At 67.5% G+C, this 57,671-nt stretch carries 46 protein-coding genes, 1 tRNA gene and 1 pseudogene (1 of these 48 running past the window's edge); 17 read left to right on the top strand and 31 right to left on the bottom strand.

What is annotated here, in order from left to right:
• The 3 genes from ITJ49_RS16440 to ITJ49_RS17715 form a co-directional block, all read right to left on the bottom strand.
• A protein-coding gene (locus ITJ49_RS16440) for an N-acetylglutaminylglutamine amidotransferase (protein ID WP_194606638.1) crosses the window boundary here: on the bottom strand, window positions 1-1,291 show its 5' portion. Its footprint begins 497 nt before the window's first position; only the first 1,291 of its 1,788 coding nucleotides appear in the window; its start codon is at window positions 1,289-1,291; its stop codon lies beyond the left edge, outside the window.
• Between the two features lies 1 nt (window position 1,292).
• Window positions 1,293-3,833 (bottom strand): glutamate--cysteine ligase, encoded by a 2,541-nt coding sequence (locus tag ITJ49_RS16435; protein WP_194606637.1) that lies wholly within the window; start codon window positions 3,831-3,833, stop codon window positions 1,293-1,295.
• Between the two features lie 271 nt (window positions 3,834-4,104).
• A complete protein-coding gene (locus tag ITJ49_RS17715) occupies window positions 4,105-4,668 on the bottom strand; it encodes a hypothetical protein (RefSeq protein WP_228514640.1) in 564 nt (187 codons plus the stop codon).
• A gap of 139 nt (window positions 4,669-4,807) precedes the next feature.
• Between ITJ49_RS17715 and ITJ49_RS16425 the strand changes: the two genes are divergently transcribed.
• Complete coding sequence (locus ITJ49_RS16425; protein ID WP_194606636.1) at window positions 4,808-5,146, top strand: hypothetical protein; 339 nt, start codon at window positions 4,808-4,810, stop codon at window positions 5,144-5,146.
• Here ITJ49_RS16425 and ITJ49_RS16420 read toward each other — a convergent pair.
• From ITJ49_RS16420 to ITJ49_RS16410, 3 genes are read right to left on the bottom strand one after another with little or no spacing between them, the layout of a single operon-like run.
• Window positions 5,127-5,771 carry a SatD family protein gene (locus ITJ49_RS16420; RefSeq protein WP_194606635.1) on the bottom strand — a complete coding sequence of 215 codons (645 nt, stop codon included), beginning with the start codon at window positions 5,769-5,771 and terminating at the stop codon, window positions 5,127-5,129. The two genes, ITJ49_RS16425 and ITJ49_RS16420, sit on opposite strands and share 20 nt — an antisense overlap.
• 31 nt (window positions 5,772-5,802) lie before the next feature.
• Window positions 5,803-9,381, bottom strand: coding sequence for a bifunctional RecB family nuclease/DEAD/DEAH box helicase (locus ITJ49_RS16415; RefSeq protein ID WP_194606634.1), 3,579 nt, complete (start codon window positions 9,379-9,381; stop codon window positions 5,803-5,805).
• Window positions 9,382-9,419: 38 nt separating this feature from the next.
• Window positions 9,420-9,875 (bottom strand): hypothetical protein, encoded by a 456-nt coding sequence (locus ITJ49_RS16410; protein WP_194606633.1) that lies wholly within the window; start codon window positions 9,873-9,875, stop codon window positions 9,420-9,422.
• Between the two features lie 236 nt (window positions 9,876-10,111).
• Here ITJ49_RS16410 and ITJ49_RS16405 point away from each other — a divergent pair, with 236 nt between their 5' ends.
• The 5 genes from ITJ49_RS16405 (at window position 10,112) to ITJ49_RS16385 (ending at window position 16,177) form a co-directional block, all read left to right on the top strand.
• Window positions 10,112-10,516 carry a hypothetical protein gene (locus ITJ49_RS16405; RefSeq protein ID WP_194606632.1) on the top strand — a complete coding sequence of 135 codons (405 nt, stop codon included), beginning with the start codon at window positions 10,112-10,114 and terminating at the stop codon, window positions 10,514-10,516.
• Window positions 10,517-10,866: 350 nt separating this feature from the next.
• Window positions 10,867-13,521: a phosphotransferase gene (locus ITJ49_RS16400; RefSeq protein ID WP_194606631.1), complete on the top strand. Its 2,655-nt coding sequence runs from the start codon at window positions 10,867-10,869 to the stop codon at window positions 13,519-13,521.
• Window positions 13,522-13,589: 68 nt separating this feature from the next.
• The gene (locus ITJ49_RS16395; RefSeq protein ID WP_194606630.1) at window positions 13,590-14,312 is read left to right on the top strand and encodes an ATP-binding cassette domain-containing protein; all 723 of its coding nucleotides are present in this window, start codon (window positions 13,590-13,592) and stop codon (window positions 14,310-14,312) included.
• Between the two features lie 13 nt (window positions 14,313-14,325).
• Window positions 14,326-15,711 (top strand): hypothetical protein, encoded by a 1,386-nt coding sequence (locus ITJ49_RS16390; protein WP_194606629.1) that lies wholly within the window; start codon window positions 14,326-14,328, stop codon window positions 15,709-15,711.
• Between the two features lie 196 nt (window positions 15,712-15,907).
• Window positions 15,908-16,177, top strand: a complete 270-nt coding sequence (locus tag ITJ49_RS16385) for a hypothetical protein (RefSeq protein ID WP_194606628.1) — start codon at window positions 15,908-15,910, stop codon at window positions 16,175-16,177.
• Window positions 16,178-16,238: 61 nt separating this feature from the next.
• Here the strand turns inward: ITJ49_RS16385 and ITJ49_RS16380 are convergent, their stop codons facing one another.
• Entirely contained in the window at window positions 16,239-17,867 is a 1,629-nt protein-coding gene (locus ITJ49_RS16380) for a molybdopterin-dependent oxidoreductase (RefSeq protein WP_194606627.1), read from the bottom strand.
• Window positions 17,868-17,992: 125 nt separating this feature from the next.
• On the opposite strand from ITJ49_RS16380, the gene ITJ49_RS16375 reads away from it, so the two are divergent.
• From ITJ49_RS16375 to ITJ49_RS16360, 4 genes are all read left to right on the top strand, one after another.
• Complete coding sequence (locus ITJ49_RS16375; protein ID WP_194606626.1) at window positions 17,993-18,652, top strand: bifunctional 2-polyprenyl-6-hydroxyphenol methylase/3-demethylubiquinol 3-O-methyltransferase UbiG; 660 nt, start codon at window positions 17,993-17,995, stop codon at window positions 18,650-18,652.
• 60 nt (window positions 18,653-18,712) lie between these two features.
• Window positions 18,713-22,012 carry a DEAD/DEAH box helicase gene (locus ITJ49_RS16370; protein WP_194606625.1) on the top strand — a complete coding sequence of 1,100 codons (3,300 nt, stop codon included), beginning with the start codon at window positions 18,713-18,715 and terminating at the stop codon, window positions 22,010-22,012.
• On the top strand, window positions 22,012-24,213 hold the full coding sequence (locus ITJ49_RS16365) for an ATP-dependent DNA helicase RecQ (RefSeq protein WP_194606624.1): 2,202 nt from the start codon (window positions 22,012-22,014) through the stop codon (window positions 24,211-24,213). Before ITJ49_RS16370 ends, ITJ49_RS16365 begins: the two co-directional genes overlap by 1 nt.
• A gap of 257 nt (window positions 24,214-24,470) precedes the next feature.
• Window positions 24,471-25,928: an APC family permease gene (locus tag ITJ49_RS16360; RefSeq protein WP_194606623.1), complete on the top strand. Its 1,458-nt coding sequence runs from the start codon at window positions 24,471-24,473 to the stop codon at window positions 25,926-25,928.
• Window positions 25,929-25,935: 7 nt separating this feature from the next.
• Here the strand turns inward: ITJ49_RS16360 and ITJ49_RS16355 are convergent, their stop codons facing one another.
• Window positions 25,936-26,403 carry a hypothetical protein gene (locus ITJ49_RS16355; protein ID WP_194606622.1) on the bottom strand — a complete coding sequence of 156 codons (468 nt, stop codon included), beginning with the start codon at window positions 26,401-26,403 and terminating at the stop codon, window positions 25,936-25,938.
• 55 nt (window positions 26,404-26,458) lie between these two features.
• Here ITJ49_RS16355 and ITJ49_RS16350 point away from each other — a divergent pair, with 55 nt between their 5' ends.
• Complete coding sequence (locus ITJ49_RS16350; protein ID WP_370544582.1) at window positions 26,459-28,276, top strand: DEAD/DEAH box helicase; 1,818 nt, start codon at window positions 26,459-26,461, stop codon at window positions 28,274-28,276.
• Window positions 28,277-28,416: 140 nt separating this feature from the next.
• Here ITJ49_RS16350 and ITJ49_RS16345 read toward each other — a convergent pair whose 3' ends face one another.
• Window positions 28,417-28,833: a hypothetical protein gene (locus tag ITJ49_RS16345; protein WP_123943549.1), complete on the bottom strand. Its 417-nt coding sequence runs from the start codon at window positions 28,831-28,833 to the stop codon at window positions 28,417-28,419.
• Between the two features lie 154 nt (window positions 28,834-28,987).
• Window positions 28,988-30,100 (bottom strand): hypothetical protein, encoded by a 1,113-nt coding sequence (locus ITJ49_RS16340; RefSeq protein ID WP_194606621.1) that lies wholly within the window; start codon window positions 30,098-30,100, stop codon window positions 28,988-28,990.
• Window positions 30,101-30,239: 139 nt separating this feature from the next.
• Between ITJ49_RS16340 and ITJ49_RS16335 the strand changes: the two genes are divergently transcribed.
• The 4 genes from ITJ49_RS16335 to ITJ49_RS16320 all read left to right on the top strand — a co-directional run bounded on the left by ITJ49_RS16335 (window position 30,240) and on the right by ITJ49_RS16320 (window position 34,027).
• Window positions 30,240-30,923, top strand: a complete 684-nt coding sequence (locus ITJ49_RS16335; RefSeq protein WP_123943545.1) for a response regulator transcription factor — start codon at window positions 30,240-30,242, stop codon at window positions 30,921-30,923.
• Window positions 30,924-30,949: 26 nt separating this feature from the next.
• Window positions 30,950-32,515, top strand: a complete 1,566-nt coding sequence (locus ITJ49_RS16330) for a cell wall metabolism sensor histidine kinase WalK (protein WP_228514639.1) — start codon at window positions 30,950-30,952, stop codon at window positions 32,513-32,515.
• A 343-nt stretch (window positions 32,516-32,858) separates the two neighbouring features.
• Window positions 32,859-33,053, top strand: a complete 195-nt coding sequence (locus ITJ49_RS16325; protein WP_194606619.1) for a hypothetical protein — start codon at window positions 32,859-32,861, stop codon at window positions 33,051-33,053.
• Window positions 33,054-33,202: 149 nt separating this feature from the next.
• Entirely contained in the window at window positions 33,203-34,027 is an 825-nt protein-coding gene (locus tag ITJ49_RS16320; RefSeq protein WP_194606618.1) for a site-specific integrase, read from the top strand.
• A gap of 29 nt (window positions 34,028-34,056) precedes the next feature.
• Here ITJ49_RS16320 and ITJ49_RS16315 read toward each other — a convergent pair whose 3' ends face one another.
• Entirely contained in the window at window positions 34,057-34,857 is an 801-nt protein-coding gene (locus ITJ49_RS16315) for a DUF4241 domain-containing protein (RefSeq protein ID WP_228514638.1), read from the bottom strand.
• 145 nt (window positions 34,858-35,002) lie between these two features.
• Window positions 35,003-35,079: transfer RNA gene (locus tag ITJ49_RS16310), tRNA-Pro, on the bottom strand.
• A 392-nt stretch (window positions 35,080-35,471) separates the two neighbouring features.
• On the opposite strand from ITJ49_RS16310, the gene ITJ49_RS16305 reads away from it, so the two are divergent.
• A complete protein-coding gene (locus ITJ49_RS16305) occupies window positions 35,472-35,846 on the top strand; it encodes a hypothetical protein (RefSeq protein ID WP_123943520.1) in 375 nt (124 codons plus the stop codon).
• Between the two features lie 77 nt (window positions 35,847-35,923).
• Here ITJ49_RS16305 and ITJ49_RS16300 read toward each other — a convergent pair whose 3' ends face one another.
• Window positions 35,924-38,014: a primary-amine oxidase gene (locus ITJ49_RS16300; protein WP_370544581.1), complete on the bottom strand. Its 2,091-nt coding sequence runs from the start codon at window positions 38,012-38,014 to the stop codon at window positions 35,924-35,926.
• A gap of 70 nt (window positions 38,015-38,084) precedes the next feature.
• On the bottom strand, window positions 38,085-39,314 hold the full coding sequence (locus ITJ49_RS16295) for an MFS transporter (RefSeq protein ID WP_194606615.1): 1,230 nt from the start codon (window positions 39,312-39,314) through the stop codon (window positions 38,085-38,087).
• A gap of 54 nt (window positions 39,315-39,368) precedes the next feature.
• Between ITJ49_RS16295 and ITJ49_RS16290 the strand changes: the two genes are divergently transcribed.
• The gene (locus tag ITJ49_RS16290; protein WP_194606614.1) at window positions 39,369-39,818 is read left to right on the top strand and encodes a helix-turn-helix domain-containing protein; all 450 of its coding nucleotides are present in this window, start codon (window positions 39,369-39,371) and stop codon (window positions 39,816-39,818) included.
• A 161-nt stretch (window positions 39,819-39,979) separates the two neighbouring features.
• On the opposite strand, the gene ITJ49_RS16285 is transcribed toward ITJ49_RS16290, so the two are convergent.
• From ITJ49_RS16285 to ITJ49_RS16205, 17 genes and pseudogenes are all read right to left on the bottom strand, one after another.
• A complete protein-coding gene (locus ITJ49_RS16285; protein ID WP_194606613.1) occupies window positions 39,980-40,549 on the bottom strand; it encodes a hypothetical protein in 570 nt (189 codons plus the stop codon).
• 138 nt (window positions 40,550-40,687) lie between these two features.
• Window positions 40,688-42,157 (bottom strand): ribosome biogenesis GTPase Der, encoded by a 1,470-nt coding sequence (der, locus tag ITJ49_RS16280; RefSeq protein ID WP_370275193.1) that lies wholly within the window; start codon window positions 42,155-42,157, stop codon window positions 40,688-40,690.
• Window positions 42,158-42,251: 94 nt separating this feature from the next.
• Window positions 42,252-43,022, bottom strand: a complete 771-nt coding sequence (gene cmk, locus ITJ49_RS16275; RefSeq protein ID WP_194606612.1) for a (d)CMP kinase — start codon at window positions 43,020-43,022, stop codon at window positions 42,252-42,254.
• Complete coding sequence (locus ITJ49_RS16270) at window positions 43,019-44,134, bottom strand: prephenate dehydrogenase (RefSeq protein ID WP_194606611.1); 1,116 nt, start codon at window positions 44,132-44,134, stop codon at window positions 43,019-43,021. Before ITJ49_RS16270 ends, cmk begins: the two co-directional genes overlap by 4 nt.
• 409 nt (window positions 44,135-44,543) lie before the next feature.
• Window positions 44,544-45,321 (bottom strand): annotated as a pseudogene (locus ITJ49_RS16265) (pseudouridine synthase); the annotation flags it as partial.
• Window positions 45,311-45,940: an SMC-Scp complex subunit ScpB gene (scpB, locus tag ITJ49_RS16260; RefSeq protein WP_194606609.1), complete on the bottom strand. Its 630-nt coding sequence runs from the start codon at window positions 45,938-45,940 to the stop codon at window positions 45,311-45,313. The pseudogene ITJ49_RS16265 and the gene scpB, both read right to left, overlap by 11 nt.
• The gene (locus ITJ49_RS16255) at window positions 45,930-46,697 is read right to left on the bottom strand and encodes a ScpA family protein (protein ID WP_194606682.1); all 768 of its coding nucleotides are present in this window, start codon (window positions 46,695-46,697) and stop codon (window positions 45,930-45,932) included. The genes scpB and ITJ49_RS16255 overlap by 11 nt, the downstream gene beginning before the upstream one ends.
• A gap of 124 nt (window positions 46,698-46,821) precedes the next feature.
• Entirely contained in the window at window positions 46,822-47,655 is an 834-nt protein-coding gene (locus ITJ49_RS16250) for a ParA family protein (protein ID WP_055961731.1), read from the bottom strand.
• 199 nt (window positions 47,656-47,854) lie between these two features.
• Complete coding sequence (gene xerD, locus ITJ49_RS16245) at window positions 47,855-48,841, bottom strand: site-specific tyrosine recombinase XerD (protein WP_194606608.1); 987 nt, start codon at window positions 48,839-48,841, stop codon at window positions 47,855-47,857.
• Between the two features lie 167 nt (window positions 48,842-49,008).
• Window positions 49,009-49,596 (bottom strand): NUDIX domain-containing protein, encoded by a 588-nt coding sequence (locus tag ITJ49_RS16240; RefSeq protein ID WP_370544580.1) that lies wholly within the window; start codon window positions 49,594-49,596, stop codon window positions 49,009-49,011.
• Between the two features lie 4 nt (window positions 49,597-49,600).
• Entirely contained in the window at window positions 49,601-51,319 is a 1,719-nt protein-coding gene (locus ITJ49_RS16235) for a CTP synthase (protein WP_370544579.1), read from the bottom strand.
• Between the two features lie 48 nt (window positions 51,320-51,367).
• Window positions 51,368-53,095, bottom strand: a complete 1,728-nt coding sequence (recN, locus tag ITJ49_RS16230; protein ID WP_194606607.1) for a DNA repair protein RecN — start codon at window positions 53,093-53,095, stop codon at window positions 51,368-51,370.
• Complete coding sequence (locus ITJ49_RS16225; protein ID WP_055957251.1) at window positions 53,096-54,007, bottom strand: NAD kinase; 912 nt, start codon at window positions 54,005-54,007, stop codon at window positions 53,096-53,098.
• Between the two features lie 4 nt (window positions 54,008-54,011).
• Window positions 54,012-54,848 carry a TlyA family RNA methyltransferase gene (locus ITJ49_RS16220; RefSeq protein ID WP_194606606.1) on the bottom strand — a complete coding sequence of 279 codons (837 nt, stop codon included), beginning with the start codon at window positions 54,846-54,848 and terminating at the stop codon, window positions 54,012-54,014.
• Window positions 54,848-55,000 (bottom strand): hypothetical protein, encoded by a 153-nt coding sequence (locus ITJ49_RS16215; protein ID WP_194606605.1) that lies wholly within the window; start codon window positions 54,998-55,000, stop codon window positions 54,848-54,850. Before ITJ49_RS16215 ends, ITJ49_RS16220 begins: the two co-directional genes overlap by 1 nt.
• A 65-nt stretch (window positions 55,001-55,065) precedes the next feature.
• Window positions 55,066-56,100 (bottom strand): HAD-IIA family hydrolase, encoded by a 1,035-nt coding sequence (locus ITJ49_RS16210; protein WP_194606679.1) that lies wholly within the window; start codon window positions 56,098-56,100, stop codon window positions 55,066-55,068.
• Complete coding sequence (locus tag ITJ49_RS16205) at window positions 56,060-56,857, bottom strand: hypothetical protein (protein WP_194606604.1); 798 nt, start codon at window positions 56,855-56,857, stop codon at window positions 56,060-56,062. The genes ITJ49_RS16210 and ITJ49_RS16205 overlap by 41 nt, the downstream gene beginning before the upstream one ends.
• Between the last annotated feature and the right edge of the window lie 814 nt (window positions 56,858-57,671).

Raw genomic sequence — 57,671 nt, 5'->3', positions numbered from 1 at the left:
CTCGAACGAACGCCGACGGCGAGTCGTTCTCCTCCAGCCATTCGGGCCGCAGACAGCGTTTCATGTCGTTCCAGCGACGGTCGAAGAACACTGACGCGTAGGCCTCGGCAGCCCCGTCGCGCGGCACGCCCGAGAGTGGCGGATACCAGTCGTAGCCGCCCAGCACCTCGTCGGCCCCCTGGCCCGACTGGACGACCTTGACCGACTGCGACACCTCCTGACTGAGCAGATAGAAGGCGACGCAGTCGTGGCTGACCATCGGCTCACTCATCGCGGCGATGGCTCCGTCGATGCCCGGCAGCAGCTTGTCGGAGGCGATGGGGATCCGGTGGTGCTTCGTGCCGAACTCCTTCGCGACGATCGAGGAGTACTCGAACTCATCGCCCGACTCTCCGCCGGCCGAGTCGAAGCCGATGCTGAAAGTCTCGAGATCGGTCTGGCCCGCCTCGGCGAGCAGCGCCACGACGAGGCTCGAGTCGATGCCGCCCGAGAGCAGCACCCCGACGGGAACGTCGGCGACCATGCGCCGCTTCACAGCCGTGCGCAGCGAATCGATGACCGCGTCCTGCCACTGCGTCTCACTCCATCCGCTCCGCGCGGGATCGCGGGTGAACGAGGGCTCCCAATAGGTGGTGTCGTCCACCTCGCCGGTCGGGGAGACCACCCGCACGGTCGCGGGCGGGAGCTTCTTCACCCCGGCGAGGATCGTACGCGGGGCCGGCACGACCGAGTGGAAGGTCATGTAGCTCGCCAGCGCCTCCGAGTCGATCGACGTGTCGACGCCGCCACCCGCGAGCAGGGCGGGCAGCGTCGACGCGAACCGCAGGCGCGAAGCGGTCTGCTCGTAGTAGAGCGGCTTGATGCCGAGGCGGTCGCGGGCGAGGATCAGCCGACCGCTGCGGTGTTCCCAGATGGCGATCGCGAACATGCCGATGAGGTGGTCGACGAAGTGCGTTCCCCATTCGGCATAGGACTTGAGGATCACCTCGGTGTCGGAGGTGGAGAAGAAGTGGTGGCCCTTCGCCCGCAGCTCGTCGCGGAGCTCGACGTAGTTGTAGACCATCCCGTTGTAGGCGATCGTCAGGCCGAGCTCGGCATCGACCATCGGCTGGGCGCCGCCGGGCGACAGGTCGACGATCGACAGGCGCCGATGCGCCAGACCCGCAGGCCCGCGCGACCAGAGGCCGTCGCCGTCGGGGCCCCGATGCACCTGGCACCCGGCCATGCGGGCGAGCGCGGCGACATCCGCCCGCTCACCATCGAATCGAAGCTCACCGGCGAGTCCACACATGTCAGTTCTCCTCCGAGGGCTCGGGGCCGATGATCCAGGTGTCTTTCGCCCCACCGCCTCGCGACGAATTGACGACCATGCTCCCCTCCGGGGCGACCCTCGTCAGCCCGAAGTCGGCGAGCCGGCTCTGCGTCGGGCCCACACCCGTCAAGTAGACGAACGCCCGGAGGTCAACATGGCGCGGCTCGAGGCCGCGCGCGGTCAACGTCGGATGCGACGACAGGGTCACGACCTCCTGGGCGACCCAGCGAGCCGGGTCCTCGGCGATCTCGGCGCGACGCTCCGCAACGGCCGCCGCGTTGGCGCTCGGCCCGATCAGCACGCCGTGCCCGCCCTCGCCGTCGACCGGCTTCGTCACAAGCTCGCCGACGCGGTCGAGCACACTCAGCTTCTCCGCCTCGTCGCTCAGGCGATAGGTCGGCACCGACTCGAGCAGCGGCTTCTCGTCGAGGTAGTACTCGATCAGATCGGGCACCGCTACGTACATCGCCTTGTCGTCGGCGAGACCGTTGCCCGGGGCGTTGGCGAGAAACACGTCGCCGGTCGCTGCGACGTCCATGATCTTCACGCCGAGATCGGGGTCTGCCGCAGTCGCCACCTCAATCAGCTCGATGTCGAGGCGCAGGTACAGCGTGTCGATGACGCGGCCGGTGGCCCGCTCGACCACCCGGTGATCGCGCATCGCGAGATCGTCGGCGGTCACCAGCAGAAACCCGGTGCCCTCGGCAAGCGCTTTGTGCTCGTACCAGGCCGAGCTGTCGGATCCTGAGCTCAGAATGGCGCCCGTGGGATCGTCGCTCTTCGCGTGGGCCAGGAGGGTCTCGCGGAGCAGACCGAAGACGGTCTCAGGATCCAGCAGCCCGGCTGGTCGCGGAGCCTCCGGCACGATCTCGTCGAGAAGGTGGCGGACGGCTACCGCGTAGGCCGCACCGCTCGGGCTCCGGACGTTGTCTTCGAGCACCCGCCAGCCGCCGAATTCGTTGCGGATCAGGTCGAAGCCCTGGATCGGCGCGCGCACCGTGCCGGTCGGCAGAAGCGCCGCCTCGACGCGCCAGCCCATCGCGTCGACGACATCGGCCTCGGCCAGCACGCCGTCGGCGACGATGCGTCTCGCGCCATAGGCGTCCTGGAGGAACGACTCGATCGCCCGTGCCCGCTGCGTCAGGCCCTTGGCGAGCTGGCTCCACTCGTGATTCGTCACGATTCGCGGCACCAGATCGACGGTGAAGCCGCGGAGCTCGCCGCCGACGGTGAAGCTCAGACCCCGATTCTTCGTCCAGGTGTCGCGTGCGTCGGCCCGCTGCCGGATGGTCTCCGGGTCGAGCTGACGGAAGTAGCCCGCGATGTCGGCGTAGGCCGGTCGCGCCCGAAGTCCCGGTCCGATCGCCTCGTCTCCGGCGCGGAATCGGTAGCCCGTGATGCTCGGAGTGCTCGCGGCATCGCCGCCGGCCGGACCATGCGTCTCTTTGACGACCAGGTCGACCACGTCGTCGATACGGCCGTTCTCGGCATAGGCGGCGCGCTGCCGATCCGCCGAGTTGCCGCGCGCAAGCGTCTGCTCGATCAGCCCCTCGACGTCGGCCCAGTCGCCGAGCTCCTCGAGTTGCGGGCGGAGCGACGCCGACAGCTGCCGGATTGCCTGCGCCGCCGGAAGACGCTCGGGGTGGACGCCGAGATCGAGCAGCTCACCCGTGAGCCCTGCCCGGGCGGCCTGCCACATCGCGGCCCGGTGCAGCGGCTGGGCGCGAAGCTTCTCGGGCTTGCCGTCGAGAATGTCGACCTCGGCCTTCCGCACCGCGGCGCGGAACAGCCCGGCGATCAGCACGGCATCGTCGACCAGCGGGCAGGCATCACAGGTGCGGAGCTCGAGCGTCGGCGCGTGGGACGACGGTCGAACGTCGAAGTAGGCCATCTTCGCGTCGGCGATCACTCCGGAGCCGATCAGGTCTTGCACCAGACGGTCGTACTCCCCCGCGTTCGCCATCGGCCCCGTCGCGCCGGCACTGGGCCAGCGCTGCCAGATGATCGAACGGATGCTTGCGTAACCCGTGTCTTGGCCGTTCCAGAACGGTGAACTCGCGCTCAGAGCGAGGAGAGCTGGCAAGACGGGAGCCACGCGACCCATGATCTGCACGGCCATGTCGCGATCGGCCACCCCCACGTGCACCTGGAGGCCGCAGATCAGCTGCTCGTCGACGAGCATGCGGTACTGCTCCTGCATCCGGCCGTAGCGGCCGGTCGTCGTCAGCTCGAAGTCGGCAAACTCGCTCCGCGGGGCGGTGCCGGCCGCCGCGATGGCCAGCTCGGCGTCGGTGGCGACATCGACCAGCTCTTTGCGCAGGGCCATAATCTCGGTGCGCAGATCGGTGAGGTTCGTGACCACCGGCACGTTCGTCTCGACCGTGGTGCGCTGGAGCTCGGCGCCGAACGTCTCGGGCGGCAACTTCGAGAGCAGCTGGGGCGCTCGGGCCGACAGCCGCTTCGTTTGCAGGTCGATCAGGTGCAGCTCTTCTTCCGCCCCGAGGGTCAGCTCCGCGCTCATTTCTTGACCGTAGTCGGTCGGGGGCTCCCGCGGGAGTCCGGTTACGTGACGCTTAGTGTTTGCACATGCGGGGGTCTGGCGGGGCCGCTCCGCCGGTGTCGCTCACGTCGGCGCCTGTCGACTTTGCGAGATGGCCCAATCTCCCGTTCGACCGCGCCCAGGCTGCAGTTACGGCCATCTCGCTATCGGACAGCCAGGATCCGACCCAAGGCCGCTCGACTTCCAGCCTGCAGCCCCGCCAGTTAAGCCCACACCTAACATCGCCCGAAAATTAGGCCAGCGCTAACAACCAGCACAGACCCGCGAGCGAGAAGGCCGTGGCCCAGCTGACGAGACTGCCGATGAGGAAGTACTCGGCGGGGTTGCCCGTAGTCGCGCGGTTGATCTCGGGAAACCGGACGATGCCCTTGGCCGCGATGAGCGCCGCCACCACGGGAAAGGCCCCGGTGAGTGCGAATCCGGCGAGAAGCAACCGTTCGATCGGGCCGATGAGGCGTCCGCCTTTGAGCTCCCGCGTCTGCGACTCGGGCACCTCGCCGACCTCCTCGTCTGCAAAGGTGGGTAGATCCTCAGCCTGTCGATCCTCGACCTCCCCGGGCGTCACGTCAGCCTGCTCGTCGAGGCCCGGGACGACGGCGACGCCGCTCGGGAGCGCCGATGTCACGACGATGTTGGCCGAATCGACGAGGAACAGCGCTGAGCCGACACCACCCACGAGGGCGGCGAGTGGCAGGGCGTCGATGAAGCTGAGCCCGGAGTCGCGGTGCCAGTCAACGACGAATCCGGTAGTGGAAGCGGCACTGCCGGGCCCAGCGACGAAGAGCACGGCGACCACGACCGCGAGGAGTATCGACGGCCAAGACCCAGATCGACGAAGCGACCACCGAGCGGGTTCGCGGCGACTCACTGACCCCGAAGCCTCTCCCGCTACAGCCCGCCCCGGCATCGATGCCAGTACCCCCGATCCAACCGCCGTGGTCGATGCCACCCACAGGCCGGCGGCGGCCGCGACGCCGAGCACGATCCACGGCTCGATGCCGAGGCCGAACCACGCCACTGCTCCCAGCCCGATCCACACCACGGCGATGGCGATCGCGCTCTCCCTGTTTCTTCCGACGCGCCCGGCGTTCCCGGAGCGCCCGGCGTTCCCGGAGCGCCCGGCGTTCCCGGAGCGCCCCGTACTCCCGGGTCTGGCGCTCGTTCTCGGCGTCGCCCCGCCCCTCGTGGTCGCGCCCACCCTCGCCCTCACGATGTCGGCCACTCCGATGAGCGCAAGCAGGAGCCCGGCGAGCATCAGCGACCTCCCGGGCTGAGCGCCCGAAGGCCCTCGACGACCGCAATCGCACCGGACTTCTGCACCGACTGCGAGATGGCCGAGGGCGTGACCCCCTCCGCTTCGGCGATCTGCGTCTGCGTGTCACCACGCAGGAGCCCCAGTGTCACGCGACGCGCACGGGCGGTCATTCGGGCGACAATGTGGTCGCGACTCAAGAAGTAGGCATTGACGACGCGCTCCTCAATGCCGCCTCGACCGCTGGCAGAGAGATACCAGGAGCGAAGGAAGGGACTTCTGCCGTCTTCGCGGCGGTGTGCTTCTTCGATGGCTTCTCGGGCGGACCACCAGCCAGGACCGTCTTGGACGGGGCCGGCCGTGCGGGATCCTACGGAGCGGACCTCCCCGCAACCGAACCCGAACCGCAGCTCGACACCGGAGGGCAGGGCGAGGACGGCGCTGGTGGTCGCAACCAGGGCATCGGAGAGGGTGGCGTAGATGACCTGGAATTCGTCGCCGACGGTTGCCCGCAGAGGGTCTACCGGTTCGACACCCGGCGTCCCTTCGAAAGCCCGCTCGATCTCGCCCTGCGCCTCGTCGCGATCAGAGAGACCTCGCGAGTCGACGATGTCGATGATCACGGCAACCACGTTTTCAGGAGACACCCATTAAGCATAAACCTAACTTTTCGCAAAATTAAGCCCCCTGCTTAACTTCCGCTGATCGACGATTCTCGCTGGCGACGGCTCCATCGAGCAGTCGCACGTATCTACTGAGGAGAGCCATCTCGGCAATCGAGTGCGGAAGCCCGACCTGCAGAGCCGGTGACGCCACGAGGTAGGCCGCCCACTGGGCGCGAGAGAGAGCGACGTTGAGTCGGTTGGGCTGCACCAGGAATTCGAGGCCACGAACGGATTCGCTACCCGACGAGGCCGCGAGCGAGACGATGGCAATCACACCTTCGCGCCCCTGGAACATGTCGACCGTCCCCGCCTGAGTGTCTCCCAGACCAGCGTCGTCGAGGGCGTCGCGCAGCAGATGCACCTGGGCGTTGTAGGGCGCGACCACGATGATGTCGCGAGGCTCGAGCGGCCTCCCGACCTCATCGTCGGGGCCGTCGAACCAGCGGCGACCCACCGCATCGAGTGCAACCTCGACCACCCGCACGGCTTCTTCGGGAGAAGCAGTCGTGTTGCCGCGGTGCTCGACGGGCTCGAGATGAAGACCCGCTTCGATGCCGTCCAGTAGCCGCTTCGGCGCCCTGGAGCGCAGCGCCCCGTTGTAGGAGAGCCGGGAGACAGGCTCGCAGAGCGCAGCGTCCATCCGGCGGGATTCGGCGAGGAAGTAGCCAAACTCAGCCGGGAGCACATCTCGTCTGTCGGCAAGCCATCCGAGCGCCGACTCGTCGACGGGTTCGGGGTGCGTGCCCTGGCTCACCTGGGGCAGCTGCTGGGGATCGCCGAGCAGAAGCAGCCGTTCGGCCGAGACACTGGCCGCAATCGTCGGCGCCAACGAGAATTGCCCGGCCTCCTCGACGACAAGAAGGTCGAGTGATCGTCGCTCCACTGTCGAGCCTGCGAAGGTCCACGCGGTTCCGCCGAAGACGAGGCCACCTTCGAGGCTCAGAAAATCGAGTTCACCGGACTTCTTCGTGAGCGGAGTCCACCCCGAGGCATGTCTCTCGGGGTCTTTCGGCGCCTTCCCGACCCGGTCGGGCTCGAGGCCCGCCTCGATGACTGCGTCGAGAACGTTCTCGACCGCGGCGTGCGACTGGGCGACGATCCCGACGCGCCACCCGTGATCGGCGACGAGCCTCGCGATCACCCGCGAGCCGACGTAGGTTTTGCCGGTGCCGGGTGGCCCTTGGATGGCGAGGTAGCTCTGTTCGGACGAGAGCAGGGTCGATACGACTGCTCCGACGGTGTCGTCGCCCACGATCGGAGCGATCACCGCTCGCGGGGGTCGCCGGCGCAGCAGATCGAGCACAGGATCCGCCGGCAGGTCGCTCGCATCATGGTCGAGAAGGGACTCCCCCCACTCGGCGATCGCGCCGCTGAGCACCTTCGTCGCGATCGGTGGGCCGGGAGTCAAGGCGACCGGGAGAGCGTCGTACGGGTCGACGCCCTTCAGAAGCACCTCTCGCACGATCGCGTCGACCATGGCATCGTTCGCTCCGACGATCTCTGAGATCTCAATGGACCCGGTGAAGCCCCGCGAGGCCGGGCCTGACGTCTTCATCCCGGGAGGGGGTGGAAAGTCGTAGAGGGCCCGCGGCTTCTCACCGACGGAGAGGCGACTTCCCGGCGCCGGACGCAGGCGGAGCCGCAGGTGTCGCGACCAGCTTCTCGCCGGCTTGATCGGGGGCGCCCACTCACTCTCGACCGAGGCGCGCTCGACCACGAAGACGTCTTTGTCGTCGGCGAAATCGGCGATGTCCGCCTCGAGGCGGTTGAAGTGCTCCTGCCAGGATTTCTTTGCTTCGCGACGGTGGTAGTCGATGGCACTGGCCGCAAGGGCTAGGGCGGTCTGGTCTGCCGTGCGCTGAGCGGGATCGACACCCTCGACGAGTGCCATGAGGGCAACGAAGACGGGGTCGGGCTCGGGCGGCAGCGGCGCTTCGACGAGGGTGAGGTCGGTTGCGGAGAGCCCATCGGTCGAGACGGTCTCGTGAACATCGCCGCGAAGTGTCAGCAGCCAGTCTCGCAACCGCCGCGTCGAGACGCAGTCGTACCGGTTGTAGTCGCCGACCTGGTCGAGGAGGCGCTGGCCTTCGTCGACGTCACCCGAACGAACGACGTCGATCGCGTTCGCATAGGCGGCGATACTGTCGACCGCGTTTGCGACGTCGTAGCCGGTTCTGGTCGTCGGCATGTAGAGGGGTTCGAGCTTTTTGATGGAGTAGCTCCGCGACCCGACGACGAGAGCCTGCCGGACGATCGGATAGAGATCGACCAGGACGTTCTGCCGGAGCAGCTCATCGACCTCGTCCTCGCCGACTCCGTGTCGCGCCGCGAGCGACAGCAGGTGCGTCTTCTCATACGAGGCGTAGTGATAGATGTGCATACCCGGGTGCCTGGCACGGCGCTCTCGCACGAAGGCGAGAAAGTCGACGAGCGCCTGTCGCTCACCTGCGACATCATGCGCCCAGAACGTGACGAACGCGTCGTCGTTGTCGACCAACCCGAAGAGGTAGTCGAGGCCCCAGGTGCGATTGTCTTCGGTGTAGAGCGGATCGCCCTCGAAGTCGAAGAAGATGTCGCCGTCGTCAGAGGCGGGAACGGCATCGAGCGCCTTTCGCGAGACGACCTCGACGATCGGCCGCCGCTCGCCGGGTCGTTCGCCTTCAGTCGGTGGGACCTCGTCGCTCGCCACTTGCGCCCTCGCCTGACGGGCGAGGCGATCGAGCACCTTCGGCGAGATGCCGGGAATCGGTCGGTGTGACCCGCCGACGGCCTTGACCCCATCGATCGAATCGAGCTCATCGATTGAAGCGAGCTCATCGATCGAAGCGACCCCCGCTTCGGTGAGCCTCCTGCGCTGCTCCACAGTGATGCCCGCGACGAGCACGAGATCGCGGTGGCGCTCCACCTCGACGGAGCAGTGAACGCACCGGCCACACGCCGAGAAGCGCGGATCGCCCCACTCGATGGGGTCGGTGGCCACCACACGCTCGGCGAGAACTCCGCGCAGCCGCTCGATCTGAACCCGGTACACCGGCAGGATGTCGATCAGGTCATGACTGCTGACGCGACCATCGCCGAGAACCAAGTGCACCCGGTCACCGACCGGGATGCCGAGTGCCTCTATCTGCTCGGCGTAGCCCGCGAGCTGAAGGAGCGCCGAGATCTTCGCGTGCCGGGCGAGCTTGGTGTCGTACACCTCGTACTCTCCCGCTTCATTCAGCACGAGAAAGTCGGAAAAACCGAGAAACCACCCGTCGAAGAACGTCGCTTGATAGAGAACGGGCACCCGGCGGGCCATCGCCTCCCGTGCCTGCTCGGCAGCAGCGGCGTAGTCAGCTGGTTTCGGCCGGTCGGCGAACTCCACCACGCCGTCCGCTCCGAACCGACTCCGCAGCACCTCAAGATACCGCTCCTCATGGGCAATGCCTAGGGCGGCAGTGCGCTCCAGCATCGAGTCGGGCTCGTCGAGCGCTCCGTCGATTCGCCCGAGCTTCGCGTCGAGCCGCCGCAGGAACCCCCACTCGCACGCCGCCCACACGCTGAGATCGGTAGGGCTGGTAACGACGCGGTCGTTCTGACTATCGACGTACAACTGCTCTCCTCGCACCGGGTGGTCTGTTGGCGAAAACGCTACCTACGACCGCCGACATCCGGGATCTTCGATTGCTGCCGGTCTCCCCGCGACACCGTTGCCCAGATCGTCGCAGCGACCGACAGGACGACGCCGAGTGCCGGCGTCACCACGACCGATTCGTTCACCGTCGAACACAGGACGGCGAACGCCGACGACGACAGCGAGAGTGCCGTGACATCGAATCGCCGATCGCCCGGCCTGCGCGTCATGGCGCAGGCGAGCAGCGCCGTCGCGGCGATCGGCACGCCATAGCCCAGGACCGCGGCCGGCCAGGTCACCTGCACCCGCTCTGTGGCGAAGAGCGCGCGACTGCCGATCAGAAGGAACATAATTCCGACGAGCACGACCACCCGCACGCGTGCGAAGATCAGCCGTAGCCGGCGGGGAGGCTCGGCCCCAGGCCCGCCCGGGGCGTCAAGGTGATCGCGGCTCCGCGGATCCTGCGCGGTCATCGCAGCGGTACCGAACTCTGCAGCTCGAAACCGAACTGAGCGAGATGCCGTCGGGCCTCGCGAGAGCGAAACTTGCGCCGATCCACCCCGGTAGCCACCTCGAGAGCCTGCCCGACCGGGTACCAGAGGCCGTTGATGGAGGCGGCTTGAGAAGTGACGGGCGCTGGGTCGACATCATGGAGACTCCGCTCGACATCCTGGCGCGTGAGCGAGCATGAGACCCCGGCGAGAACAAAATGGACAACGTCGTTCATGACACCACTGTGCCACTTTTCGAGGATTCGATATTCCAATACTCTCTTCGTGTGTGGAAATCTCTGACCAGGATCCGGCGCTCCATTCTCGGCGAAATGGCCCTCGCGACATCGGCGGCGCTGATCCTCGCGCCCCTCTTCATGATCACGATCGGGCTGGCGCTGGTGCTGATCGTCTGGGTCACCCACGCCTCGCTCTCGGTGCCCTGGATTCTGACCGCGTCCTACGCGTCCGACACTCCCGGCGGCGGCGTGAATGCAACAATCGGGGCCGGGTTTGCTTTGGTAGTGGGCGTTTTTGTCGTGATGGTTGCCGGAGCACTCTTTCGATCCCGCCGACGCGACGTTCGAGCTACGGCTTCCGGAGCTTCTGCCTCAGATCACTGATCGCGCCTTACCCACCAGAGCGCGTCGCACCGCCGCCGGCCGGTAGGCCCTAGCCGACGGCGGTACGTCACGCTACGAGCAGAGGTAGAGGCTGATCGAACTCCAGAGGAGCCCGATTTCGCCGTCGTCGATCGTCTCGGCCCTGAGGTTCTGCAGATCGGAAGTGTTCATTCGTGATGCCTTTCGTACGGAAGAAACCGGGCTGTGCCGGGCCGGACAGAACGTCCTGCCCACAGAATTTAGGCTGTGTAAAACACGAATGTCAAACACCTTATTTCTGGTAGCTTTGCGGCCATCGACGAGGAGGCGCGGCTTGGAGGCCTTCGATCCGATCTCAAGGAGTGAGGCTCATGGACGACCGCTATTTGAAGTTTCTGCCGATCGGCAGTCCGTTTTACGGCCGAGAGGAGCGGCGCACGAGGCCCGCGCGCGACTACGGGCTGCCGATCTATCTTGACTGGAGCAAGTGGGTCATCCACGAAATCGAGACCTGGACGATCGTCAGCCCCCGAGGCCATGAGCTGCCACCGCAGGGCTGGAAGATCCATTGCTCCGCGACTCTCGCTTCAGCACCTGACGTCCTCGAGGGAGTCGCCGAGGTCTGCGCCGCTAATCGCATCCCGTTCAAATTCGCACCCGGGCCGGCCGCCCTGGCCGCTCAGAACGGCAAGCTCGCACCGAGAACGGCCAGCGGCAAGTTCGTCACCGTCTATCCCTCCGACGAGACTCAGCTCATATCGGTTCTCGACGAACTCGTCCACGAACTCACCCACCTCGAGGGCCCAGGCATCCTCGGCGATCTCCGCTGGAACGACGATGCTCCGGTCTTCCTCCGCTTCGGCGGATTCCGCGAGCGCTATATCGACGACCCAGACACCAAAGGCGCCCGCGGCGCCTCAGACGCACCCCACGGCGACCCCTTCGCCGATCCCTGCGCCGACCGGCCACGCCTCCTCGCAGTTGAAGCCCCCGACGGCACACTGGTTCCCGACGTTCGCTCTCCCTCGTTCGCACCGCCGTCGTGGGTGCCATTACCCGAGGCGGTTGCCGAGCGCATGCGACAGGTCCGCGATGCAGACACCGGAGACCTCGCCGAATACGACGTCACCGGCGCCATTCGCTTCTGCGCGGCCGGGGGGCTCTACCGTGCGACTCGGCGCGATACGGGTGCACCGGTCATCCTCAAAGAGGCACGGCCGTTCACCGGGCTCGACCCCGATGGCAACGACGCCGTCACACGTCTTCGTCGAGAAGAGGAGGTCATCCGGGCTCTTTCCCACGTCGAGGGGGTAGTCCGTCTCGAGAACGCCTTCGAGTCGGGCGGCCACCGGTTTCTCTCCTTGCATGCCGCTCCGGGCCGCACGGCCAACCGCCACCTGCATTCCCGAAACCCTCTGCTCCGGGCATCCTCGACGGCCCGCGAGCGTATTGCCTACCGAGACGAGGCCGACCGCCTCTTCGACTCAGTCCAGCAGACTCTCGAGTCGATCCACCGAGCGGGTTTCGTTCACGGCGACGTTCACCCCGAAAACATTCTCGTCTCCCCCGAAGGCCAGACAACCCTCATCGATTTCGAGTCCGCACACGCCATCGACGCTCGAGTTTCTCCATCACCCCAGGGTGTCCCCGGGTTCTCAGCGGCACCCTGCGTGACGGGGCCCGCTCGCGACGCCCATGCTCTGGCCGCGATGCGACTCAGCGCACTCCTGCCACTCACCTTCATCCATCACCTCGATGGATCCAAGGCTGCACTGCACCTCAGTGTCGCCCGAGAGAAGTTCGAACTTTGCGAGTCGCGCACCCAGCAGATCGATGCGCACCTGACCCCACTGCACCCAATCATCCGACCACCGCGCGCCGGCACGGGCCCCGACATCTCTCACCTCTTCGCGGGGCTCCGCCACGGTGATCTCGCTGCGTTCGACGAGGTGCGCGAGCTCCTTTCCACGTCCATCGTCGCCAGCGCCGAACCGACCAACGGCGAGCGCTGGTACCCCGGCGACATCGACCAGTTCGGAGCGAAGCGAATTGGGCTGGCACACGGGGTGACGGGGGTCTTGCGGGCGCTCGGGGCTGCGGGGCACGACGACGGGGGTGCCCGCGCCTGGTTGAGCGGCGAGCTCCCGGATCCTTCTCTCCCGACGGGGCTGATGACCGGACTGGCCGGTGCGCTCGTTGCCGGTGGCACCGACGAGCCCGGGCTCCGTGCGCGTGTTCTTCGAGCCGATCCGTTCGAGTGCGGTGTCGACCTCTTCGGCGGCGCGAGTGGAATCGGCCTCGCTCTGTTGTCGCAGGCGTGCGAACCGAACGACGCCGAGCGCGAGCTTCTGACCGCCATCGCCCACCGTGCCCGACGCGTCTCCGACACTCGCTCCGCTGACGCGAGTCGCGTGGGGCTTCTGCGAGGGGCGTCGGGGGTCGCCGTCTTCCTCGCCGCGTTCGCTGAGCGCTTCGACGACTCGTTGGCGGCGGAAGAGGCCGAACGGCTGGTCATCTCCGATCTCGACCGATGCCGACTGCTGCCCGACGATTCGCTCCAGGTTGACGACGGCACGCGCGTTCTTCCGTACCTCGGTTCGGGCAGCACGGGTATCGGTCTCGCGGCTCTTGCCGTGCTGCGCGTGTGCCCGTCGCCACGATTGCGTGCTGCGCTCCCCGCGATCGAACGGGCGGCGTCGACGGCGTTCACCATCAATTCCGGTCTCTTTTCGGGGCGAGCCGGGTTGATGCAGTTTCTGGCCGAGTTGATCGCATCGGGGCACGCGAGCGACACCGCGTCGAAGACACTCCGCGAGCATGCCGGCGCACTCGGGCTCCATGCGATCCGACACGGTGGTGGAATCGCCTTCCCTGGTGAGCAGCTCCTCCGGTTGTCATCCGACTGGGGCACGGGTACCGCCGGTGTGCTTTCTACGCTCACTGCGACGCGCGCCGCCCTCACCGGTGATCTCGCGTGTCTTCCATCGTTCTTGCCGGGCAATCCTCAGAGAGCGACAAGCCGGTGACCGCGATCGTTGCTGAACACCTCTGCCTTCAGGTACCGGGCCGAACGAAGCTCGAACCACCGAGACCGGTGCTCTCACACGTCTCGCTCTCGATCGCTCCCGGTGAGGTGGTCGCGATCATCGGCCCGTCCGGAGCGGGCAAGTCGAGCCTGCTGGCCTGCCTGGCCGGAATCAACCGTCCGAACCGAGGCACGGTGACGCTGCTCGGCGCGAATCTCCAGGGCCTTCGCCGAAACAAGCTCGCCGCGTTCCGCCTCCACCACGTGGCACTAGTTCTTCAAGCCGACAATTTGTTCAGTGCACTCTCCTGTCGGGAGAATGTCGTGCTTCCGACTCGACTCCGGCATCGAATGCCGCAGAGGCGGCTCTTGCATACAGCCGAACGCGCCCTTGACGCCGTAGGAATGGCGTGGGCGTCGAGCGACATGCCAGCGACCCTCTCGGGAGGAGAGCGGCAGAGAGTCGCTCTGGCTCGACTGCTAGCGACGCCGGCGGAGATCGTTCTCGTCGATGAACCGACCGCCGCCCTCGACGAGGTGAGTTCGGCCAGCACCATCTATCTTCTGCGCGAGCGAGCCGCAGCCGGCTCTGCTGTGGCCTTAGTCACCCACGACCTCGCCGCTGCCGCGCGCGCCGACCGGGCGATAGTCCTCGCCGGCGGGCGGATCCTCGTCGACGCCGTTGATCCCCGTCGAGAGGCACTGGAGCGCTGGATCCGCGGCCCATCGACCCCACAGCCGACGTCACTCCCGGGTGCCGGGCGGTCGGGGCCGAGGCCGGGGCCGGAATGACCGGGGTCGCAGAATGATCCTGCTTGCGTGGCGCCAGGCGCTGTTCGATCCACGGTCGCTGGCCGCGATCGCTGCGATCTCTCTCGCGAGCACGCTTGCCCTTTCGCTCGTCGGCAGTGCGGCGATCTTCGAAGCACTTCAGGCGCCCAAAGGCCAAGGCGCGTTCGGCTCGATCTCGGCGTTCACGCTGCTCACTCTCGCCACCTCGGTCAGCTCGACCACCAGCCTGGGCGTAAGGGTGAACCGACGACTCTTCGCATCGTGGATGATCGTCGGCGTCACCCCACGGCAGGTCAGCCAGGCTCTGCTCGTTCGCTCCGTTGTGAGCGCCACGGCCGGCGCGCTTCTCGCCGTGCCCTTCGCCGCAGGCCTTGTCTCTCCTGTGACCTCCGGCTACGCCTCCCTCGGTATCTTGCCCCGCTCGCCGTCGCCAGCCGAGGCTCTCAGCGTGACAACCTCCGCGTCGACGATCGCCGCGGCCCTGGTGATCGTCCTCGTCGGCCTCGCCACGCTGCCCGCCGCTCTCAGCGCCTCGCGAACCAGCCCCGCCCTGACCCTTCGTGAGACAGACCGAGAGGTGCAGGCATCTCCCCTCGTGCGATGGCTCGTCGCGGGGGCCATTCTTCTTCTCACGCTGCCTCCTACCGTCGGTGCGCTCCTGATCGGCGCCAGTCCACCCGGAGCCGAAGCCACCAGTGACACACTCGGCATCACTCCGGCGCTCAGGGTGATCGCCCTCGCATCCTCCGTCTCGCTCTGGCTCGTCATCGGCGCGGCCATAGTCATGCCCGCGAGCGCGCGGCGACTCATCCTGTTCTGGACGGCCTGCCTGCCGGGCAAGCTCAGTGCGACGTGGCACCTAGCCCGCCACGCTGCCGCCGAGCGGGTGAGCGTCGCTTCATCGACCGTGGTGATCGGGGGTCTCGTTATCGGCCTGGTCGGCTCGGTGCAGGGTGCCGTCGATGTGGCGCGCCTGATCCACGCACCGCCGGACTCCCACTGGGCAGAACTCATCTGGACCCTCGGGCCCAGCGCCGTCGTCGCGCTCGTCGGCGGCGGTGTCGCCCTCACCATCGGGCGGGCCGCTGAGGAGCATGACAGCCACCTTCTCGCTCACATGGGTGCATCGGCCAGCCAACGGCTCTCCCTCGACCTCCTCAAGGTCGTCATCTACACGATCACGGCGCTTCTTCCCGCTCTCGGCATTTGGGCGCTCTCGGTCACGACCGCAGCGCTCGTGGCCCCGTTCCTCGGCGTGCCCATCACCCCGACTCCTCCCGACGCGCGACCCCTCATCGTGGCTGCAGCTCTGATCACGGTGGCGAACGCGGTGGCGGTACTTGGTGCGCACGTCACACCGAGTCGATGGGTACGCGGCGGGCGTGACGCTCACCGGTAAAGACACCCCGCAATCCCCCGTTCCTTCGGGGAACCAGATTTGATGATCCTGTGGTTCCGCCGGGGCCCGCCTGAAGCACGCCCGATTCGGAGGGGAGCCATGTCGGCCTGGGGCCCGGCGTCACCAGAACCAACCCGGATCTGTGGATGCTCCGAATCACCTGATAGATCACACCAGTCAACGAGTAGAGGCACTCATGAGCATCTCGATGCAGCACCACCGGGGAACAATCGCGAAGAGCCAGCGTGCTTCAGCACAAGAGCGACCGGCCACCTTTTCGGAGCGCGCACTTGCCGGGCTCGAGCTCCTCTCGACGAGCGCCGCTGCTGAGTCGGCGACTCGCCGGTTGGCGCGAATGTCTGAACGTCGTCGACAGCGAGTGGTCACCATCGTCTGCGCGGCACTGGTCGCACTCGGCGCATTCGGAACGCTGACCTTCGCAAGCCTGCTCGTCGCGGTGCGGTAGCTCCCTACTCTCCTCAGCGTCACCAGCGCGCCAGCACCACCACGGGTACGTCCCTAGGGAACTAGGCGACTGTTACCGTCACTTCGTCCCACCCCTCGGCACCGTTCGGAGCGGGAGGAAGATACTTGGCCTTCTGCACGCGCCCGTCTTTCGATGTTGCTCTCACCTGGATCCGGTGGCTGCCTGCTTTTGCTTGCCAGCGATAGACCCACTGTCGCCAGGTGTCATCCGACACAGAGTCAGCCAGCTCAGCCGTCTGCCACGCATCGCTGTCGATTCGGACCTCGACCCGCTCCACTCCGGTGTGGGGCTCCCAGGCGACCCCCGCGATCGGAACGGCGCCGACCGAGACCGAGGCACCGCCGGAAGGCGTGTCAATGCGTGACTCGAGTTTGACCGGGCCTTTTTCGTCCCAGCCTCGGGTCGACCAGTACGCCTTCTCGTCTGCAAAGCGGGTGACCCGGAGTGAAGTGACCCACTTCGTGGCGGAGACATAGCCGAAGAGTCCGGGAACGACCATGCGCACGGGAAAGCCGTGCTCGACCGGGAGCGGCTCACCGTTCATGCCGATGGCGAGAAGTGCCTGTGTCTGTGGATCTTGGAGCACCGAGAGGGGGGTGCCGGCGGTGAAGCCGTCGATGCTGGTCGACAGCACCATGTCGGCGGACTCCTGCACTCCGGCCCGCTTGAGCAGCTCGCGGATCGGGTAACCGAGCCACAGCGCATTGCCGATGAGGTCACCCCCGACGTCGTTCGAGACACAACTCAGAGTGGCCATGTGCTCGACGAGCGGAAGATCGAGCAGTTGCTGCCACGTGAGTGTTACCGGAGCATCGACCAAACCGGAGATCTCGAGCGACCACTTCGCCGGATCGATCTGGGGCACCGATAAAGCAGTGTCGATTCGATAGAAGTCGGCGTTCGGCGTCACGTAGCTCGTGATGCCGGCCACGTCGAGGGATGCCCCCGAGGGGACCGCCGACGCGGGGGTCGCCGGTCGAGGGAGCCGGACCGAGTCGCGGAGCGCGGCCGCGTTCACGGCTGTCGCATTGATGAGACGAGCCCCGCTTCCGACGACGACGGAGGCTGCCGCAGCGACGAAGGACACGAGCAAAAACGAACGTCGTTCGAGCGGGGTCGAGCGAAGAGGCGGCCTGAGCTCCGCGTTCTCACTGCCTCCCGACTGGGATCGACTCGCTGCGTCCCAGCGGAACAGCTTTCCGATGAGCGCGCGCAAGACCAGGATGGCCACCACGGTGCCCACCGCCGCGGGCACGACGTCGAAGTCGCTGGCGTCAGCGCGCGTCCGGACCGCGAAGATGGCGAGAACTCCGCCAAGAGCAAAGACGAGCCGCCCGAAAGGAAAACGAGCACGCTCGAGGATTCCCGCCGCTGCGGTGATGACCACCAGCAGCACCCCCATGAGAACGAACAGCGCTGCCTTGTCGCCCGTGCCGAACAGATCGACCATCACGTTCTTCGCTGCGGGCGGTGCGAGATCGATGACGGCGCCCCCGACTGCGATGAGTGGGCTGGAGCGAGCTCCGACCACGACGGCCACGGCCTCGGCCGAGCCCAGGAAGGCGGCGAGCGCCACGACACCGGACGCGGCGGCCCAACACCGTGAGGAGCGAAGCCCGGCTCGGGTAGAAAGCGGGGTCGCCGGTGGGGCGGCGAGGCGTGAGGTCATAAGAGTGAGAGTAAGCCTGACTGCAGAAAAGCCGCTGGAGTTGTCCACAGCCGAGCTCCCGCGAGATCTTGCTCTTTCAGCAAGGAGCCTTGGTCGGCGGAGTCGTGGCAGGCAAGACTTCCTCCATGTCTCTTGATCACGAAGCGTCCGATTCGACCGACCACCGGCACGGCATGACGATCCCGGAGGAGTGGACGGGGCCGTTCGACAAGCGCTTCTGGGATGACCGCTACTCCGAACACACGAGGGTGTGGAGCGGAAAGCCGAATCCGCACCTGGTTCGCGTTGTCGAGGCGTTGGATCCTGGTGTCGCGCTCGACATCGGGAGCGGTGAGGGAGCCGACGCGATCTGGCTCGCGCGCCACTCCTGGCGGGTAACGGCGACCGACATCTCGAGTGTGGCTCTCGATCGCTCCGCGGCGGTGATCGCAGCGGACGGCGAGGTCGCTGCGCGAATCGAATGGAAGCAGGCCGATGTGCTCGAGTGGGCGCCTCCCGAGCGCATTTTCGATCTCGTGTCGTCGCAGTACTCGCACTTTCCGTTGGCCGATCTCGTGCCCTTCGTGAAGCGCCTGGCGGCGTCGGTCGCCCCCGGGGGTACGTTGCTCGTGGTGGCACACGAAGCGCACGGCCACTCCGCAATGGGCCCGGATTACTTCGTGGCGGCCGCGAAACTGGCCGAGCTTCTCGAGCCGACCGACTGGACCATCGTGGAGGCCGGTCTGCAACAGCACCCGTCCCGTGAAGGAAGCGATGAAGTGCTCGTAGCCCGACGCCTCGTCTGACTTCTCCACAGATTCGCTCGGGGCTCCGACGGTGTCGGCGGCCCCTGCGAGACTTGTCGCATGCTCGCTGTTGCCCCACTCGTCGACGCCACCGACGTCATCCGCCTCGTCGGTCGGCCCGCGTTCGAGCGCGCCAAGAGCTACGTTCGCGAGCACCGCGTCGAGACGACCGCGTGGAACGCCGACGATCATCTGCTGACGGGCTCCGTTCGAGGCGGCGATCCGGCGCCCTACGAGGCCGCCGTCACGCTGACACCCCTTCGCGGCGACTACGGCCGACCCGGCGCCAGTAGTTGCTCGTGCCCCGTGGGTGGGGCATGCAAGCACGTCGCGGCCCTCGTGCTCGCGACGAATGCCGCGAAAGTCCTCGAGTCCTCGCAGCTGACCACTACGTCTGTTGCGCTCCCCACCGAGGCCGCACCCGTCTGGCGAACGGCTCTCGGTGCCCTGACCCGGGGTACGTCTCCGCTCAGCGCACCGGCGACCCCGATGGGCCTCCAGTTCGAATTGCGCGAGAGATCGCGCAGTCACTCGGCGCGCTGGGGCGCCCCGACCTCCAGGGCGGCTTCGGCGCGGAGCGCCCTTTCAGCGGGCACCTCCCTCCGTCTCGGTATGCGGCCCGTCACGAAGAGCGCGGCTGGCAACTGGACGCGAAGCAATCTGACATGGACGACCCTTCCCTATTCACTGAACCGCCTTGGGGTCAGTGCGGAGCAGCACCGATGGTTCGGGCAGTTCCAGTCGCTTCACCGTTCCGCGCGCGACGCCTACGTACCCGGCGAGGCCGACTGGCTCTACCTCGACGATTTCGCGAGCCCGCTTCTCTGGCCGCTCCTCGCCGAGGGGGCCCGGCTCGGCATCGACCTCGTCACTGGCAAGCGCGAGACCGACGTCAGGGTGGCGGGGTCGGGTCGGGTCACGCTTGATGTCGCCGAATCGATTCCGGTGGGCGAGGCCGGTGTGGCGGCCGGCACTCTCCACGTCGAGCCCGCCGTCGTCATCGACGACCTCACCGTGCCGTCGAGAGAGCTCGGTCTCATCGCCGATCATGGCGTTTACAGGGCCTCGTTCAGCCCGGCGCCCCACTTCGTGCTCGCTCCAACCGGGCATCTCACCGAAGAGGTGCGGTCGCTCCTCAGAGCGCAGGGCGCGATCGACGTGCCTCCCGAGGGGCGCGACGAGTTCCTCACCGACTTCTACCCGCGACTGTCGCGCGCGATTCCGGTGGTCAGCTCTAACGCATCGGTGCGGCTGCCCGAGATCGAGCCACCGATGCTGACGCTGACGATCAGCTTCGCCGAGGGCGACCGACTCGAACTCCACTGGGCGTGGATCGCAGCAGGGCTGACCGAACCGCTTGCCGCCCATTCCTTGCCCGAGACTCTCGAAGACGACCTCGGTGGCGCCCCGACTGCACTCGTCTTGCACGGTCTAGATGCGGCCGAGTTCGTCTCGACTGTGCTTCCGGTACTCGAATCCCGCGACGATCTCCGAATCGTCCAGCTCGGTGAGAAGCCCGACTATCGCGAGCTCACTGCGACGCCGAAACTGGCCGTGACGACTGTGGAGACCGACCGCCGAGACTGGTTCGATCTCGGGGTCATGGTCACGGTCGAGGGGCGCACGATTCCTTTCGCCCCACTCTTCACCGCTCTGTCGAAGGGCCGCAACAAGCTCCTCCTCGTCGACAAGACCTACCTCTCCCTGAAGCAGCCCGTCTTCGACGAGCTGAAGCGCCTCATCGCCGAGGCGGAGGCCCTCGACGAGTGGGAGACAGGCGAGCTCACAATAAGTCGGTACCAGGCCAGCCTCTGGTCGGAGTTCGAGGAGCTCGCCGACGAGACCTACCAGGCCGAATCATGGCGCGAGACGACCGACGGCCTGAATCGAATCGCAGCGGGCGAACAGATCGCCGACATCGTCGTTCCGTCAGCGGTCCAAGCCGAACTCCGTCCCTACCAGGTCGAGGGGTTCCGCTGGCTCGCGTTCCTCCTCGAGCACGGGCTCGGCGGCGTGCTGGCCGACGACATGGGGCTCGGTAAGACGCTTCAGACCCTCGCGCTCATCGCCCATGCCAAAGCGCGTTCCGCCGAGGCGGGTGCGACGCATCCTTCTCGCCCCTTTCTTGTCGTCGCCCCCACCTCGGTGGTGTCGAACTGGGTCGCTGAGGCGAGTCGCTTCACTCCCTTTCTTCGCGTCACCGGCATCACGTCGACCGTGGCCAAGAGCCGACAGAGGTTCGACGACATCGCTCGCGACAACGACGTCGTCATCACCTCGTACGCTCTGCTCCGACTCGACCTCGCCCGCTACCAAGAGGTCGAGTGGAGCGGCCTGGTGCTCGACGAGGCGCAGATGATCAAGAATCACCGGTCGAAAGCGCACAAAGCGGCCGTCGACCTCAAGGCCCCGTTCAAACTCGCCATCACCGGCACGCCGCTCGAGAACGACCTCATGGATCTCTGGGCGCTCTTCCACGTGGTCTCGCCAGGCCTGTTGACGACAGGCCTGCGCTTCACCGAGGAGTATCTCAAGCCCATCGAGTTGAACGAGCGGCCCGATCTGCTGGCACGACTCCGGCGACGAATTCGGCCGCTCATGCTTCGACGCACGAAAGAGCTCGTGGCCTCCGAGCTGCCCGCGAAGCAAGAGCAGATACTCCGAGTCGATCTGGCTCCGGCGCACCGCAAGCTCTACGACCTCGTCCTGCAGCGCGAGCGGATGAAGCTGCTCGATCTCGTCGACGACCTCGATCGCAACAGGTTCATCGTGTTCCGGTCTCTGACGTTGCTGCGAATGCTTGCCCTCGACGCGTCGTTGATCGACGGCGACAAATACAGCGGTATTCCGTCGTCCAAGCTCGATGTTCTTCTCGATGAGCTCGTCGATGTCGTGGCGGGCGGTCATCGTGCTTTGATTTTCAGCCAGTTCACCTCGTACCTCTCGCTCGTCGCAGACCAACTCGATCGCGCCGGAATCGCCCATGCCTACCTCGACGGCGGCACCCGCAAACGCGGTGAAGTCATCGACGAGTTCAAGTCGGGCTCGGCCCCGGTGTTCCTGATCAGCCTGAAGGCGGGCGGCTTCGGTTTGAACCTGACCGAAGCGGATTACGTGTTTCTGCTCGATCCCTGGTGGAACCCCGCCTCCGAAGCCCAGGCGATCGACCGCACGCACCGCATCGGCCAGACGTCGAACGTCATGGTCTACCGGATGATCGCCAACGACACCATCGAGGAGAAGGTCATGGCCCTAAAAGAAACGAAGGCGAAGCTGTTCGACGCCATGATGAGCGACGACGAGGCGGCATTCGGTGGCGCGCTCACCGTCGACGACATCCGCGGTCTGCTGGAGGCCTGATGTCGACGCCCTCTGCCGACACCGCGACGGTCACGACCCCCACCTCGCTTGATGCCGAGGCCCTTGAACTCCTCCGAGCCCTCACCGGTCGAGCCGACGCCGTCTTCCACGACGGCCAGCTCGAGGCCATCCGAGCGCTCGTCGCCGACCGACGACGAGCACTCGTCGTGCAACGCACCGGCTGGGGCAAATCGGCGGTGTACTTCATTGCGACCCTCCTGCTTCGGCGACGAGGATCCGGCCCGACCCTCCTCGTCAGCCCTCTCTTGGCGCTCATGCGCGATCAGGTGGCCGCCGCCGCTCGTGCCGGGGTTCGAGCGGCCGCCGTGAACTCGGCCAACGCCCACGAGTGGGGCGACGTGCAGCAGAAGATCGCCGCGGGCGAGATCGACGTGCTCCTCGTCTCCCCCGAGCGTCTAAACAACCCGCGATTCCGCGACGAGCAGATGCCCGAACTGCTGCGAACACTCGGCATGCTCGTTGTCGACGAAGCCCACTGCATCTCCGATTGGGGCCACGACTTCCGTCCCGACTACCGTCGGCTCGCCGAGCTAATTCGCACTCTGCCGCACGAGGTTCCGGTGCTAGCCACGACCGCGACGGCCAACGCGCGCGTCGTCGCCGACGTCGAGGAGCAGCTCGCCGCTGGCGCCGAGGTCGTGACGATCAGGGGCTCTCTCGCTCGCGCCTCCCTGCGGCTCGGTGTCTTGACGCTTCCGTCGAGCCGCGACCGGCTCGGGTGGCTCGTCGACCACCTCGGCGAGCTGCCCGGCTCGGGCATCATCTACACGCTGACGATCTCGGCCGCCGACGACACCGCCCGCTGGCTCCGCGATGCCGGGTACGACGTCCGCTCGTATTCCGGGCGGACCGACCCGGAAGAGCGCGAACAGCTCGAGCAGCGGCTCAAAAGCAACGACCTGAAAGCTCTCGTCGCAACGAGCGCTCTCGGCATGGGCTTCGACAAGCCCGATCTCGGTTTCGTCCTTCATCTGGGGGCGCCGTCGTCGCCAGTGGCCTACTACCAGCAGATCGGGCGAGCGGGTCGAGCCACCGATAATGCCGACGTGCTTCTCCTGCCTGGGCGGGAAGACACTGAGATCTGGCAGTACTTCGCCACCGCGTCGATGCCGTCGGAGGCGCGGGCCTCCGCGGTCCTCGCCGAGCTCTCCGACAAGCCGCTCTCGACTCCGGCCCTCGAGGCTCGAGTCGACATCAAGCGAACGCCCCTTGAATTGATGCTCAAAGTGCTCGACGTCGACGGGGCGGTCAGCAAAGTGCAGGGTGGCTGGATCTCGACGGGCGTGGCGTGGAGCTACGACCGAGATCGCTATGAACGCATCGCCGCAGCTCGGCTGGCCGAGCAGGAGTCGATGCTCCGATACCAGGAGGGAGCCGTGTGCCGCATGCAGCTCCTTCAAGCCGATCTCGACGATCCCGCAGCGACCCCGTGCGGGCGGTGCGATGTCTGTGCCGGCGTCTGGTTTCCGACCGACGTCGCCGCCTCGGCCTCCGATCAAGCCACGGGAGCCCTCGATCGTGTCGGAGTGGAGATCGAGCCGCGAGCGCAGTGGCCGACGGGTGCCGACCGAGCCGGGGTGAGTCTCCGCGGCAAGATCTCCCCGGCCGAGCGCGTCGAGCCCGGGCGAGCGCTGGCCCGACTGACCGACCTCGGCTGGGGTACCACCCTCCGGGAGGTCTTCTCCCCCGGCCGACCCGACGCTCCCCTCACGAAGGGTCTGCTCGACGGGTGCATCCGGGTTCTGGCCGAATGGCCGTGGGCGGAACGACCGACAGGAATCGTGGCGATGCCGTCGTCGACACACCCGCTTCTCGTGGCTTCACTGGCTGAGGCCCTTTCGTCGGTGGGCCGCATTCCGCTGCTCGGGTCACTGAGCTCGACGAGGCAGGAGCCGGGGTCGGGAGCCGGTGCAGGGGCGGACGGCCCTGGCGATGTCACCCACCAGGTGCCACGCGCCCCCGGCGAGCGCGGCGGAAACAGCGTCTATCGCCTCGCCGACGTCTGGAGGGCGTTCGAGGTCGGGCCGTCTCTCGCCACCGCCCTGGCCGAGCAGGACGGGCCGGTGCTCCTCGTCGACGATCTCATCGACAGCAGATGGAGCATGACGGTCGCCGGTCGCGTGCTTCGCGCGGCGGGCGCCGACTCCGTGCTCCCGTTCGCGCTCGCCATCGTCGGGTAACCCCCGCGCAGGGCCCGAGTGCCTCAGCAGACGTGGCACGGTCACAGAGACGCGCCCCGGCACGTCTCCCTGTCCGCTGCGCGTCGGTAAGGCCCCGGCGGCGCGCAGAACGCCAGCGTGTGACGCGGGCCGAACCGGACGATGGCTGAAGTGTGCACGCCCTGCAATCTCTGGGTCTGACATGGCGAATGTCGGTGGCGGGCAGCAGTATGGCGTGAACCGAAAGACCCGAGCACCAGCCGATTCCGGAGGTTTTCATGTCGTCGACAACGCAGGCACCCGCGGGCCGCGCGGCCCCGAACAGCGAGCAACCGACCGAGCTCAAGAGGGCGATCGGGCCGAAGCTCCTCCTCCTCTTCATCGTCGGCGACATCCTCGGCACCGGGGTCTACGCACTCACGGGGCAGGTCGCGGCCGAAGTCGGCGGTGCCGCCTGGCTGCCGTTCCTCATCGCATTCGGCGTGGCCCTGGTCACCGCCTTCTCCTACCTCGAACTCGTCACGAAATATCCTCAGACCGCCGGTGCCGCGCTCTATGTGCACAAGGCATTCGGCGTCCACTTCGTCACGTTCATCGTCACCTTCATCGTGATGTGCTCGGGTATCACCTCCGCCTCCACGGCAGCGCGCGCGTTCGCCGCGAACCTCGCCGTGGGCATCGACGTCGAGCTCGGCAACGGCACGATCATGCTCATCGCGATGGGCTTCATGCTGCTCGTCATGCTCATCAACTTCCGTGGCGTCTCCGAGAGCGTCAAGGCGAACGTCGTACTGACCCTCGTCGAGCTGTCGGGGCTCGTGATGGTGATACTGATCGGCCTGTACGCCATCACGGGCGGTAACGCCGACTTCTCGCGCGTCGTGCTGTTCGAGACGCCGGGCGACAAGACCATCCTCCTCAGCATCTCGGCCGCGACGAGCCTGGCCTTCTTCGCCATGGTCGGCTTCGAAGACTCGGTCAACATGGCCGAAGAGACGAAAGATCCCAGCCGGATCTTCCCCAGGGTCATGCTCACGGGGCTGGGCATCACCGCGGTCATCTACGTGCTCGTCGCCCTCTGTGCCGTGGCCGTCGTGCCGATCGGCGAACTGGCCGACAACGAGACTCCGCTGGTGACCGTGGTCGAGACGGCCGCACCCGGGTTCCCCATCGGATTCTTGCTGCCGTTCATCTCGATGTTCGCGGTCGCGAACTCCGCTCTCATCAACATGATGATGGCCAGCCGTCTGCTGTACGGCATGGCCAAGCAGAACGTCTTACCGGGCTTTCTGTCGAAGGTGCACGCGAAGAACAAGACGCCCTGGGCGTCGATCCTGTTCACCACGGGCCTCAGCCTGCTGCTGATCGGTTACGTGTCGCTGTCGCCCGAGTCACCGATCGTCGCCGTGCTGGGCGGCACCACGTCGCTGCTGCTTCTGACGGTCTTCGCCGTGGTCAACTTCGTCGTGCTCAAGCTCCGTCGCGACACCGTGCGGCAGAAGCACTTCCACGCCGGATCCGTGCTCCCCGTGATCGGGATCATCGCGTGCCTCTGGCTCGTCCTGCCCTGGTCGTCGGGCCGCGGCAGCGAGCAATACAGCATCGCTGGAGCACTGCTGGTGATCGGAGTAGTGCTGTGGGCGGTCACCTTCGTCGTGCGGCGCCGCCGAGGTTCACTCGAGGGCGATCCGACCGAGACGGCCGCCGCTCAAGACGAGACGTCGAAGGCAACCTGAAGCGGATCTAGCCGACGGGAGCGGCTCCAGCGGCCGGTGACCCCTCCCGAGTGAGGCGAATCGACGAACGGAAGTACAGCACGGCGATCACCGCGGACACGAGCAGGTCGACGATGAGCACGGGCAATCCGCCGGGGCCGTCGATTGTCGAGTAGTCGGATGCGCCGATCGTCCGACCGTAGATCTCGATCCAGACGGAGGCGATGATGTTGAGGGCCAAGACGCTGCCCAAGACGAAGCCGGCGGTGGGCCGACCAGTCATCCGCCAGAGCGGTCGCGGGCTGACGATGTCTTCCTCTGGCACCCGGAAGACCCTGATGGCGATGACCACGACGAGGGGCGTCACGGCAACACCGATCCAGGCGGCGGCTACCGCGAGCGAGGGCACCTCGCCTAAGAGGGTCGTGCCGATCCCGAGCACGACGAGAGCAGCGAAAAGGAAGAGGAATTTGTAGCCGTTACGCACGATTCGCATGCCAGGAGTTTAGGGGCGTGCCTGGGAGGGGCCGGGAGCGACTACGGTCTATACAGTGAGTGATGAAAATGCCCCGATCGAGGCCGAAGCGACCGAGACGACCGAGAACCCCCTGACGTTCGCGGATCTGGGGTTGAGCGATGCCGTCCTGAAGGCGGTGCGCGACATCGGGTACGAGACGCCTTCCGCTATTCAGGCCGCGACGATCCCGACGCTCCTGTCCGGCCGCGATGTCGTCGGTCTCGCTCAGACCGGTACCGGAAAGACTGCCGCTTTCGCGTTGCCGATCCTCTCGCGCCTCGATGTCAGTGCGAAGAAGCCCCAGGCTCTCGTCCTCTCCCCCACCCGTGAGCTCGCGCTCCAGGTCTGCGAGGCCTTTGAGCAGTTCGCCTCGGGCATGCGCGGCGTCCACGTTCTTCCGGTCTACGGCGGGCAGGCCTATGGCGTGCAGCTGTCGGCTCTCCGCCGTGGCGTCCACGTCGTTGTCGGCACCCCCGGCCGCATCATGGACCACCTCGCCAAGGGCACCCTCGACCTCTCCGAGCTGAAGTACCTCGTGCTCGACGAGGCCGACGAGATGCTCAAGATGGGCTTCGCGGAAGACGTCGAGACGATTCTTGCCGACACTCCCGACGACAAACAGGTCGCGCTGTTCTCCGCGACGATGCCGTCGCAGATCCGTCGCATCTCGAAGCAGTACCTGAACGACGCCGAAGAGATCACGGTCAAGCAAAAGACCACGACCTCGGCCAACACGACCCAGCGCTACCTGATGGTCTCGTACCCGCAGAAGGTCGATGCCCTGACCCGGATCCTCGAGGTCGAGAACTTCGAGGGCATGATCATCTTCGTCCGCACGAAGAGCGAGACCGAGACGCTTGCTGAAAAGCTGCGCGCACGCGGTTACTCGGCGGCGGCGATCTCGGGTGATGTCGCCCAGGCTCAGCGTGAGCGCACGGTCAACCAGTTGAAGTCGGGCAAGCTCGACATCCTCGTGGCGACCGACGTTGCCGCCCGAGGTCTCGACGTCGACCGCATCAGCCACGTCGTCAACTACGACATCCCGATCGACACCGAGTCGTACGTGCACCGCATCGGCCGCACGGGTCGAGCCGGACGCTCGGGTGCCGCGATCAGCTTCGTCACGCCCCGTGAGCGCCGCCTCCTCGGCGCCATCGAGAAGGCGACCCGCCAGCCTCTGACGCAGATGCAGCTTCCGAGCGTCGAAGACGTCAACGTGACGCGCCTCACCCGCTTCGACGATGCGATCACCGCGGCGCTCGAGCAGGAGCCGCGCATCTCGGCGTTCCGCGACATCATCGCGCACTACGTCGAGCACCACGATGTACCCGAAGCCGATGTGGCTGCGGCTCTTGCAGTCGTCGCCCAGGGCGAGACCCCGCTCCTACTCGATCCGGCGGCTGAGCGTGCCGCTCGTCGCGACGAGCGACCCGAGCGCTCTGACCGCCCCGATCGTAGCGACCGCCCCGAGCGTGACAGCGCAGACCGCGGCGAGCGCCGCCCCCGCACCACGAAGCCGATGGCTCCGTACCGCATCGAGGTGGGTCGTCGTCAGCGCGTCGAGCCGCGACAGATCGTCGGAGCCCTCGCCAACGAGGGTGGCCTGAGCCGCGACGACTTCGGTGCGATCGCGATCCGACCCGACTTCTCGATCGTTGAGCTGCCGGCCGACATGTCGCCCAGCGTCTTGGAGCGCCTGACTGACACCCGCATCAGCGGCAAGCTCATCGAAATCCGGCCCGACCGCCGCAGTGGCGGCGCTCGCACCGAGCGGACGGATCGCCCCGAGCGCTCCGACCGCCCGCGTCGCGAGTACGGCGACGAGCGCCCGGCCCGCAAGCCTCGCTACTAAGCCCTTCGGCTGGGCTCGACACCGCCTTTCGGCAGGGACCCCGTCTTTCGACGGCGTTCTGGCCGGAAGGCGGTGTCTTCGTTGCGGGTCGAACGAAGGATCCGACGGCTCACCCGGGTAGCCGGCCCCGGCTTCGAGGCCTACTGAGCGTCTTGCCGCGACTGGTTCTCGCGCGGACCGCCGCGCAGAATGCGCCGGACCCTCGGCACGGCCAGCCCGAGAATGTCGCCGATATCGCGACGCGTGACGCCTTCGTCGTCGAGCGCGCGTGCGGCTCGGCCGAGGGCCTCCCACTCGTCGTCGAGCGCCTCGTCGGAGGTGCGCCGGAGCTCTTCGGCCCGGTCGAGCTGCTCGGCGACGTCGCCGGGATACACGACCGTCAGCTCGAGCTCAATTTTCTCCGGGTCGGCGTCTTCGAAGTCGGCGATGAAGGCGCGGGCCACTGATTCGGCTTCGCCGAGCCAGCGGGCTTCGGCGACACCACCGATCGGGGCGATCTCGAGGAGCCAGGCGGAGCCGTCGCGGCTCACGGTCACGTCGTACGTCAAAGAAGGCATGCACCGAGTCTGACAGGCTCCGGGCCGGTCGGCTGACGTTCTCCGCAGGGGTGGCTCGTGCCGTCGCCGGGCGACCCGACGCGGATCGGCCAAGGTCGCGCGCCGCGGCGCTGTGACCTTGGCCGATCCACGTCACCTTGCAGTGAGTGCCTGCCTAGGAGGACGCACCACAGGACTCCGCCGGGGCGGTCGCTGACCCGGACGGCGCGGTGGGCTCGGCAGTCGGTGCGGTACCCGCCTTCGGAGCCGCCGGCGTCTTGCCGTCCTTCGCTGCGGCGGGAGGTGTCGGTGCCGCGCCTTCCTTCGGTGCGGAAGGCTTCTCCCCCTTCTTCGGGAGTGCCGGAGCCTTTCGATCGGCCGGAGCCGCAGGCGCAGCAGGCGCCTTTCCGTTAGACGACTCCGTGGGCGCCTTTCCGTCAGCGGGCGCCGTTGGCGCGGCCGGAGCCTTGCCATCAGCCGAAGCAGTCGGCACCTTCCCGTCCGCCGGGGCCGCGGGCGCTTTTCCCTTCGCGGGACCCGCCGGAAGCGCTCCCGCCGCAGGGCCCTTCCCCGCAGCCGGCCCTGCAGCCGGCCCCGATGCGGAGCCGGAGCCCGTGCCGGACCCAGAACCCGTCCCTGTCCCTGTCCCCGTGCCGGCACCCGGCGCACACGCCTGCGGCGTCGAGCTCGAGCCACCGCCGGTGCCGGACGTGGCGCCGTCGGTCGGTTCGGCTGTGCTGGTGCCGGCTCCCGCGGATCCTGAGCCGTTCGATCCGGTGCTGCCCGCAGCCGAGCTGGTGGATCCGGTGTTGCCGTTGCCCGAGGCCGCGACCGCGGCGCCCACCCCGGCCCCGCCGAGGCAGAGCGCAACGATGGCGGCACCGATCACAATGCGCTTGGTGCGCTTCTGCCCGGTGCCGAAGGCGCTGCCGTTGCCGGCGCCGGTGCCGGAGTTGCTGCCGGAGCCGCTGCCGTGGCCGGGCGCGCCGTACGAGGCGACGACGGTCTCGCGAGCCGGTACGTTCCATTCGTTGGTGGGCCGGCCCATCTCGGGCATCTCTCGCGTCTGGGCGTAGTCGTCCGAGCCGCCCGGGGTGCCGACGACCGGCCTCGCGAACTCCTCGGTCGGCTGGTTGTCGACGGTGCCGTCGGCGCGCCCGGCACCCGTGCCGCCGTCACGGCCGCCATCGGCGCGACCGGCGTCATCGCGGCCGGCGCCGTCGTCGGCCCGGTTCATGCCGAACGGGTCGAAGGGGGTGTTGTCGTCGTTGTTGTTTTTCTTGCTCATGGGTTGCTCCGTTCATCTGGGCTGCTGCCCGGTTGCTGGTGAACTCAGAGTCGAAGTCGAATCTGAAGCATCACTTAAGGACAGCCTCTGGGCAGGAGTTTCATAGGTCCGTGCACGCGAAAAGTCGTAGCGTTCCCTCATGCCCAACCCCGCCCGGATCCTGATCGTCGACGACGACGAGACCATTCGCACCTCCGTCGCGACCGCCCTCTCGGCCGAGGGATTCAGCTGCCGAACCGCCCCCGACGGCCGTTCGATCGCCGCCGAGCTGTCCACGTTCCTGCCCGATCTGGTGATCCTCGACTGGATGATGCCGGGGCCGAACGGCATCCAGCTCGCCGCTGCCGTGCGGACCTCGACCGACGCCGCCGTGGTCATGCTGACCGCTCGCGACGAGGTCGACGACCGTCTGCGCGGTTTCTCCGAGGGCATCGACGACTACCTGGTGAAGCCGTTCTCGATGGCCGAGCTCGTCGCGCGGGTCACTGCCGTGCTCCGCCGCCGCGGTCGTGTTCCGTCTGTCATCGAGATCGGCGATCTGCTCGTTGATCAGGAGGCGGCTTCGGCCCGTCGCGGCGACGTCGTCCTCGATCTCACCGCGACCGAGTTCCGCCTCCTCGAGTTCCTCGCGTCGAGCCGGGGGCGCACTCTCTCGAAGGGTCAGATCCTCACGCAGGTGTGGGGCTACGACGACTACGACCCCAATCTCGTCGAGGTCCACCTTTCGTCTCTCCGTCGAAAGATGGAGTCGCACGGCCCCCGCCTCATCCATACCGTTCGAGGCATGGGCTACCGGGTCGCGGTCGCCGAGGCCGTGCGATGAACCGAAGGATCCGCCCCACCCGAACCATGCCCGGCCTCCGAACGGGCTCTCTTCGCCTGCGCGCCGTTGTCGCCGTGCTGCTCCTCCTCGTGGTGCTGCTCGGTGCCCTCGCGATCACCGTCGAGGCCATCCTCGGTCAGCGGCTCCGCAGTCAGATCGAGGATCGGCTTCGCGATCGTGCCTCCGCCGCGACCGCTCTCGTCGGCACGGTCAGCTCGGATGAGCTCGCAGAACGCCTCTCGGCCCAGGGGCTATCGGTACTGATCAGAGACAAGAACGGCGATTCGATCGTCGCCGGGCCCTCCCCGGAGCAGCTGCGGGCGGGGCCGAAGGCGAATGGCGGGCTGGTCGGGCCGGCCGGGAATGCGCCGGGTGGAGCGGCGGGTGCCGGATCCTCGTCCGGGTCGTCGTCGACCGGGTCCGCTACCGGATCGACCGGCACGTCGAGTGCTCCGGCCGACGCCGCCGATGTGACGATCAGCTCGTCGCGCATCACCGACGATGACCAGATCATCACTCTCGTGTCGAAGCTCAGTGACGGGTCGACGATCACGCTGACGGCCGATGCGAGTTCGGTCGGGCAGACCCTGGCGCAGCTGCGCTGGGTGATGCTCGGGGCGTCGGGGGCGTTCCTGGTCGTCGCGGCCGTCGGCCTCGTGCTCGTGGTGCGGGCATCGCTCCGACCGCTCGACCGGATGACCGGCGTCGCGCGCTCCATCGCCGGGGGTGACCGCGGTCGGCGATTGCGACCGGGCAATCCACGCACCGAGATCGGCCGGGTGGCACTCGCCTTCGACGAGATGCTCGACGCGGTCGAGGGCGCGGAACGGAAGGCGCTCGAGGCCGAGGCGCGGGTTCGGTCGTTCGTGTCGGATGCCGCCCACGAGTTGCGCACACCGGTCGCCGGCATGCGTGCCGCCGCCGACACCCTCGTGCGGGCGCCGGTGAGCGCCGAGGAACGAGAACGGCTGGCCTCGCACGTGGCCCGCGAGGCGGGGCGCGCGTCGCGCCTCATCGACGACATGCTGATGATGGCTCGCGTCGATCGCGGCCTCGAGCTCGAACTCGCCCCGGTCGACCTCGGTGCGCTCGTGCTGGCCGAGGTCGAGCGGCATCGCCTCCGTAGGCCCGGGCTCGACCTGCAGGTGTCGCTGCCCGATCGCGTCGTGGACAACCAGCCCGTGCTCGTCGACGCCGACGTTGATCGTCTGGCCCAGGTGATCGGCAACCTCGTCGACAACGCGTCGCGCGCCACGTCCGGGCGGGGGCGGGTCCACCTTTTGGTTGATGCGCCGGGCGGCTCCCTCGCGTCGGTCACCGTCGCCGACAATGGCCCGGGAGTGCCCGAGGCCGACCGCGAGCGCATCTTCGACCGCCTCGTGCGGCTCGACGCGGGCCGCGATCACGCGAGCGGCGGTGCCGGGCTCGGCCTGCCGATCGCGCGGGGCATCGCCCGCGCGCACGGGGGCGAGCTCGTGTGTGCGGCGCCTGCGTCCGGTGTGGGGGCCGAGTTCGTGGTGACGCTGCCGGTGCTTTCGCCTAGCTCTGCTTCTTCGATTGAGCGTCGCGTCATGGCAATCGGCCAGAGCTGAGGCGATGCGTTGGCGACGGCCTCACTACGGCGATTCGAGCTCGTTGAAAGAGCCGAACCCTATACATCGGAGTCGGTGTCGTTCCGGGGGTGCTCCTTGCGGCTTTCAGCCCGGATCGATATGACGAAGTTAGTCACAACCAGGACGAGATTGAGGACGATGGCCCACCTTACGGAGTAGTCGCCGAAAGAACGATCCGACGATGACGACGAGTATGCAGAGTTGAGTTACGAGCATCACGCGTTGCCAGAGGGTCGACCGACTCCACCATTTGGGCACGGCCCCAGTATGCGCAGGGGGCTGGGGTTGGGCCGGGCTGTCGGCCAAGGTTTAGGCTCCCGCCATGAAGCGGAACGGTTGGAGCGTGTTGTTGGTGCTGCAATTTGTTGCCGGCCTCCTGCTCTTCGCGAGTGGCCTGTTCGAGCTGATGTCATCGGACGACAGGTGGTGGTGGAACCTGCTGCTTCTCCTGGTTGGGCTCGGCGCGATGGCCCTTGCGGTGCGTAGGGCTCACGGGGCAGGCCGCCCGACGCTGTAGTGCTCTGTGCTGACGGACGAGAATGAGCAAGCGCTCGGTAACTCGACTGAGCCGCTCGTCCGCAACACGAAGACGATCTGGGCGGTCGCGGCGCGCCTCTGATATCACGGCGGCGCAGTTTTAGGCCCGGCTCCAAAACCCCCGCCAACATGCCCAAACCCAACCGAAAGCAAAGCACCGAGATGTTGGCCGTAGGCCCGTACCAGGCGGTAGCGAAGATGTTCAGCTACGCGATGAAGCACCGCTTAAAAACGTACAACCCATGCGTCGCCGTCGACAAACCGCGACCAGACACCCAGGAGGCGCACTTCCTCTCCCCTGCTGAGGTCGAGCGCCTGGCGCGGTACCTAGACGCCGAGCCGCCCTACGGGTTGACTGCGCAACTCCCGGCGCGCACTGGCCTCCGAGCGGGCGAGCTCGCGGCGTTGCGCGTTCGAGATGTGGACCTGCTGCACAACGAGATCCGGGTGCACCTGAACATGACGCACACCTCGACCGGCTACGTCACGGACACTCCCAAGACGGCGAACTCGAAGCGGGAAGTGCCGATCCTGGTGGACTCGCTTCTGGCCGAACTGACGGCGTACCTGGAGTCCCACCCGCACCGCGCCAACCCCGACGCAGGGCTGTGGCCGGGGAAGGTGAAAGGCCACCCGGTCCTGACGTTCGAACGCCCATTCGACCCCAAGGGCTTCTATCGGTACACGTTCAAGCCCGCCGCCAGGGCGATCGGCATTCCCGCATTGAAGCTCCACGAGCTCCGGCACACCTTCGCGACGCTGGTGCTGGAGTCGGGCGCGTTCGACATGTTCGAGCTCTCCCGACTCATGGGCCACGCCAGCGTTCAGATCACCGACAAGATCTACGCCCATCTGCGCAAGAAGGACTACTCCACACAGCGAGCGCGCTTCTCTGCGTTCTTGGCCGGCTCCGACGCGAGCCCCGCGGAACGGCCCGCGACATCTGTCGGCTGACGATTGCGAACGATTGTTGGTAGACCGCGTCAGCCGACGTTGACGTAGACACGCACTATTCTTCCATCGTGTTTCTCTGCATAGACCGGATAGCCGCCATCGCCCCAGGCTGTCTGAAAAACAACACCAGCTCCTTCATGACCCATCTTGTAAACAAGCTGTCCATGACCACCACCACTAACCGTTGCGTTACACGCCCCGTTGTATGAGTAGCTGAAGACAGCATCATCGGCGGGCTTCACTCCGCCCCTCAGCGTGAACGGTTCCTGCTGCCACTCCTGGTCTATGTAGCATGGATCAGTCACCATGAGTTGACCGCTGTCGACACCGACTTCTCCGATGTAAACAACTTCGACGCTTTTGGGTGTGTCGCCTGAGAGAACTTCCAACTCCTGCTCGGTGTGCGACTCGGCCTCGTCTGTCGGCGCTTCCTCGTCTTCGTATCCATCCTCCAGCGCGAGCATCGCGCGGAAACCTTGCGTTCGAAACAGGTCTTGCTCTAGCTCTGCTTTCGCGATCTCCAAAGCCCGAAGAGCGAGCTTGTCGAACTCTTTGTCCTCCTGGAAGCGATTGATCTCAGCGTCTCTAATTTGGATGCGCTCAGCCAGGCTTTTCTCGAAGACCTCCGGACTGCGCTTCTCCAGCTCCTCTGCTTTGTCTCGCCAATAATCTCGGCTCTTCTCCACATTTTCGATAGTCGCTTCCTTCACAGCTGTGGCAGCGTGAAGGTTGTCGACATAGAGCTTCCAGATGACTGCACCGCTTATCAGAGCACCCGCATTCAAAAGCAGTTGCACTACCGGCACCCACTCGTGCACCCAATCCGGCATGCCGACTCTCCCTCGTTAAGCAGTCAAATCCATCTTGGCCGATGCGTCCGACATTGCTCTCACGCTTTGGAGGGGTTTTGGAGTGGATTTCATTCCAGACATGCAAGAAGCCCCAGCGAGAAAGTGCTTCTCACCAGGGCTTTTTTGGTCGGGCTGACAGGATTTGAACCTGCGACCCCTTGACCCCCAGTCAAGTGCGCTACCAAGCTGCGCCACAGCCCGAGATGACTCCGTCTGAACCGTGAGGAACAGCCGATGTAATCCGGTGTTGCCCCGACCGAGGCAACCGGACAAGCATACCCGACCGAGCGGCCTCCCACGAACCACCCGCGAGACCCGAGACCCGCCCCGACCGTATTTACGTCATCCGATCGCGTTTATTCGCGGTCGGGTGACGCTTTTACGGTCGAGACGCGAGCCGGCCCAGCCCAGCCCACCCCGGCCCGGCCCAGCTCAGCCGCCACAGCACCCGACCGGCAATTGACCCCAGAGTCAATCCGGAAAAAAGAAACACCGACCTCCGAGAGACAAGCGCGGCGTCCCCAGCCAGCAGCACTCACCGCACCACCCCGCACCAGCGCTAGCCTGGAACCCCCCAGACCGAAAGCCGCCCCGTGCAGAAGAAGCTCGTCGTCCTTGTCGCCGCCACCGTCGGATCCTTGGCTCTCGGCCTCACCGGCTGCTCCACCAGCTACCCCGACATCGCCGGCGTCTGGAAGGCCTCCGACGGCTCGCCCAACAAAACGATCAGCGACGACGGCAACTGCACGAACATGCTCTACACCGGCGGCACGATGAAAGAGATCGCGAAGCCGGGCATGTGCCAGATCACGGGTACGGCCGACCGCGGCGGTTACACGCTGAAGGTCTCGCAGACGGGAACGGTCGAGACGTACACCGCCACCTTCCGCAATCACGACGACACAATCGAGTTATCGCAAGCCGGGAGCACCATCGTGACGCTCACGCGCGCCCCCAGCGTCGACTAGGTCGGCGTCCTCCCACCTCAGGTCGATCCGCGCCCCCGCGACGCTCCCCCGCGGCCGAGCCCGGGGCCCGCAGCCGCTCACTCGTGGTGCGCGCAGTGGTCCCCCATCGGCTCCATCGGCAGGTCGAGCATCGGGTTGCCGTCGAAGAAACCGACCGGCTTGAGGTGGAATCCGGCCCGGGCCACGGGCATGACCGGCCAGTCCTCGGGGCGCACGACGTGGTGCACGCCGACCGTGTACCAGCACACGAGATCGGCGTCGACGAGCGGCCGATCGCCCTCGATGAACCGCGACACTCCCTGGTCGACGGGCTGCTGCGCAATGTACTCGCCCGCCGCATAGCGCTGCCGCGGCTCGAACGCCGTGACCCAGAGCTGCTTCGTCGCGAAGGCCCCTCGCTCCCGCTGCTGCGACCCCGGCAGGGCGAAGAACGGCGCCGCGGCTCCCGGCTCGATGAGGTAGCCGGGGCGGCCGCCGATGCCGTTGACGGTGTCGGCCGAGGTGACGATCCACGTTCGCGCGGTCTGCGGCGACGCCTCCCGTGCGGCGCTTGACTCTGAAGTCAAGTGCGTCCGCTCGACCTGCCACGCACTCCCCCACGGGTTCGACGGACCGGCCGGCACCCCCGCCGAGTTCAGCTCCGAGATGTTGTTCCGCTGCCCGTCGACCTGCATGTCGAGGCGCACCGAGAAGAAGTGCTGGTGGTGCGGCCCGTAGAGCTGCGGCGCCACGAGCGACCCGAACCCCGGCTCGTCGCCGGGTGCTACGGCTCCGGGCAGCAGGGCTCCGGTCGAGATGATGCCGGTGAGCTTCACTTCGAGCTCGATCGACCCATCGAGGTGGATGTTCCAGTAGAAACCGTAGTCGTAGTTGCCGACGGTGACGAAGAACGAGATGACGAGTCGGCGGTTGCGGCGCACCTCGCCTCGGCCATCGCGGTATTCGGTGTGCTTCCAGCCGATGCCGGCGTCTTCCTCGTGAATGCAGATGCCGTTCGGGATCACCAGCGGCGACCCGTCCTGATCGTTGACCACGGCGTCGAGGTACAGGATCTCGCCGACGCAGTCGCAGCCGAGCTCCAGCGAGTTGGCGAGTACGCCGAGCCCGTACTCGCCCTCGTCGAAAACGTTCTTGTTCCAGTGCGTCGCGGCTGGGTCGGCGTAGGGCACGTACATCTCCGACACCGATCCGCGGTAGAGGATCGGCCGCAGCTTGCCGTGGTCGAGGTACCGCACGTCTTGCAGCACGACGCCCTCGCGCGGCGTGTAGCCGACCTGGAGCCGCCAGGGGCCCCAGCTGAGGCTGTGTCCGTCGAGCTCGACGCTGGATCCCTCGGGCTGACTGATCTCGATGGGCTTCATCGGCGCTCGAGCCGCGTCGTGCGGCGGGTACTGGCCGTCGCGCGACCAGAGCGCCTCCTCGAAGTTGCCGTTCGTCGGCGGCAGCGGCACGACTCCGTGGTCGGTGACCTCGAGCACCTCCCAGGCGTCCATGTCGATCGTGACGATCAGTCCCTCGACGGGGTGGGCGTAGCCGTTGTCGTACTGGCCGCGCCGCACGAACGTCAGCAGTCGCGCGAGTCTGCGGGTGGGCGCATCGTTCTCGCCGGTGTAGCCCGACGACCACTTGTCGATCATGGCGCTGTCGAAGTCCTCGACGCCACGGAGCCTCATGGCCTCCTGCCAGCGCACGTCGGCCCGGACGAGCTCTTCCGACTTGTCGAACTCCTCGACGGTGATGGGCGGCTGCACGCCTTCGATGTGCTCGTACGAGACCACGCGATCCTCGGTCAGCGACACGATCGCCTCGTAGGTGGCGTGCTCGGCGGTCTCGCGGATCACCGCGAACCCCTGCCGATCCCAGGCGTCACCCGGCTGCCAGTCGACGACGACCGACTTCGGCGGATCGAACGTCTCGATGAACACGAATCGTGCGGAGTTCAGGAGTCCCTGATCGCGCTTCAGGATCCGAGACACCCCCGAGATCTCGTCGGCGGACAGGGGCTCGAGGGGATGCGTAGGCAACGGTGCTCCTTCGGCGGCGCGGCGGGTGGTGGCCCCGACCGTACTCGGAGCGGCGACTGCGGATGGGTGCCGGTTCGGCGGCCCCGCCTGCCGTTCTGTCAACGGGGCTGTGCCGGATCCTCGTCCCGCCCCTTCCCCTCGCACATTTGCGAGCGATCCGCCCCGGCGCCCGCCTCCCCGCGGTAACCGGTGTGACTCGCAGGTTAGATCGCTCTCAGATTCGCGCCGACCCACCCGCCGCCGCCCCGGCCCCGCGTCGCGGCACCGCCAGCACCACGACCGCGACCAGCGCGACCAGTGCCAGCCCGGCGATCACCGGCGCCCCGAGGTCGACGGCGTGCTCGAGGCCGCCCGCGGTGGCCTCCGCCCCCAGCCAGAGCGCGGCGGCACCCTGCACGAGGTAGGCGACGAGGTAGACGGCCGAGAGGGTTCCGGCGCGGTGGTGAGCCGGCGCGAAGCGGCTGACGATCTGCAGGCCGGCCGCGAAGAAGAGGCTGTAGCCGACCCCGCCGAGCACACAGAAGGCCAGGAACAGCCCGAGCGAATGCAACGATCCGGCCGCGACGAGCGACACGAACGCGAGCACCGTGGCCACGAACGCGACCGGCGTGGCGACGACGAGCGGCAGGCGACGCGACGCGAGAGCCACGACGCCGATCACTCCCATAGAGAGCGCGATGATGGCGCCGGTCACGAACGCGTTGTCGCTGCCGATCAGCTGTTTGCCGATCGATGCGCCGAGCGAGAGCACGACCGCGCCGAGCGCATACGCGGCACTGATGCAGACGGCTGCGGCGGCCACGGCTCCCCAGAGCGACCGCGGCACGCTGATGCCGTGAGGCTTCCACCGACCAGCATCCGCGGGTCGGTCGCGGCCGAGCCGCCAGACGAAGACGAGCACAACGGCCTCGACAGCGAGCAGGATCCAGTAGGTCAGGTGCAGCGGGAACGGCGCGTACTGCACGAGCGCACCTCCCAGCAGCGTCGCGAAGACGAGCCCGACGGCGGTCGAGGCGGTGCTGATGGCGCCGGTCCGCGCCGAGTTCGCTGGCCCGGCGATGTCGATCATCTTCGCCGTGGCGGGGCTGAGCGAGAGGCCGACGCCGAGGCCCATGAAGGCTCGCCCGACGAGAAGCCAGCCGACGTTCGGCGCGACCGCGAACAGCAGCACGCCGATGATCGACGCTGCGACTCCGAGCAGGATGCTGGCCCGCCGACCGATGGTGTCGCTAAGGTCGCCGAAGACGAGCAGCACAACCACGAGCACCAGCGGGTAGACGGCGAAGATCGACGTCGTCAGCAGCGCCGTAAGGTGCCAGTCAGCCGTGTACAGCGGGTAGACCGGGGTCGCCGCACCGCTCGTCCAGAGGGCGAGGGCGAGCACGGCCGCACACGTCCAGAAGGCCAGGCGATCAGACGTGGGCTGACGGGTCGAAGCGGGCATGACGCGACAGTAGCAGGCTGGCTACGAAAACCCAACTGAGGTAGGGTGGGCGGCATGTCACCACGCGCGTGCCCCGATCCCACCTGCGGGATCGCCCGCAGTCTCGACGTCCTCGGCGAGCGCTGGGCCCTCATGATCGTGCGCGACGCGTTCCTCGGCCGCTCCCGCTTCTCCGAGTTCCGCGCCTCCCTCGGCGTCTCCCCCGACATCCTCACTGCGCGGTTGGCCACCCTGGTCGACTGCGGCGTGCTCGTCCGCCAGACCTACCGCGACCCCGGCGAGCGCGAGCGCGACGAGTACGTCCTCACCGACGCCGGCCGCGAGCTGGCGCCGGTCCTCGCGGCTCTGGGGCGGTGGGGCGCCGATCACCTCCCCGTCGACTCCGGCACGACGGTCCGCTACCTCGACTCCCACACCGGCGACCCGGTGCACCTGACGTTCGCTACGGCCGGCGGTGCGTCCGTCCCGGCGTCGCAGGTGACGCTCGTCCGCCCCTTGGCCTGACCCCGCCGCGCGCGCCCGGTCTCGCTAGCCGTTTCACGCGTCGCTAACCGTTTATTCGGCGAGCGATGCGTGATTCGGTTAGCAACGCGTGTCTAGGGTGCGACGCCGTCGAGGCCCATCGCCTAGTCGCGTTTCGCAGGTTTAGTCGCGGTATGGCGCGACTAAACCTGCGAATCGCGACTAAACACTTTTCGCGAGCCGCGCCGCACCGGAGCCGGGAACACCGTCCGCAGGTGCGGGTTCGACAGCACGACCGCGATCGCGACCATCAGCCCTGAGAACACGAGCTGCTCGATCACCATCCACGTCGGGTACAGCCCCGGAAAACTCGCCACCACCACCGTCACCAGCGGAAAGATCCGTGAGAACAGCCGCAGCCGTGCAAACGCCCAGTAGTAGCCGAGCTGGGCGCGCCACGCGAACACGTACAGCGACAGCGTGATCAGCAGCACCACCGTCGACCGGAACCAGACAGCCCACGGCACGTGCACGCCGTGCGACGCAAGCACAGTCGCGATCGCGACCGCCGCGAGGCCGACCACCGTCTCGCCGACGAGGAGCCAGCGGATCGCCTTGAACGACCGCACCGTGCGCGGGTGCCGACGCATGTCTTCGCGCACGACATAAGCGTGCTGCCGCCCCCCGGCGAGACGGTCGACGCGGAACGTCGCGAACAGCCGATCGACGAGTGCGCCCAGCGTGCCGGGCGGCGGCGTCGATGCGGTGGCCATACGCCTATCATCCCAGACGACGAACCCTCCCCGCCCGTGGCCGCGTCAGCGGCCCTTCAGAACGTGGCAGGCGTCGGCTCTGCATCGCCGAAGGCGCTTGCCGCTCCCGGTGAACGACGCTGACCGCCATTCCAGAGATCAGGAGCGCTTGCGCTTCTCGCGCACTCGCATGTTGACCGTGATCGGAGTGCCCTCGAACCCGAAGATCTCGCGCAGACGACGCGTGATGAACCGGCGGTACTGCGGGTCGAGGAACCCGGTCGTGAACAGCACGAACGTCGGCGGGCGGTTGGCCGCCTGGGTGCCGAACAGGATCCGGGGCTGCTTGCCACCGCGGACGGGGTGCGGGTGCTCCTGCGTGAGCTCGGCGAGCAAAGCGTTGAACTTGCCGGTGGGCACGCGGGTGTCCCACGACTCAAGCGCGAGCTCGAGCGCGGGCACGAGCTTCTCGAGGTGGCGGCCGGTCTTGGCCGAGATGTTGACGCGCGGGGCCCACGAGACATGGTCGAGGTCTTGATCGATCTCGCGCTCGAGGTAGCGGCGGCGGTCGTCGTCGAGGAGGTCCCATTTGTTGAAGGCCAGCACGAGTGCTCGGCCGGACTCGAGCACGAGGTCGATGATGCGGAGGTCTTGAGTCGAGATGGGCTCGGTGACGTCGAGCACGACGACGGCGACCTCGGCCTTCTCGAGAGCGGCCGAGGTGCGGAGCGACGCGTAGAAGTCGGCGCCCTGCTGCAGGTGGACGCGCTTGCGGATTCCGGCGGTGTCGACGAAGGTCCAGATGCGACCGCCGATCGACACCTGCTCGTCGACCGGGTCGCGGGTCGTGCCGGCCATCTCGTTGACGACGACTCGCTCTTCACCCGCGGCGCGGTTGAGCAGCGACGACTTGCCGACGTTCGGGCGGCCGAGGATGGCGACGCGGCGGGGCCCGCCGATCTCCTCTTTGGCGACCTTCGACACGGCGGGCAGCGTGGCCATCGCCTTGTCGAGGAGGTCGGCGACGCCGCGGCCGTGCAGCGCCGAGACGGGGAACGGCTCACCGAGGCCGAGGCTCCAGAGCTCGGAGGCCTGGATCGCCTTGCGGTCGTCGTCGGTCTTGTTGGCGACGAGGATCACGGGCTTGTGGGTGGCGCGCAGCATGCGGACGACGTGCTCGTCGGTCGACGTGGCACCGACGTTGACGTCGACGACGAAGAGGACGGCGTCAGCCAGGTCGACGGCGATCTCGGCCTGCATGGCGACGGAAGCGTCGATGCCGAGGGCGTCGGGCTCCCACCCGCCCGTGTCGACGATCGTGTAGCGGCGCCCGGCCCACTCAGCCTTGTACGAGACGCGGTCGCGGGTGACACCCGGCTTGTCTTCGACGACGGCCTCGCGGCGGCCGATGATGCGGTTGACGAGCTGCGACTTGCCGACGTTGGGTCGACCGACGATCGCGAGCACCGGCAGGGCGGGAGCGTAGGTGATCGCGTTGGGATCCCACTCGCCCGCTTCGAGCACGTCGAGGTCTTCGTCGTCGAGCTCGTAGTCGGTCAGCCCCTGACGCAGGGCAGATGCACGCTGTTCAGCATCGACGTCGTCGAGGGTCGCGAGGCGATCGGCCATCGAGTCGTCGAACTCAGGAAAATCGCGGTCGCCCGAAGAGGCGCTGTCTTTGTCGTTCGCCATGGTGGCTCCTAGCTACGTGGGTGCTCTCCGGTCATGCCTGGGGCGCGGGCGCCGTGGCAGTGGAACGGACGAGCTCGACCATGGCCGAGACGGTCTGATCGAAGTCGAGATGAGTGGAATCGAGGGTCGTGACGCCTTCTGCGGCTGTCATGAAGTCGACCACCTTGCTGTCCTGCTGATCTCTCTTCGACAGCTGCCGGGCAGTTTCTTCGGCACTCTGCCCCGTGATCTCTGCGGAACGCCTGGCCATTCTAGCCTCTTCGGTGGCCGTGAGCAGGATCCGCACCTGCGCATCCGGCGCGACGACCGTCGTGATGTCACGCCCCTCGGTCACGATGCCGGGCTTCTCGGTGCCGGCGATGATGCCGCGGAACACCTCGACCAGGTGGCTCCGCACCTCGGGGAGCTTCGAGACGGAGGCGACCGACTGCGTGACCCGGGGCGTCCGGATCTCGTCGGTCACGTCGGATCCTGAAATCCGGACGAAGTAGTCACCCGGATCGGTGCCGATCTCATAGTCGAACGTCGGGATCGCCGCGACGACGGCCGCAGCGTCAGACAGGTCGGCACCCGCCCGCACGGCATGGAGGGCGAACGCCCGGTAGGCCGCACCGGTGTCTTGGTAGTCGAAGCCGAGTGCCACCGCCGTCGCCCGGCTGACGCTCGACTTGCCGCTGCCCGCGGGGCCGTCGACCGCGACGACGACGGGGCGGTAGAGGCTGCTCGAGCGATACCGCCAGAGGAGGTCCGCTTTGAAGTCGCGTAGCTCTTCTGAGGTCTCGGGAAGGTCGGGGTTCGTCATGCCTGTGCTCCTGCAATGGTCCAGCCGCGCCGGACGAGTTCGTCGATCAGTCGTTCTTCGTGTTCGGGCACGACGCTCACTTCGGCAAGGCCGAACTGTGCGCCGGGCGAGTGCTCGAGACGGAGGTCTTCGAGGTTGATGCCGGCTTCGCCCATCTCGGTGAACAGTCGCCCGAGCTGGCCCGGGGTGTCGTCGACCATGACGACCACCCGGGTGAAGACGGTGCTCTGACCGTGCTTGCCGGGCAGGCGGGCGACACCCGTGTTGCCGCGGCCGATGGTTTCGGCGATCGCGCGCATCGACCCAGGATCCGACGGGGCCGCGAGCGCAGAGATCACGCCGTCGAGATCGTCCCTCAGCGCCCGGAGCACGGTTTCGACGTGCCCGGCATTCGCCCCGAGGATCTGCACCCACAGGCCGGCGTCGCTGGCAGCGATCCGTGTGACGTCCCTGACGCCCTGCCCCGCCAGGCCGAGCGAGGCGTCCGGGGCATCTCCGAGCCGTGCCGCCATGAGCGAGGCGACCACCTGGGGCGCGTGCGAGACGACGGCCACCCCGCGATCGTGCTCTTCCGGCGTCATCTCGATCGGGGTGGCTCCAAGGTCGAGCACGAGGTCTTCGAGAGCGGCCGCGGCGCGGTAGCTGATGGCGTCGTGGCCGGCGATCACCCAGGGGCGTCCGACGAAGAGGTCGGCGCGCGCCGAGATGGGACCGCCGCGTTCACGCCCGGCCATGGGGTGCGAGCCGATGTAGCGCGAGACGTCGGCGCCACGACGCTCCAGCTCGCGCAGCGGCTCCACTTTGACGCTCGCGACGTCGGTGACGAGGGCGTTCGGGTAGTCGGCGAGCTCGCGCCCAACGATATCGGCTGTGACATCCGGCGGAACGCACACGACGATCAGGGTCGGTTCGTCCCCCTCGGCGGGAGCGCGGCCTGCGCCGTAGTCGATCGCCAGGCGGCGGGCCGACGGCGAGGCGTCGTCGAGGATGACCTCGACGCCCTGCTGCCGGAGGCCGAGGCCGATGCTCGCGCCGAGGAGGCCGGAGCCGACGATGCGGACGGGGCCGACGAGGCGCTTCGGCTCGTGAGCGCCCTCGTGCGTCGAGCTCACCGGCCGCTTCCCCGTCGGCGCTCCTCCTGCTGACGGCGCACCTGCGATCGTCGGCTCGGCGTCGTAGCGCGGCCTCCGGTCACGTCACCGTTGACGGCCACCCGGCGGTTGCCGTCGCTGTCGTACTGCTTCTTGGGCTCGCGGCGGTCGGCCTGACCGGCGCCACCGCCGGCACCACCCTGCCCACTGCCATTCTGACCGCTGCCACCCTGCGCGCTCGCTCGGCCGCGGCGGCTCTCCTCGCGCGCGTCGAGGTCGGGCTCGTATTCCTCGTCGTCTTCGTCGTAGTACTCCTTCTCCGACTCCGCGACGTCGTCGTCGACATCCGCCACGAGTTCGACCCCGCTGTCGTCCATGCTCTCCTGCACGGCGGCTGCCGCAACCGCCGAAGGCTCGGCTGCTCCGACCCCGGCGTCGCGCGCGATCGTCAGGATGTCGCCGAGCTCGTCGCGAGTCAGGTCGCGCACCTCGCCGACGCGCAGCGAACCAAGGTGCAGCGGGCCGAACTGGCGACGCACGAGGTCGACGACCGGGTGCCCGACCGCGTCGAGCATGCGCCGAACGATGCGGTTGCGGCCGGAGTGCAGGGTGATCTCGACGATACTCGTGCCACCCGCCTGCCCGGTGCCACGGTCGACGACCCGCGCCGAGTCGGCCGTGATGGGCCCGTCGTCGAGGTCGATGCCCGCGACGAGCTTCTTCGCCGTGGTCGGTGTGATCGATCCTTCGACCTTGGCGATGTACGTCTTGGTCACCCCGAACGACGGGTGCGCGAGGATGTGCGCCAACTCGCCGTCGTTCGTCAGGATCAGCAGACCGCTTGTCTCGGCATCGAGTCGGCCGACGTTGAAGAGCCGCTCGGGGTAGTGGCGCGTGAACTCGGTGAGGTCGGGGCGCCCGCGCTCGTCGCGGAGGCTCGACACGACGCCGACCGGCTTGTTCAGCATCAGGTAGCGCCGCGTGGGGTCGAGCTGCACGGCCTGACCGTCGACGACGACCTTGTCGACCGCGGGGTCGACGCGACGCCCGGCGGAGGTGACGACCTCGCCGTTCACCGTGACGCGGCCGGCGGCGATCAGGTCTTCGGAGACACGTCGGCTGGCGATGCCCGCCGCAGCCATGACCTTCTGGAGGCGCTCCCCCTGCGGCGCCGCCTCGGATCCTGGAGTGGTGTCGTTATCGGCCATTGTCGAAACCTTCCTGCCCATCGGCGAGCAGCGGTGAGATCAGCGGCAGCTCGTCGAGGGAGTTGACGCCGAGGTGCGTCAGCAGCAACTCGGTCGTCTCGTAGTTGATGGCGCCGGTCTCGGCGTCGGTGAACGATTCGGTGATGAGTCCGCGGCCGAGCAGCGTACGGACGACGCTGTCGACGTTGACGGCACGGATCTGAGCGATGGCGCCTCGGGTGATCGGCTGCTTGTAGGCGATCACCGCGAGCGTCTCGAGCGCGGCCTGCGAGAGCCGGGTCGGGTTCTGCGTCAGCACGAAGTCGCGGACGATGGGGTCGAACTCTTCGCGGACGTAAAACCGCCAGCCGCCGCCGACCTCGCGCAGCTCGAAGCCGCGGCGGGTCGTCGGTGCGCCGTCGCCCTGGTCGACCCCGTCGAAGTCAGCCACGAGCGATTCGATCGCCTGGCGGACGGCCGCGACAGGTGCCCCAATGGCTGTGGCCAGCGAGACGAGACTCTGGGGCTCGTCGGCGACCATGAGGATCGCTTCGAGCGTGCGAGCGATCGGCACGCCCGGCGTCGGAAGGGCCTGGCCGTCAGCGAACGCCGCGTCGGTCTGCGCTGCATCATCCGTCATAGTCGGCCCCCAGGTTGGCGAGGTTCTCTTCGGTCCAGTGCTCGGCGGTCCAGCGGATGGTGAGCTCGCCGAGGGGTTCGAGCTGTTCGAAGCTCAGCGACGCGTGGCGGTACAACTCGAGGATCGCGAGGAACCGCGCCACGACGACCCCCTTCACGTCGACCCCGTCGATCAACTCGCGGAAGCTCAGCACGGCACCGCGCCGGAGCATCGACACGACGATGGCGGCCTGCTCGCGAATGCTCACGAGAGGCGCGTGCAGGTGGTCGAGCCCCACGGTGGGGGCCTCTTTCGGCGTCAAAGCCATCGCCGCGATGGCCGCGAAATCGTCGACCGACAGGGTCCAGACGAGCTCGGGCATCGACACGCGGTACTTCTGTTCGAGCCGGACGCTGCGGGCATGTCGATCGCCCTCGGCCTCGCCGCGAGTTGCGAACCACTCGGCCGCCTGCTTGAAGGCCCGGTACTGGAGGAGGCGTGCGAAAAGCAGATCGCGCGCTTCGAGCAGCGCGACGTCTTCGGCGTCGACGAGCTCGCCCTGCGGAAGGAGTCCGGCGACCTTGAGGTCGAGGAGGGTGGCGGCGACCACCAGGAACTCGCTGGCCTTGTCGAGCTCCTCGTCGGAGTCGAGCCCGCGGAGGTACGACAGGAACTCGTCGGTCACCTCGCTCAACGCGATCTCGGTGATGTCCATCTCGCGTTTGGTGATCAGCGAGAGGAGGAGATCGAAGGGGCCGGAGAAGTTGTCGAGACGCAGCGTGAACGCCTGGTCGGTCGATGGCTCGACGTCGACGGAGACATCGGCGAAGGCGTCGGTGAGAACGTCGACCGAGATGTCGGAACCGGCGTCGGAGCCGGCCTCGGTCGCGAGAGCTTCTTCGCTAGGCTGCGGCGCCACGGGCGATGAGCTCTCTGGCCAGCTGGCGATACGCCTCGGCAGCCGGATGCGACGGCGCGAACTGATTGATCGGGCTTGCGGCCACGGAGGCGTCGGGAAACTTGACCGTCCGTGTGATGACCGTCTCGAGCACCCGATCGCCGAATGCGTCGACGACCCGCTCGAGCACCTCGCGGCTGTGAAGCGTGCGCGAGTCGTACATGGTCGGCAGGATGCCGTCGAGCTCGATGTCTTCGTTCAGCCGGTCGCGCACCTTGTCGATGGTCTCGACGAGCAGGGCGACACCGCGCAGGGCAAAGAACTCGCACTCGAGCGGGATCAGCACCCCGTGGGCCGCGGTGAGCGCATTCACCGTCAGGATGCCGAGCGACGGCTGGCAGTCGACGAGGATCACGTCGTAATCGTCGCGGACCTTCCGCAGCACTCGGGCGAGGATCTGCTCGCGAGCCACCTCGTTGACGAGGTGCACCTCGGCGGCAGAGAGGTCAATGTTGGCCGGGATGACGTCGAGCCCCGGCACATTGGTGCCCTGGATGACCTCGTGGGGATCCTTGACCGTGCCGATCAGCAGGTCGTACACGGTGGGCACGTCGTGGGTCTGCACACCAAGGCCAGCGCTCAAGGCACCCTGCGGGTCGAAGTCGACGGCGAGCACCTTGCGGCCGTACTCGGCGAGCGAGGCGCCGAGGTTGATGGTCGTCGTCGTCTTGCCGACGCCACCCTTCTGGTTGCAGAGCGAGATGATGCGGGCGGGGCCGTGGCTCTGAAGCTCGGCCGGCACCGGAAAGGCCGTGCGGGGTCGGCCGGTCGGCCCCATCTCGACGGCCGGGCTCTCCGCGGAAGGGGCCTCGGTCGATTTCGGCGTCGTACTCACGAGGGCAATCCTACCGGCGCGTCCCGCCCAGCCCGGGTTGCCTCGCCCTGTCGAAAGGAGGCCCGTCTCAGCCCGAGGGAGTTCGGGCAGGAGACGCCCGTCTGACAGGGAGTCGACCTGCCTTCCTCTCCTCAACACGGGACTACCCCGCAGCGGCTCCTGCCGAGGCGACGCCGGCCCGACGACTGAGGGCAGCCCGGGCCTCCTTCTCCCCCGGTGCCCACCGTGCTCGCGGGTGCGCCTGCCCGTAGGCGTCGCGCAGCGCATCCGCGGTCACGAGCGTGTAGATCTGCGTCGTCGCCACCGACGCGTGCCCGAGCAGCTCCTGCACCACGCGCACATCCGCCCCACCCTCGAGCAGGTGCGTCGCAAATGAGTGCCGGAGCGTGTGCGGCGACACCTCGAATCCGAGCTGCGCCCGGGATGCCGCCGCCTGGATGATCAACCAGGCGTTCTGCCGAGACACCCGTGCCCCGCGTGTTCCGAGAAACAGAGCGGGAGTCGCAGTCCCCCGCACCGAGAAGATCGGCCTCGCCCGCACCAGGTAGGCATCGAGGGCCCGCCGGGCGTAGCTGCCGAGCGGCACGATCCGCTGTTTGCCACCCTTGCCGAACAGCCGCACCACGTCGCCTTCGATCACGTCGTCGACGTTGAGCGACACCGCCTCGGTCACGCGCGCGCCGGTCGCGTAGAGCAGCTCGAGCAGGGCCTTGTCACGGAGCCGTGTCGGTTCGTCGCCATCGGTCGCTGCGAGCAACGCCTCGACCTGTGCCACGGTGATCGCCTTCGGCAGCCGCGACGGCAGCTTCGGTGGTCGCGCCTTCGTGGTCACGTCGTCGGCAACCAGGCCCTCCTCGGCGATGAACCGGTGCAGCCCCTTCACACTCGACAGTGCGCGCGCCACCGACGATGCGGCGAGCGGCACCTCGCGGGTGGCGAGCGCAGCCGGAAAGCCCGCGACGAGCACCGAATCGACGAGGGCAGGATCCTGGATGTCCGCCTCCTCGAGGAATGTCGCGTACAGCGCGAGGTCGCGCCGGTACGCGGCCACCGTGTGCGGCGAGAGACCGCGCTCGACCGTGACGTGCCGCAGGTAGCGCTGCACGGCGTCGTCGAGCTTCGAGGTCATGCCCCCAGGCTAGGCGCGCCGGCGCGCACGCGCTGCCGCCCACGCGCTGCCGCACACGCGCCGGCGCGCAGACGCTGGCGCACCCCCGCGTGGCCAGAATCACCGCGGCATCCAGGGGTTGTCTGGCCATCCCGGGGTGCCTCAGCTCCCGGCCAAAAAACAGGCAACTACCGCGCGAGCTTGGCCTGCAGCGCCAGAGCCGACACGCACAGGATCGAGTTGTGCACCGTCCCGCCCAGCACAGCGTCGACGATCTCGTCGAGCGGCACCCAGCGCACCTCGATGTCGGCCTCTTCGGCCTCGCGCTCGAACGCCGCATCCGTCGCCGAGACACCGGTCGCATGAAACACCATCAGCTGTTCGTCGCTGCCACCGGGCGTCGTGTTGAAGGTGATGAGGTGCTCCCACGCGGAGGCCGTCACGTCGGTCTCTTCGGCGAGTTCACGCTGGGCCGCCACGAGAGGATCTTCGCCGGGGATGTCGAGAAGGCCGGCAGGCAGCTCCCAGTCGCGCGATCGGATCGGGTGCCGGTACTGCTTGATGAGCAGCACCCGCCCCTCTTCGTCCTGGGCGAGCACGCCGACCGCACCGGTGTGCGCCACGTACTCGCGGACGATCGCCGACCCGCCGTACTCGAACGTCTCGCGCCGGATGTTCCAGACCGCGCCCTCGAACACGACGTCCGACCGGGTGACGGCCACCTCGGTCGGGTCGTCGGCGAGCACGCCCGGCAGATCAGACCCGGTCGACGGCACGCCCTCAGGCACCCTCGGCCTCGGCGACCTCGAACAACCGCGTCGCGTTCTGACGGTCGAGTGCCGCCTCGACGAGACCCGAGAACAGCGGGTGCGCGTGATTTGGGCGCGAGCGCAGCTCGGGGTGCGCCTGGGTGCCGATGTAGTACGGGTGCTCGGCGCGGTCGAGCTCGACGTACTCGACGAGCTGGCCGTCGGGCGACGTGCCCGAGAAGACCAGGCCGGCGTCGGCGATGTGCTCGCGGTAGTGGTTGTTGACCTCGTAGCGGTGGCGGTGGCGCTCTTCGACGAGCTCCGAGCCATATACCTCAGAAGCCAAGGATCCGGCGGTCAGCGCTGCCGGGTACAGGCCGAGGCGCATGGTTCCGCCGAGGTCTCCTCCCGCGATGATGTCGACCTGCTCGGCCATCGTGGCGATCACCGGGTACTCGGTGTCGGGGTCGAACTCCGACGACGACGCCCCGGCGAGGCCGGCCTCGTTGCGGGCGTATTCGATGACCATGCACTGCAGGCCGAGGCAGAGCCCGAGGGTCGGGACGCCGTTCTCGCGGGCGAACCGGAGGGCTCCGAGCTTTCCCTCGATGCCGCGGATACCGAAACCGCCGGGAACGCAGATGCCGTCGACGTCGGCGAGCGCCTTCGCGGCGCCCTCGATGGTCTCGCAGTCGTCGGAGGGGATCCAGCGCAGCACGACCTTGGTCTGGTGCGCGAAGCCGCCGGCCTTGAGGGCCTCGGTGACCGAGAGGTAGGCGTCGGGAAGGTCGATGTATTTGCCGACCAGGCCGATCGTGACCTCGTGCTTGGGGTCTTTGACGGCCGAGAGAATCGGGTTCCAGCCGGTCCAGTCGACCGCGCCGGCCTTCTCGTCGAGGCCGAGGTGCTCGATGATGTAGCCGTCGAGGCCCTGCTCGTTGAGCATGGCCGGGATCTCGTAGATGCTGGCCACGTCTTTGGCGTTGACCACGGCGTCTTCGTCGACGTCGCACATCAGCGCGATCTTGCGGCGGTTCGACTCGGTGACGGGTCGGTCGCTGCGGAGCACGAGCGCGTCGGGCTGGATGCCGATGGCGCGGAGGGCTGCGACGGAGTGCTGCGTCGGCTTGGTCTTCTGCTCGCCGGAGGCTCCCATGAACGGGACCAGCGACACGTGCACGAAGAAGACGTTCTTGCGGCCGAGCTCGTGACGCACCTGACGGGCCGACTCGAGGAACGGCTGGCTCTCGATGTCGCCGACCGTGCCGCCGACCTCGGTGATGATGACGTCGGGCTGCGGCTCGTCGGAGGCCTGCAGGCGCATGCGACGCTTGATCTCGTCGGTGATGTGCGGGATGACCTGCACGGTGTCGCCGAGGTACTCGCCCCGGCGCTCCTGCGCGATGACGGTCGAGTAGATCTGACCGGTCGTGACGTTCGCGCCCTGGTTGAGGTTGATGTCGAGGAACCGCTCGTAGTGCCCGATGTCGAGGTCGGTCTCGGCGCCGTCATCGGTGACGAAGACCTCGCCGTGCTGGAACGGGTTCATCGTTCCCGGGTCGACGTTGAGATACGGGTCGAGCTTCTGCATGACGACGCGGAGCCCGCGAGCAGTCAACAGATTGCCGAGGCTTGCGGCCGTCAGGCCTTTGCCGAGAGAGGAGACGACGCCCCCGGTGACGAAGATGTGCTTCGTGACCTTCGTGTCGTTTGAGGAGTTGACCGAGCCGGAGTTTTGATTGACCACCACGGGCTTCCATCCTACGTCACTCGTGGTTCACCGAACAGCCTCCGGTCGTTACGACCGTGTATCGGTGCGCACTCCCGCGCGTGTCGGACGGGCGGTGGCGAGGTCGAGCAACTCGCGCGCGTGCTCGAGTCCGCTCTCGCTGTCGGGCAGCCCCGAGAGCAGCCGGGCCATCTCGGCGACGCGCTCCTGGCCTTCGAGCTGCTGCACGCTGGAGGCGGTCACCTCACCCGAGGCATCTTTCACGACTCGGAGGTGGTTCGTCGCGAAGGCCGCCACCTGCGCGAGGTGCGTCACGACGATCACCTGGGCGCGCTCCGCCAGCATCGCCAGGCGCCTGCCGATCTCGATGGCGGCCGCGCCGCCCACGCCCGCGTCGACCTCATCGAACACGAACGTCGGCACGGCGCTCGACGCAGCCATGACGACCTCGATGGCGAGCATCACGCGCGAGAGTTCGCCGCCCGACGCCCCCTTCCCGAGGGGCCGCGGTTCGCTGCCGGAGTGCGGGCGCAGCAGGATCTCGACGGTGTCGGCACCGGATGCGCCAAGCTCTCCCCTGTCGCTCACGGAGACGACCAGCTGAGCCCCGGCCATGGCCAGCGCCGCGAGCTCGTCGCTCACTCGCGCCGCTAGATCGTCGCCGGATTCGCGGCGGAGCGCCGTCAACCGACCTGCGAGTTCCTCGGCTGCGGCCCGATGGGCCTCAACCTCCGCGGCCAAACCGACCACTCGATCGTCGTCGCCGTCGAGTTCGACGAGGCGCTCCGATCCGTCGGCGACGAGCTGGATCACGTCGTCGAGCGTGGGCCCGTATTTGCGCACGAGGGCGCCGAGGTCGGCACGGCGCTCCTGCACGGTCTCGAGTTCGCGCGAGACATCGGCATCCAAGGATCCGAGATAGCTCGACAACCGCGCGGACGTGTCGGACACCTGCACGCTCACCTCCGCGAGCAGATCGGCGATCGATTGAAGCTCAGCGTCGTGCTGCGCCACCCGCTCGACCTGGCGGCGCGCTTCTTCGACGAGCGACAGGACGTCACGGGTGCCGTCGACCGCGTCGGTCGAAAGGACCTCGTGCGCGAGGCCGGCCGCGAGTCGGAGGTCTTCGGCGTTGCTCAGGCGCTCGGCGGTGGCGTCGAGCTCGGCGTCTTCGCCGGCCGTGGGGCCAACCCGTTCGATTTCGTCGATCGCGGCGCGGAGGGTGTCGGCCTCGGCGGATCGAGCGTCTCGATCACCGGTGATCGTCTCGAGCTCGCGTGCCGCCTTCTGCCAGCTCTCGAAAGCCTCGGTGTAGCTCGCCCTCACGTTGGCAAGCTTCTTTCCGCCGTGGGCGTCAACTGCCGAGCGCTGCGCCGCCGCCGACTTCAAACGGATCTGCTCGGATTGCCCGTGCACCACGACGAGGTGCTCCGCCAGGTCGCCGAGCACGCCGACCGGCGCCGATCGACCGCCGACGACGGCTCGACTTCGCCCCTCGCTCGAGACGATGCGGCTGAGGAGGAGCTCGCCGTCGTCGACGTCTCCTCCGGCATCGCGCACGCGCTCAGCGGCCGGACCCCCGTCGGGTACCGACCAGCGCCCGTCGACAACCGCCTGGGCGCTCCCGGACCGCACGGCACCGCCATCGGCACGCTGCCCGAGCAGGAGCCCCAGCGCTGAGACGACCATGGTCTTGCCCGCGCCGGTCTCTCCGGTGACGGCGGTGAAACCGGGGCCGAGGGGCAGGGAGGCTCGCCCGATGACCCCGAGGTCGCGGATGCTGATGTCTTCGATCACTTAGGTGTGCGGGCCTCTCCAGCCGGTGACCGGCAGGTGGAACTTCGCGACGAGGCGATCGGTGAACGGCGCCGTCCGCAGGCGAGCCAGACGGACGGGCTGGGCCGATCGGCGGGCGACGACTCGGGCTCCGGGCTCGAGGGTGTGTGCGCGGCGGCCGTCGCACCAGAGCACGCCTGAGCCGTCGGTCCGGCTCAGTACCTCCACGGCGAAGGTGGACTGGGGCCCGACGACAAGAGGTCGCGCGAACAGTGCGTGGGCGCTGAGCGGAACGAGGATCATCGCCTCGACCTCCGGCCACACGACGGGCCCGCCGGCCGAGAAGTTGTAGGCCGTCGAGCCGGTCGGAGTCGACATGACCACGCCGTCGCAGCCGAACGACGAGAGCGGTCGCCCGTCGACCTCGATAACAACCTCGAGCATGCGTTCGCGCGAGGCCTTCTCGACCGTGGCCTCGTTCAGGGCCCAGGTCTCGTAGACCTGCTTCCCGTCGACCATCACGGCGATCTCGAGCGCGAATCGTTCTTCGACCTCGTAGTCGTGAGCGACCACGCGCTGCACGGTGTCGTGCAGGTCTTCGCGCTCGCTCTCGGCGAGGAAGCCGACGTGGCCGAGGTTCACTCCGACGATCGGCGCCCGGGTGCCCCGCACGAGCTCGGCGGCTCGCAAGATTGTCCCGTCGCCGCCGAGGACGATGACCGATTCGATGTCGTCGACGAGAACGTCGTCGCCCAGCAGGTGCACGCCCGTGAACGCGGGCTCGGCCGCTCGGATGTCGTCGAACTCGTCTCGGGGCAAGACGGGCACGAGACCCGCTGCGTCGAGGGCTCGGCAGACGTCGAGGGCTGCGTCGATCGAATCGCGCCGCCCCGTGTGCGAGACGATCAGGATGTGCCGCTGTTGGCTCTCCATGGGATCACCCTTTCGTCATCTCGTCGATCCGACCGATCCATTCTGTCGGATTCGTGCCGGCTCGGGCACTCAGGTGCACGCAGTACTCGTGGTTGCCGTTCGTTCCGACGATGGGCGACGGAACAACGCCGGCGGTGCCGAGACCCACATCGTGAGCAGCCCAGAGAACCGCCTGAACGGCGTCGGACCGCAGGCCCGCGTCGTGGACGATACCCTCGCGGATTCCCTGCCGCCCCACCTCGAACTGCGGTTTGATCAGCAGGACGTAGTCGGCCTCGAGCCCTACCGACCGCACGAGCGCTGGCAGCACCATCGTGAGAGAGATGAACGAGAGGTCGCCGACTACGACGGAGATGAGATCGGCTTCGTCGGATGCCGCACGAAGCACCTCAGCCTCGAGATAGCGCGCGTTGCTGCCCTCGACGACCGAAACCCGGGGATCGCTCCGGATCGCCGTCACTAGCTGGCCGTGCCCCACGTCGAGGGCGATCACCGACGCCACGCCCCGCTCGAGCAGCACCTGGGTGAATCCACCTGTCGAAGCACCCACGTCGAGGGCGTGCCGACCCGCCGGATCGACACCGAATGCGTCGAGGGCCCCGATGAGCTTGTGAGCAGCCCGGCTCACGTAGTGGTCGATACCCGCGACCTCGATGGTCGCGTCGGCCTTGGTCGGGAACGACGCCTTGAGCACCGCGCGGCCGTCGACTGTCACGAGACCCTCGGCAAGGATCCGATGCGCATGCGTTCGCGACCGAGCCAGACCCCGCGATGTCAGGGCCACGTCGAGTCGCGATACCTCGCTAGCCGAGCCGGCTTCGTCAGGTGACGACGACGCCATCACCGGTCGCCCTGGCCGCGACCGTCTTCGAGGGTGGCCCGGAGCTCGTCGTGGATCTGCGAGAAGGCTCCGGCGCGCTGATCGAGCGGCTGCTGGTCGATGACCGTCAGTCGCGAGATCAGCTCATCGACGGATTGCCTGCTATCGCTCATGGTCCGTCCACACTAACGTCTGCCCCTGACACCCGGGGGCGTCCTCCCCAGGGCTCGCCGTGGCGCTACTCGTACAGCTTGGGGTCGACGACCATCCCGTAGATCATCAGGCCGCTGGCCCACACCGCCGCCGAGCCGGCACGAAGCAGATCGACCGGCGACGACCCTTCGTCGAGCACGGTAACCACGTTTCCGTGCAACTTCACCCGAGCGGAGCGGACCTCGAACACGCGCGCGCCCGTCGGATCCTTCGTCTCGATCGTCGCCGGGTACTCCTCGTGGAGTTCCCTCAGATCGCCGAGGATGAAGTCGGGCCGAGAGTCGGTCGGGGCGGCCAGCACCTGCTTTGCCTTGTCGATCCCGGTCAAGACCAAGACCGACGGGATGCCCGCCTTGTTGGCGCCGATGATGTCGGTGTCGAGGCGGTCGCCGATGAACAGCGGCTTCGAGGCAGAGAAGCGCTCCAGAGCCGCGTCAAAGATCGCCTTCTCTGGCTTGCCCGCGACGAGTGGCAGCTTTCCGACGGCGGTATGCACGGCCGAGACCAGCGTTCCGTTGCCGGGCGCGATGCCTCGCTCCTGCGGAATCGTCCAATCCTGGTTCGTCGCGACCCACGGGATGTCGGCGGCGAGAGCGAACGCTGCCTCCGCGAGGTCTTTCCAGCCCACCTCGGGAGAGAAACCCTGAATGACACCGTCGGGTCCGTCGTCGGCCGATCGCGTGACCCGATACCCCGCGGCCTCGACCACGGTGGTCAGCCCTTCTCCCCCGACGACGAGGATCAGCGCACCAGGATCCACGACGGTCGCCAGAAGACGGACGGCGGCCTGCGGGCTCGTCACCACGTCGTCGGCAGCCACCGACAGCCCGAAGCCCGAGAGCTGGCCCGCCACCGCGTCCGCGGTCCGCGACGCGTTGTTCGTGATGTAGCCGACGCGAGCCGACTCGGCCGCTTGGTTGAGACTGTCGACCGCGTGGTCGATGGCGTTCCGGCCGGTGTAGACGACGCCGTCGAGGTCCGCCAACACGACGTCGACTCCGGCGAGGGGAAACCGCGGCTCAGTCGCGGGGTTCGTCGCCGGCTGCGTCGTCGGCTCCATCGGCGTCGTCCGCGGATCCTGCGAGTTCGTCGTCGGCTGCGACGTCGTCTCCGTCGAATCCTTCGATTTCTTCTTCCACGATCTCGACAGTTTCATGGTCTTCCTCAGAATCAGATGCGGAGAGAGCACCGCTGGCTCGGCGTGACAGGGCGTACCACTCGGCGGCCTCCGCCTCACGACCGAGCTCTTCGAGCACGGTTCCGTAGGCATCGAAAAGGTCGGGGCTGTAGCTGAACGCGCGGCGACGATCGAGCTGCGGGATCTCGAGCTCGCGCAGAGCGGCGTCTTTCTGGTCGAGGTCGAGACGGGCCCCCGACATGGCGATGGCCAACGACACGCGCACGCCGACATCGAGCGTCTCGACATCGACGGAGTGGCCGAGCTCGAGAGCCCTGTCGGGTCGTTCGAGGCCCCGCTCGCTGTCGACCATGAGCGGGAGCTGGTCGTTCCGGCCCGAGATGCGACGGTACGTACGAAGCTCACGAAGAGTCAGCGCGTAATCCTCGAGTGCGTATGCCGTGATGGCGATCGTCTCCCGCACGACTGCAACGCGGCCGGCTCGGCGACCAGCCGCCTGCGCGTGCTGGTGCGCGAGCTGTGGGTCTTCCTCGATCAGCTGGCCCGCCATCACGAGGTGACGCGCCACGAAGTCGGCGTTTTCCTTACTGAGGGTCTTCAACTCTGCTCGAGCCACCTTGTCGAGCTGGCGCGGCTCCACCTCGTCGGGCAGGTGCGGCTCGAACTGGCGGGGGCGCACCGAGCGGAGGCCCAGCGGATCGCGGTCTTCCCACTCGCCACCACCGTCACGCGAGTCGCGGCCCGAGCGGCTTCCGCGGTCGTCACGGACGTTCGGACGCGAGGATCCCGGACGACCGCCGGTCGGGCGCCCACCCGTGGGCCGTCCGCCGGTCGTGGGACGGCCTGACGTCGGTCGACCACCCGTGCTGGGGCGCCCACCGCTTCGCTCGGGCCGCTCTCCCGAGCGCTGGGGCCGGTCGTCGCTGCGGAACGGAGGCCGCGAATCTCCCGTGGGGCCGTCGCCGCGAGGAGGCCGACGAGTATCAGACCGCTCCCCTGAGGGGCGCCCAGTCGCAGGCCGGTCAGACGCTCCGCGATTGGGTCGGTCCGAACCACCTCGTGGCGGCCGGGGGCTCCACGGGCGATCGCTTCCCGCGCGTCCTGACCCGGCACCGGCGGGGCCCCTAGCTCCGCCACCGCTACCGCGCCCAGACCCTGGACCAGAGCCCGATCCGCGGCCGTCGCGTCGCGGACGCTTCTCGTTGTCGTCTTCGCGCTCGCTCACGGGGTTCTCCTCGGGGTAAAAGTCTCTGAAGAGTCGGCTCGTTGGCGCCTGACTCGTTCTTCCGGCGACGTGGCGTTGGCACGCGTCGACCGAAGGGCCTGCTGTGGTGTTGTGATGCCAGCCTAACAGCCCCCGGAAAACTGCAACGTGGTGACGTAGTTGGTGGGTTAAACGCAAGAAAGCCACCCCGGGGTGGGGTGGCTTTCAAGGTGTTGCTGAAGTTGAGTCCGGCGGTGTCCTACTCTCCCACAAGGTCCCCCTTGCAGTA

It is taken from the genome of Frondihabitans sp. VKM Ac-2883, from assembly GCF_015350875.1.
Lineage (GTDB): Bacteria > Actinomycetota > Actinomycetes > Actinomycetales > Microbacteriaceae > Frondihabitans.
This window is presented reverse-complemented; position numbering and strand designations above follow the sequence as displayed.

What these genes read in the sequence shown, in the direction of transcription:
- ITJ49_RS16435 (WP_194606637.1), bottom strand. Translation starts at nt 3,833, where the DNA reads ATGAGCGCGGAGCTGACCCTCGGGGCGGAAGAAGAGCTGCACCTGATC.
- ITJ49_RS16410 (WP_194606633.1), bottom strand. Translation starts at nt 9,875, where the DNA reads ATGACCGCGCAGGATCCGCGGAGCCGCGATCACCTTGACGCCCCGGGC.
- ITJ49_RS16405 (WP_194606632.1), top strand. Translation starts at nt 10,112, where the DNA reads ATGGACAACGTCGTTCATGACACCACTGTGCCACTTTTCGAGGATTCG.
- ITJ49_RS16400 (WP_194606631.1), top strand. Translation starts at nt 10,867, where the DNA reads ATGGACGACCGCTATTTGAAGTTTCTGCCGATCGGCAGTCCGTTTTAC.
- ITJ49_RS16390 (WP_194606629.1), top strand. Translation starts at nt 14,326, where the DNA reads ATGATCCTGCTTGCGTGGCGCCAGGCGCTGTTCGATCCACGGTCGCTG.
- ITJ49_RS16385 (WP_194606628.1), top strand. Translation starts at nt 15,908, where the DNA reads ATGAGCATCTCGATGCAGCACCACCGGGGAACAATCGCGAAGAGCCAG.
- ITJ49_RS16380 (WP_194606627.1), bottom strand. Translation starts at nt 17,867, where the DNA reads ATGACCTCACGCCTCGCCGCCCCACCGGCGACCCCGCTTTCTACCCGA.
- ITJ49_RS16375 (WP_194606626.1), top strand. Translation starts at nt 17,993, where the DNA reads ATGTCTCTTGATCACGAAGCGTCCGATTCGACCGACCACCGGCACGGC.
- ITJ49_RS16370 (WP_194606625.1), top strand. Translation starts at nt 18,713, where the DNA reads ATGCTCGCTGTTGCCCCACTCGTCGACGCCACCGACGTCATCCGCCTC.
- ITJ49_RS16365 (WP_194606624.1), top strand. Translation starts at nt 22,012, where the DNA reads ATGTCGACGCCCTCTGCCGACACCGCGACGGTCACGACCCCCACCTCG.
- ITJ49_RS16360 (WP_194606623.1), top strand. Translation starts at nt 24,471, where the DNA reads ATGTCGTCGACAACGCAGGCACCCGCGGGCCGCGCGGCCCCGAACAGC.
- ITJ49_RS16355 (WP_194606622.1), bottom strand. Translation starts at nt 26,403, where the DNA reads ATGCGAATCGTGCGTAACGGCTACAAATTCCTCTTCCTTTTCGCTGCT.
- ITJ49_RS16345 (WP_123943549.1), bottom strand. Translation starts at nt 28,833, where the DNA reads ATGCCTTCTTTGACGTACGACGTGACCGTGAGCCGCGACGGCTCCGCC.
- ITJ49_RS16340 (WP_194606621.1), bottom strand. Translation starts at nt 30,100, where the DNA reads ATGAGCAAGAAAAACAACAACGACGACAACACCCCCTTCGACCCGTTC.
- ITJ49_RS16335 (WP_123943545.1), top strand. Translation starts at nt 30,240, where the DNA reads ATGCCCAACCCCGCCCGGATCCTGATCGTCGACGACGACGAGACCATT.
- ITJ49_RS16330 (WP_228514639.1), top strand. Translation starts at nt 30,950, where the DNA reads ATGCCCGGCCTCCGAACGGGCTCTCTTCGCCTGCGCGCCGTTGTCGCC.
- ITJ49_RS16325 (WP_194606619.1), top strand. Translation starts at nt 32,859, where the DNA reads ATGAAGCGGAACGGTTGGAGCGTGTTGTTGGTGCTGCAATTTGTTGCC.
- ITJ49_RS16320 (WP_194606618.1), top strand. Translation starts at nt 33,203, where the DNA reads ATGCCCAAACCCAACCGAAAGCAAAGCACCGAGATGTTGGCCGTAGGC.
- ITJ49_RS16315 (WP_228514638.1), bottom strand. Translation starts at nt 34,857, where the DNA reads ATGCCGGATTGGGTGCACGAGTGGGTGCCGGTAGTGCAACTGCTTTTG.
- ITJ49_RS16295 (WP_194606615.1), bottom strand. Translation starts at nt 39,314, where the DNA reads ATGCCCGCTTCGACCCGTCAGCCCACGTCTGATCGCCTGGCCTTCTGG.
- ITJ49_RS16290 (WP_194606614.1), top strand. Translation starts at nt 39,369, where the DNA reads ATGTCACCACGCGCGTGCCCCGATCCCACCTGCGGGATCGCCCGCAGT.
- ITJ49_RS16285 (WP_194606613.1), bottom strand. Translation starts at nt 40,549, where the DNA reads ATGGCCACCGCATCGACGCCGCCGCCCGGCACGCTGGGCGCACTCGTC.
- der (WP_370275193.1), bottom strand. Translation starts at nt 42,157, where the DNA reads ATGGCCGATCGCCTCGCGACCCTCGACGACGTCGATGCTGAACAGCGT.
- cmk (WP_194606612.1), bottom strand. Translation starts at nt 43,022, where the DNA reads ATGACGAACCCCGACCTTCCCGAGACCTCAGAAGAGCTACGCGACTTC.
- scpB (WP_194606609.1), bottom strand. Translation starts at nt 45,940, where the DNA reads ATGACGGATGATGCAGCGCAGACCGACGCGGCGTTCGCTGACGGCCAG.
- ITJ49_RS16250 (WP_055961731.1), bottom strand. Translation starts at nt 47,655, where the DNA reads ATGGGGCCGACCGGCCGACCCCGCACGGCCTTTCCGGTGCCGGCCGAG.
- xerD (WP_194606608.1), bottom strand. Translation starts at nt 48,841, where the DNA reads ATGACCTCGAAGCTCGACGACGCCGTGCAGCGCTACCTGCGGCACGTC.
- ITJ49_RS16225 (WP_055957251.1), bottom strand. Translation starts at nt 54,007, where the DNA reads ATGGAGAGCCAACAGCGGCACATCCTGATCGTCTCGCACACGGGGCGG.
- ITJ49_RS16220 (WP_194606606.1), bottom strand. Translation starts at nt 54,848, where the DNA reads ATGGCGTCGTCGTCACCTGACGAAGCCGGCTCGGCTAGCGAGGTATCG.
- ITJ49_RS16215 (WP_194606605.1), bottom strand. Translation starts at nt 55,000, where the DNA reads ATGAGCGATAGCAGGCAATCCGTCGATGAGCTGATCTCGCGACTGACG.
- ITJ49_RS16210 (WP_194606679.1), bottom strand. Translation starts at nt 56,100, where the DNA reads ATGGAGCCGACGACGCAGCCGGCGACGAACCCCGCGACTGAGCCGCGG.